Source organism: Actinoallomurus purpureus (assembly GCF_024055795.1).
Taxonomy (GTDB): domain Bacteria; phylum Actinomycetota; class Actinomycetes; order Streptosporangiales; family Streptosporangiaceae; genus Actinoallomurus; species Actinoallomurus purpureus.
Window position 1 is genome coordinate 1 of sequence record NZ_JAMXMY010000021.1, and the last position, 57,671, is coordinate 57,671.

Annotated in this window: 52 protein-coding genes (1 of these 52 running past the window's edge); 27 read left to right on the forward strand and 25 right to left on the reverse strand. The window is 71.6% G+C overall.

Features of this window, described 5'->3' with window-relative positions:
- Positions 1-350 precede the first annotated feature (350 nt).
- The gene (locus tag NE236_RS31875) at positions 351-3,497 is read left to right on the forward strand and encodes an amidohydrolase family protein (protein WP_252845923.1); all 3,147 of its coding nucleotides are present in this window, start codon (positions 351-353) and stop codon (positions 3,495-3,497) included.
- Between the two features lies 1 nt (position 3,498).
- Here the strand turns inward: NE236_RS31875 and NE236_RS44765 are convergent, their stop codons facing one another.
- Positions 3,499-7,026, reverse strand: a complete 3,528-nt coding sequence (locus tag NE236_RS44765) for an AAA family ATPase (RefSeq protein ID WP_252845924.1) — start codon at positions 7,024-7,026, stop codon at positions 3,499-3,501.
- 75 nt (positions 7,027-7,101) lie between these two features.
- Positions 7,102-7,386, reverse strand: coding sequence for a type II toxin-antitoxin system Phd/YefM family antitoxin (locus NE236_RS31885; RefSeq protein WP_252845925.1), 285 nt, complete (start codon positions 7,384-7,386; stop codon positions 7,102-7,104).
- Between the two features lie 127 nt (positions 7,387-7,513).
- Here NE236_RS31885 and NE236_RS31890 point away from each other — a divergent pair, with 127 nt between their 5' ends.
- From NE236_RS31890 to NE236_RS31915, 6 genes are all read left to right on the forward strand, one after another.
- The gene (locus NE236_RS31890; protein ID WP_252845926.1) at positions 7,514-8,131 is read left to right on the forward strand and encodes a ClpP family protease; all 618 of its coding nucleotides are present in this window, start codon (positions 7,514-7,516) and stop codon (positions 8,129-8,131) included.
- 8 nt (positions 8,132-8,139) lie between these two features.
- Positions 8,140-8,742, forward strand: a complete 603-nt coding sequence (locus NE236_RS31895; protein ID WP_252846083.1) for an ATP-dependent Clp protease proteolytic subunit — start codon at positions 8,140-8,142, stop codon at positions 8,740-8,742.
- A 487-nt stretch (positions 8,743-9,229) separates the two neighbouring features.
- Positions 9,230-9,379, forward strand: a complete 150-nt coding sequence (locus NE236_RS31900; RefSeq protein ID WP_252845927.1) for a hypothetical protein — start codon at positions 9,230-9,232, stop codon at positions 9,377-9,379.
- Positions 9,380-9,673: 294 nt separating this feature from the next.
- Positions 9,674-9,862: an RNA-dependent RNA polymerase family protein gene (locus tag NE236_RS31905; protein ID WP_252845928.1), complete on the forward strand. Its 189-nt coding sequence runs from the start codon at positions 9,674-9,676 to the stop codon at positions 9,860-9,862.
- A gap of 157 nt (positions 9,863-10,019) precedes the next feature.
- The gene (locus tag NE236_RS31910) at positions 10,020-13,268 is read left to right on the forward strand and encodes a TIM-barrel domain-containing protein (RefSeq protein WP_252845929.1); all 3,249 of its coding nucleotides are present in this window, start codon (positions 10,020-10,022) and stop codon (positions 13,266-13,268) included.
- Positions 13,269-13,374: 106 nt separating this feature from the next.
- Complete coding sequence (locus tag NE236_RS31915; protein WP_252845930.1) at positions 13,375-13,926, forward strand: GNAT family N-acetyltransferase; 552 nt, start codon at positions 13,375-13,377, stop codon at positions 13,924-13,926.
- A 101-nt stretch (positions 13,927-14,027) separates the two neighbouring features.
- Here the strand turns inward: NE236_RS31915 and NE236_RS31920 are convergent, their stop codons facing one another.
- The 9 genes from NE236_RS31920 to NE236_RS31960 form a co-directional block, all read right to left on the reverse strand.
- Positions 14,028-14,987 carry an ABC transporter substrate-binding protein gene (locus tag NE236_RS31920; RefSeq protein WP_252845931.1) on the reverse strand — a complete coding sequence of 320 codons (960 nt, stop codon included), beginning with the start codon at positions 14,985-14,987 and terminating at the stop codon, positions 14,028-14,030.
- 14 nt (positions 14,988-15,001) lie between these two features.
- A complete protein-coding gene (locus NE236_RS31925; RefSeq protein ID WP_252845932.1) occupies positions 15,002-16,024 on the reverse strand; it encodes an ABC transporter permease in 1,023 nt (340 codons plus the stop codon).
- An 80-nt stretch (positions 16,025-16,104) separates the two neighbouring features.
- Complete coding sequence (locus NE236_RS31930; RefSeq protein WP_252845933.1) at positions 16,105-16,857, reverse strand: ATP-binding cassette domain-containing protein; 753 nt, start codon at positions 16,855-16,857, stop codon at positions 16,105-16,107.
- A gap of 18 nt (positions 16,858-16,875) precedes the next feature.
- Entirely contained in the window at positions 16,876-17,877 is a 1,002-nt protein-coding gene (locus tag NE236_RS31935; RefSeq protein WP_252845934.1) for a LacI family DNA-binding transcriptional regulator, read from the reverse strand.
- A 92-nt stretch (positions 17,878-17,969) separates the two neighbouring features.
- Positions 17,970-18,737 (reverse strand): SGNH/GDSL hydrolase family protein, encoded by a 768-nt coding sequence (locus tag NE236_RS31940; protein WP_252845935.1) that lies wholly within the window; start codon positions 18,735-18,737, stop codon positions 17,970-17,972.
- A gap of 45 nt (positions 18,738-18,782) precedes the next feature.
- Positions 18,783-19,340, reverse strand: coding sequence for a GTP-binding protein (locus NE236_RS31945; RefSeq protein ID WP_252846084.1), 558 nt, complete (start codon positions 19,338-19,340; stop codon positions 18,783-18,785).
- 19 nt (positions 19,341-19,359) lie between these two features.
- Complete coding sequence (locus NE236_RS31950) at positions 19,360-19,809, reverse strand: DUF742 domain-containing protein (RefSeq protein ID WP_372494464.1); 450 nt, start codon at positions 19,807-19,809, stop codon at positions 19,360-19,362.
- Positions 19,810-19,811: 2 nt separating this feature from the next.
- A complete protein-coding gene (locus NE236_RS31955; protein WP_141959232.1) occupies positions 19,812-20,213 on the reverse strand; it encodes a roadblock/LC7 domain-containing protein in 402 nt (133 codons plus the stop codon).
- Complete coding sequence (locus NE236_RS31960; protein WP_252845936.1) at positions 20,210-23,119, reverse strand: sensor histidine kinase; 2,910 nt, start codon at positions 23,117-23,119, stop codon at positions 20,210-20,212. The genes NE236_RS31955 and NE236_RS31960 overlap by 4 nt, the downstream gene beginning before the upstream one ends.
- Before the next feature lie 797 nt (positions 23,120-23,916).
- Between NE236_RS31960 and NE236_RS31965 the strand changes: the two genes are divergently transcribed.
- The 6 genes from NE236_RS31965 to NE236_RS31990 are packed head-to-tail and all read left to right on the forward strand — an operon-like array spanning position 23,917 to position 30,290.
- Positions 23,917-24,903 (forward strand): ABC transporter substrate-binding protein, encoded by a 987-nt coding sequence (locus NE236_RS31965; protein ID WP_252845937.1) that lies wholly within the window; start codon positions 23,917-23,919, stop codon positions 24,901-24,903.
- A gap of 10 nt (positions 24,904-24,913) precedes the next feature.
- The gene (locus NE236_RS31970) at positions 24,914-25,723 is read left to right on the forward strand and encodes an ABC transporter permease (RefSeq protein ID WP_252845938.1); all 810 of its coding nucleotides are present in this window, start codon (positions 24,914-24,916) and stop codon (positions 25,721-25,723) included.
- Positions 25,720-26,562 (forward strand): ABC transporter permease, encoded by an 843-nt coding sequence (locus tag NE236_RS31975; RefSeq protein WP_252845939.1) that lies wholly within the window; start codon positions 25,720-25,722, stop codon positions 26,560-26,562. The genes NE236_RS31970 and NE236_RS31975 overlap by 4 nt, the downstream gene beginning before the upstream one ends.
- Complete coding sequence (mdlC, locus tag NE236_RS31980; RefSeq protein ID WP_252845940.1) at positions 26,559-28,193, forward strand: benzoylformate decarboxylase; 1,635 nt, start codon at positions 26,559-26,561, stop codon at positions 28,191-28,193. Before NE236_RS31975 ends, mdlC begins: the two co-directional genes overlap by 4 nt.
- A 47-nt stretch (positions 28,194-28,240) precedes the next feature.
- Positions 28,241-28,978, forward strand: a complete 738-nt coding sequence (locus tag NE236_RS31985; protein ID WP_252846086.1) for an ABC transporter ATP-binding protein — start codon at positions 28,241-28,243, stop codon at positions 28,976-28,978.
- A 28-nt stretch (positions 28,979-29,006) separates the two neighbouring features.
- Complete coding sequence (locus NE236_RS31990; protein WP_252845941.1) at positions 29,007-30,290, forward strand: flavin-dependent oxidoreductase; 1,284 nt, start codon at positions 29,007-29,009, stop codon at positions 30,288-30,290.
- A 118-nt stretch (positions 30,291-30,408) separates the two neighbouring features.
- On the opposite strand, the gene NE236_RS31995 is transcribed toward NE236_RS31990, so the two are convergent.
- Positions 30,409-32,040, reverse strand: coding sequence for a bifunctional 3'-5' exonuclease/DNA polymerase (locus tag NE236_RS31995; protein ID WP_252845942.1), 1,632 nt, complete (start codon positions 32,038-32,040; stop codon positions 30,409-30,411).
- A gap of 163 nt (positions 32,041-32,203) precedes the next feature.
- Here NE236_RS31995 and NE236_RS32000 point away from each other — a divergent pair, with 163 nt between their 5' ends.
- Positions 32,204-33,898 carry a thiamine pyrophosphate-requiring protein gene (locus tag NE236_RS32000; RefSeq protein WP_252845943.1) on the forward strand — a complete coding sequence of 565 codons (1,695 nt, stop codon included), beginning with the start codon at positions 32,204-32,206 and terminating at the stop codon, positions 33,896-33,898.
- 54 nt (positions 33,899-33,952) lie between these two features.
- On the opposite strand, the gene NE236_RS32005 is transcribed toward NE236_RS32000, so the two are convergent.
- The 7 genes from NE236_RS32005 to NE236_RS32035 form a co-directional block, all read right to left on the reverse strand.
- On the reverse strand, positions 33,953-34,558 hold the full coding sequence (locus tag NE236_RS32005) for a DUF4234 domain-containing protein (protein WP_252845944.1): 606 nt from the start codon (positions 34,556-34,558) through the stop codon (positions 33,953-33,955).
- Between the two features lie 104 nt (positions 34,559-34,662).
- Complete coding sequence (locus tag NE236_RS32010) at positions 34,663-36,168, reverse strand: metallophosphoesterase (RefSeq protein ID WP_252845945.1); 1,506 nt, start codon at positions 36,166-36,168, stop codon at positions 34,663-34,665.
- Positions 36,169-36,260: 92 nt separating this feature from the next.
- Positions 36,261-36,692, reverse strand: a complete 432-nt coding sequence (locus NE236_RS32015; protein ID WP_252845946.1) for a hypothetical protein — start codon at positions 36,690-36,692, stop codon at positions 36,261-36,263.
- Positions 36,693-36,792: 100 nt separating this feature from the next.
- Entirely contained in the window at positions 36,793-37,191 is a 399-nt protein-coding gene (locus tag NE236_RS32020) for a YccF domain-containing protein (RefSeq protein ID WP_252845947.1), read from the reverse strand.
- Between the two features lie 92 nt (positions 37,192-37,283).
- Positions 37,284-38,156 carry a hypothetical protein gene (locus tag NE236_RS44770; RefSeq protein ID WP_252845948.1) on the reverse strand — a complete coding sequence of 291 codons (873 nt, stop codon included), beginning with the start codon at positions 38,154-38,156 and terminating at the stop codon, positions 37,284-37,286.
- A gap of 54 nt (positions 38,157-38,210) precedes the next feature.
- Positions 38,211-39,098: a diacylglycerol/lipid kinase family protein gene (locus NE236_RS32030; protein ID WP_252845949.1), complete on the reverse strand. Its 888-nt coding sequence runs from the start codon at positions 39,096-39,098 to the stop codon at positions 38,211-38,213.
- A gap of 60 nt (positions 39,099-39,158) precedes the next feature.
- A complete protein-coding gene (locus NE236_RS32035; protein ID WP_252846087.1) occupies positions 39,159-40,733 on the reverse strand; it encodes an FAD-binding oxidoreductase in 1,575 nt (524 codons plus the stop codon).
- Positions 40,734-40,788: 55 nt separating this feature from the next.
- Here NE236_RS32035 and NE236_RS32040 point away from each other — a divergent pair, with 55 nt between their 5' ends.
- The 3 genes from NE236_RS32040 (at position 40,789) to NE236_RS32050 (ending at position 43,904) form a co-directional block, all read left to right on the forward strand.
- Entirely contained in the window at positions 40,789-41,373 is a 585-nt protein-coding gene (locus NE236_RS32040) for a TetR/AcrR family transcriptional regulator (RefSeq protein WP_252845950.1), read from the forward strand.
- On the forward strand, positions 41,370-42,914 hold the full coding sequence (locus NE236_RS32045; RefSeq protein WP_252845951.1) for a glycerol-3-phosphate dehydrogenase/oxidase: 1,545 nt from the start codon (positions 41,370-41,372) through the stop codon (positions 42,912-42,914). The genes NE236_RS32040 and NE236_RS32045 overlap by 4 nt, the downstream gene beginning before the upstream one ends.
- Positions 42,915-43,061: 147 nt before the next feature.
- Entirely contained in the window at positions 43,062-43,904 is an 843-nt protein-coding gene (locus NE236_RS32050) for a TauD/TfdA dioxygenase family protein (protein WP_252845952.1), read from the forward strand.
- A 9-nt stretch (positions 43,905-43,913) separates the two neighbouring features.
- Here NE236_RS32050 and NE236_RS32055 read toward each other — a convergent pair whose 3' ends face one another.
- Positions 43,914-44,384 (reverse strand): hypothetical protein, encoded by a 471-nt coding sequence (locus NE236_RS32055; RefSeq protein ID WP_252845953.1) that lies wholly within the window; start codon positions 44,382-44,384, stop codon positions 43,914-43,916.
- 153 nt (positions 44,385-44,537) lie between these two features.
- Positions 44,538-45,239: a hypothetical protein gene (locus NE236_RS32060; protein ID WP_252845954.1), complete on the reverse strand. Its 702-nt coding sequence runs from the start codon at positions 45,237-45,239 to the stop codon at positions 44,538-44,540.
- A 134-nt stretch (positions 45,240-45,373) separates the two neighbouring features.
- On the opposite strand from NE236_RS32060, the gene NE236_RS32065 reads away from it, so the two are divergent.
- Both NE236_RS32065 and NE236_RS32070 read left to right on the forward strand, forming a co-directional pair.
- The gene (locus NE236_RS32065) at positions 45,374-46,057 is read left to right on the forward strand and encodes a phosphoribosyltransferase (protein ID WP_252845955.1); all 684 of its coding nucleotides are present in this window, start codon (positions 45,374-45,376) and stop codon (positions 46,055-46,057) included.
- A gap of 17 nt (positions 46,058-46,074) precedes the next feature.
- Positions 46,075-46,662, forward strand: a complete 588-nt coding sequence (locus NE236_RS32070; RefSeq protein WP_252845956.1) for a dienelactone hydrolase family protein — start codon at positions 46,075-46,077, stop codon at positions 46,660-46,662.
- Positions 46,663-46,742: 80 nt separating this feature from the next.
- On the opposite strand, the gene NE236_RS32075 is transcribed toward NE236_RS32070, so the two are convergent.
- Together NE236_RS32075 and NE236_RS32080 are read right to left on the reverse strand one after the other, a co-directional pair.
- The gene (locus NE236_RS32075; protein ID WP_252845957.1) at positions 46,743-47,039 is read right to left on the reverse strand and encodes a WhiB family transcriptional regulator; all 297 of its coding nucleotides are present in this window, start codon (positions 47,037-47,039) and stop codon (positions 46,743-46,745) included.
- A gap of 156 nt (positions 47,040-47,195) precedes the next feature.
- Positions 47,196-48,107: a sucrase ferredoxin gene (locus tag NE236_RS32080; RefSeq protein WP_252845958.1), complete on the reverse strand. Its 912-nt coding sequence runs from the start codon at positions 48,105-48,107 to the stop codon at positions 47,196-47,198.
- Between the two features lie 300 nt (positions 48,108-48,407).
- On the opposite strand from NE236_RS32080, the gene NE236_RS32085 reads away from it, so the two are divergent.
- From NE236_RS32085 to NE236_RS32100, 4 genes are all read left to right on the forward strand, one after another.
- Entirely contained in the window at positions 48,408-49,574 is a 1,167-nt protein-coding gene (locus NE236_RS32085; RefSeq protein ID WP_252845959.1) for an EfeM/EfeO family lipoprotein, read from the forward strand.
- Positions 49,575-49,580: 6 nt separating this feature from the next.
- Positions 49,581-50,396, forward strand: a complete 816-nt coding sequence (locus tag NE236_RS32090) for a Dyp-type peroxidase (protein ID WP_252845960.1) — start codon at positions 49,581-49,583, stop codon at positions 50,394-50,396.
- Positions 50,369-50,803, forward strand: a complete 435-nt coding sequence (locus NE236_RS32095; protein WP_252845961.1) for a Dyp-type peroxidase — start codon at positions 50,369-50,371, stop codon at positions 50,801-50,803. The genes NE236_RS32090 and NE236_RS32095 overlap by 28 nt, the downstream gene beginning before the upstream one ends.
- A gap of 227 nt (positions 50,804-51,030) precedes the next feature.
- On the forward strand, positions 51,031-52,659 hold the full coding sequence (locus NE236_RS32100; protein WP_252845962.1) for a phospholipase C: 1,629 nt from the start codon (positions 51,031-51,033) through the stop codon (positions 52,657-52,659).
- 157 nt (positions 52,660-52,816) lie between these two features.
- On the opposite strand, the gene NE236_RS32105 is transcribed toward NE236_RS32100, so the two are convergent.
- Both NE236_RS32105 and NE236_RS32110 read right to left on the reverse strand, forming a co-directional pair.
- Positions 52,817-53,749 carry a YihY/virulence factor BrkB family protein gene (locus tag NE236_RS32105; RefSeq protein WP_252845963.1) on the reverse strand — a complete coding sequence of 311 codons (933 nt, stop codon included), beginning with the start codon at positions 53,747-53,749 and terminating at the stop codon, positions 52,817-52,819.
- Positions 53,750-53,933: 184 nt separating this feature from the next.
- On the reverse strand, positions 53,934-54,722 hold the full coding sequence (locus NE236_RS32110) for a TIGR03084 family metal-binding protein (RefSeq protein WP_252845964.1): 789 nt from the start codon (positions 54,720-54,722) through the stop codon (positions 53,934-53,936).
- Positions 54,723-54,790: 68 nt separating this feature from the next.
- On the opposite strand from NE236_RS32110, the gene NE236_RS32115 reads away from it, so the two are divergent.
- The 4 genes from NE236_RS32115 to NE236_RS32130 form a co-directional block, all read left to right on the forward strand.
- Positions 54,791-54,973 carry a hypothetical protein gene (locus NE236_RS32115; protein ID WP_252845965.1) on the forward strand — a complete coding sequence of 61 codons (183 nt, stop codon included), beginning with the start codon at positions 54,791-54,793 and terminating at the stop codon, positions 54,971-54,973.
- 324 nt (positions 54,974-55,297) lie between these two features.
- Complete coding sequence (locus NE236_RS32120; protein ID WP_252845966.1) at positions 55,298-56,953, forward strand: nitrite/sulfite reductase; 1,656 nt, start codon at positions 55,298-55,300, stop codon at positions 56,951-56,953.
- The gene (locus tag NE236_RS32125) at positions 56,950-57,174 is read left to right on the forward strand and encodes a PDDEXK family nuclease (RefSeq protein WP_252845967.1); all 225 of its coding nucleotides are present in this window, start codon (positions 56,950-56,952) and stop codon (positions 57,172-57,174) included. Before NE236_RS32120 ends, NE236_RS32125 begins: the two co-directional genes overlap by 4 nt.
- A protein-coding gene (locus NE236_RS32130; protein ID WP_252845968.1) for a phosphoadenylyl-sulfate reductase crosses the window boundary here: on the forward strand, positions 57,171-57,671 show its 5' portion. It continues 213 nt past the right edge of the window; 501 of the gene's 714 nt are visible here — the first part of the coding sequence; it begins with the start codon at positions 57,171-57,173; its stop codon lies beyond the right edge, outside the window. Before NE236_RS32125 ends, NE236_RS32130 begins: the two co-directional genes overlap by 4 nt.

Here is a 57,671-nt window from a genome sequence, read left to right on the forward strand (position 1 = left end):
GCCACGTCGACGCGGAGCAGGCCCGCGGGCTCCTGGACGCTACGTCGGACTACTTCGGGCTGACCGGCGAGCGGCTGAGCTACCGCTTGTGGTGGGGGGACCGGCTGCGCGACGGGGGCGACGCCCTGCGCCCGCTCTACATCGACTACCTGAGCCGATCCGACACCTGAGCCACACGCCCTGACCGAATCCGGACAAAACGGCTGCGCAAGATCGTTTGTCCGTTAGCGTCCCAGACGAACCTGGGTGCGCGAGGACGGAAGAACGACCACGGCGGCCGGTGCTTTGAGGTCTCCGCGCCCGAAACGGCGACGTTCGGGCAGGCGGCCTGCTCGGGATGGGAGCCCCCCATGGCGGGCATCGGACGGCGGGATCTCCTGGCGGGCACGGCCGGTGCCGCGGCGGTCGTGGGGGCGGGAATCGGCGCGGCGGCCCCGGCGGACGGGGCCACCACGACGCGGGCGCCCGTGGCGGAGCCGTCCGGCCGGCCGACGGGCCGCGCGGTGCGGCTGCGCGAGGGCACGGACCTGGCGGCCCAGGTGTCGCCCGACGGGCGGCTCATCGCCATCGACCTCGTCGGCGTGCTGTGGACCCTGCCGGCGTCCGGCGGGCCCGCGCACCGGCTGACCAGCGACCTGTTCGACATCGCGCAGCCCGAGTGGTCGCCGGACGGGCGCCGGCTCACCTTCCAGTCCTACCGCGAGGGCGTCTTCGACATCTGGGTGATCGACGCCGACGGATCGAACCCGCGCCGGCTGACCGAGGGACCGTACGACCACCGTGAGCCGCGGTTCTCCCCCGACGGCACCCGGATCGCCTTCTCCTCGGACCTGTCCGGCAGCTACGGCATCCACACGCTGCGGCTCGACACGGGGGCCGTCAGCCCGGTGACCGACTCGGCGGACGAGGAGTACGAGCCGGCATGGTCGCCGGACGGCACCCGCATCGCGTTCGTCGTCGCGAACACCCGAATCGACGTCGTCGAGGTGGCGACCGGCGCGCGCCGTACGGCCGTGACGGTACCGGCGGGCCAAGTGATCCACGGCCCGGCCTGGACACCCGACGGAAAGGACCTCGTCTACACCCTCATCGCGGACGGCCGCAGTGAGCTGTGGCGATCGGGCCGGGCGCTGGTGACCGGCGAGGAGGTCTTCCCCTTCCGGGTGTCGTGGACCTCGGCGAACGAGTTCGTCTACACGGCGGACGGCCGGATCCGGCGCCGGTCGCTCGGGGGCGGCCGGCCGCGCGACATCGGCTTCACGGCGCCGGTCACCGTCGTCGCACCGTCGTACCGCAGGCGCCGGCGCGACTTCGACTCCACGGCGCAGAAGCCCGTCGCGGGCATCGGCAGCCCCGTGCTGTCCCCCGACGGGGAGCACGTGGCGTTCCGGGCGCTAAACGACATCTACACCATGAAGATCGGGCAGGCGCCGCGACCGCTCACCCGCGACCAGTGGTGGAAGTGCGACCCCGCCTGGTCCCCCGACGGCCGGTACCTGTCCTACTCGACGGACCGCGGCGGGAAACTCGACATCTGGCTCCGGGACCTGCGCACCGGGCAGGACCGCCGGCTGACGAACCTGCCGGGCGCGGCGGCGGTCTCGGGCACCTGGTCCCGCGACGGGTCGCACCTGGCGTTCCTCGACCAGACCGGGGCCCTCTACACCGTCGCGGTGGCGTCCGGGGACGTCCAGCGCGTCTACCCGGCGACGTTCGAGCCCGGCCGCCCGACCTGGTCCGCCGACGGGAACGTCATCGCCCTGGCGGCGATCAAGCCGTACTCGGCGCGGTACCGCGAGGGCCTGAGCAAGATCCTCCTCGTCGACCGGCGGACCGGAGCCGGCACGTACGTCGACCCGCTGCCCGACCGCTCGATCCAGACGCGCGGGGACGATGGGCCGGTGTGGTCGCCCGACGGCACGAAGATGGCGTTCGTCGTGGCCAGCGTGCTGTGGGTGGTCGACGTCCACCCCGACGGCAAGCCGTCGGGGACGCCCCGGCCGGTGACCGACGAGGTCACCGACGCCGTCAGCTGGAGCGGCGACTCCTCCGAGCTGCTCTACCTGAACAACGGCCGCCTGCGCCTCGTCTCCGCCGACGGCCGCCGCACCCGCACCGTCCCAGCCCCGCTGACCTGGACGAACACCCGGCCTCGTGGCCGCACCGTCGTACGCGCACGGCGGATGTGGGACGGCACCGCGCGGCGGCTGCGCCAGGACGTGGACATCGTGGTCGAGGGCCACCGCATCGTCGCCGTCGAGGAACGCGGGCACGGGCGCGGCGACCGGATCCTCGACGCCGGGGACTCCGTGGTCATCCCCGGGCTGGTCGACATGCACAACCACCGGGAGATGCAGGGGTACGCCTACGGCGACCGCCAGGGCCGGCTCTGGCTCTCGCTGGGCGTCACGACGACCCGCTCGCCGGGCAGCCCGGCGTACCACATGGTCGAGGCCCGCGAGTCCTTCCAGTCCGGCGCCCGCGTCGCACCCCGGTACTACGCCACCGGGGAGGCGGTCGACGGGCCGCGGATCTTCTACAACTTCATGCGCCCGACCTTCGACGCCCGCCAGCTCGCCCTCGAACTCGAACGCGCGGGGGCGCTGGAGTACGACCTCATGAAGGCGTACGTGCGTCTGCCCACCGAGTGGCAGCGGACGGTGATCGAGTGGGCGCACCGGCACGGCATCCCCGCCACCTCGCACTACCACTACCCGGCGTTCGCGTTCGGCGGTGACGGCATGGAGCACATCGGCGCCACGAACCGCCTGGGCTACTCCCGCACGGTCACCGCGCTCGGCACCGGATACGACGACGTCATCGACATCTTCAACGCCTCCGGCGCGGCGCGGACGCCGACGCTGTTCGGAGCCACGACGCTGCTCCGTGAGGACACCTCGCTCGTCACCGACCGGCGCGTGACGACGCTCTACCCGTCGTGGGAGTACGCCGTGCTACAGGCCGCCGTGACGACGGCGCAGACCACCGACCAGACCGTCACCCGGGAGAACCTCGCCCGGCAGGTCGCGCAGGTCGCCGCCATGATCCGTGGCGGCGGGCGCGTCATCACCGGCACGGACTCCCCCATCGCCAGCACCGCCGTCAGTACCCACATGAACCTCCGGGCCATGGTGAAGTACGGCCTGACCCCGTACGAGGCGCTGACCACCGCCACCCGGGTGCCCGGGGAGGTCCTCGGGGAGCCCCTCGGGCAGATCAGGCCGGGGATGTACGCCGACCTCGCCTTCCTGGGCGGTGACCCGCTGGAGGACATCGCGCGGGCCGCCGACGTCCGGCAGGTGATGGTCAACGGGGAGGCGCACACCGTGGACGAGCTGCTTGCCCCGTTCGTCAGCGCCGAGCGCGCCGCCGCGACGGCCCCGCCGGTCGGGCGGATGCTGCCGCCCGTACCGGCGCATCCGTCCGACCGGCGTTACTGGTGGCACGACCCGCACTACCTCGAGGAGAGCAAGCGGTCCTGCTGCGTGGACTCCTGACTCAGAGGTACTGCCCCAGACGCTCGTCGCGGTCGGCGGGGGCGTCGGACTCCGGGAGGTCCTCCGGGCGGAGCAGCCGGATCTCCTCGCGGTCCGGCGTCTCCTGCCCGGTGATGCGCTGCGCCTGCAGGGCGACGGCCCGGTCGAGGAGGTTGCGCATGAGCCGCGCGTTGCCGAACGACTCGCCGCGGGCGGCCCTGCGCAGCCGGGAGCGTACGGCGTCGAGGACGCCCTCGGCCACCTGGAAGCCCGCGTCGGCCGCCATGACCTCGAAGATGGCGACGAGCTCGTGGTCGGTGTAGTCGGGGAACCGCAGGACGGTCGGGAAGCGCGAGGCGAGGCCGGGGTTGAACTCCAGGAACCGCAGCATCGGCCCTTCGTAGCCGGCCACGATGACGACGAGGTCGGCGCGGTGCTCCTCCATGAGCTTGAGCAGCTCGGCGATCGCCTCGTGGCCGTAGTCGCGGCCGGAGTCGGCGGGCGTCATGGCGTACGCCTCGTCGATGAACAGCACCCCGCCCAGCGCCCGCTCCACCGCGGCGCGGACCTTCGGTGCGGTGTGCCCGACGTACTCGCCGACGAGGTCGGCGCGGGACACCTCGACCAGGTGCCCGGACGACAGCAGCCCCAGCTTGGCGTAGACGGCGGCGAGCAGCCGGGCCATCGTGGTCTTGGCCGTTCCGGGGTTGCCGGTGAAGACCATGTGGCGGGTGGGCGAGGCGATCGGGATGCCGGCGTCGCGGCGGAGCTGCTCGGCCTTGGCCTCGGCGACGAGCAGGCGCACCTCCTGCTTGACGGCGTCGAGGCCGATGAGCCGCTCGATCTCTGCCAGGGGGTCGCCGGGCAGGTCGATGTGGCCGCCGGCGGCCAGCGTGCCGGGGATGTCCTCGGCGAAGATCTCGTCGAGTGACTCGTCGTCGGTGAGCACCCCGTCGTCGAGGACGCGCCGCGACTGCATGGCCACCGCGCGGTCCAGCAGGTTGATCATGAGGCGGGCGTTTCCGGCGGCCCGGTCGCGGGCCCCGGCGTGCACGAGATCGCGGACCTTGTCCAGCACGCCCTCGCGGAGCGCGAACCCCGCGTCGGCGGCCTTGGCCTGGAAGATCTCGATGAGCTCGTCCTCGGTGAGGTCGGGGAAGCGCAGTTGCTTGGGGAAGAACGCCGCAAGCTCCGAGTCGCTCTTGAGCAGGCCGTTCATCGCCCCCTCGGACCCGCACAGGACGACGATGAGGTCGTCCGGGTGGGACTGCATGCACGCCAGCAGGACGTCGATCGCCTCCCGGTTGCGCGGCGACTCCCCCGGCATGAGGTTGTGCGCGTCACCCACGGCCAGGACGCCGCCGTGGGCGCGCTCGACCGCGCGGCGCACGCGGGGGCCGCTCTCGCTGACGTACTCGCCGACGAGGTCGGAGCGGTCCACCTCGACGAGGTGCCCCGAGGACAGCACGCCGAGGTCGGCGTAGATGCGGCCGAGGATCCGCGCGACCTTCGACCTGCCGGTTCCGGAGTTGCCGGTGAAGACCAGGTGCCGCGGCCGGGCGGCGACCGGCATGCCCGCCTCGCGGCGCATCCGGGCCGCCTCCGCCTCGGCGACGAGCAGGCGCACCTCGTTCTTCACCGACTTCAGGCCGACGCAGGCGTCGAGCTCGGCCATGGGGTCGGCGTCGGCGGTGCCGCCGGGGATGACCCGCTGCGGGAGGTCCGCGACGGCGACCTCCGTCTCCCCCCGGGCGGTGGCCGCCGCGACGCACTGCTCGGCGAGGTACTCGACGAGACGCGCGCCGCGCAGGTTGAGCAGCGGCGGGGTGCGGGACAGCAGCACGCCGGCGGTGACGGCGGTCTCCCGGGCGGCGGTCAGGCCGCGCCGGGCGACGGCGCGCCGGAACAGCTCGGTGTAGTCGTCCTCGACGAACTCCCGCGTGCGGGCGACCCGGAAGTGCTGGTGCAGCGCGGGGTTCGCGTCGAAGATCCGTTCGTCGCCGCCCGTACGGCACGCCGCGACGACGTGGAGCTTCTGGTGGCGTTCGAGGATGCGGCGCAGTTCCTCGGCGAACGCGGCGCCGCAGTGTTCGAGGGTGAGGATGCGGTCGAGCCCCTCGATGATGAGCAGCCGTCCCTCGAGGCACTCGCGGACGCGGGCGAGGAGGTACAGGATCGTGTCGCTGACGTGGAGGTTCGCGAACACCTGGTCGGAGACCCACACCGCCTCGCGTACGTCCCCGCGCTCGGTCAGGGTCTGCTCGATGAGGCGGACGGCCGTGCCCTTGCCCGTCGCATCCGGGCCGCTGAGCAGGACGCGCACGGGCCGTGGCGATGTGCCGGTGCGCAGGACGTCGGCGAGCGCCGTCACCAGCTCGGGCTGGCCGACGAGGTCGGCGCCGGTCTCCTCGGTCGCCGTGGCGGCCCGCGCCTCCTCGGCCGGCGGCACGCCGGCGAACGCGGCGGTGAGCGGGTTGACGACCGTACGGGCGCGGAACAGGCGGCGCAGGTCCATCTGGAACCCGCGCACCGGCAGCCGGCTCTTGGGGCTCACCGCGCTCTCGGGCAGCCCCTGCACGCACCCGGTGATCCGCAGTGCCATGTCCAGCCAGGCCCGGCAGGCGTCGGCCTCCCCCGCGACGAGGCCGCGCGCCAGCCAGGAGCGCACCTCCGCCTGCCACGACTCGACGCGGAAGCCCTCGCGCAGGTGCTGGAAGCGCTCCTGAACGCTTTCGTAGCGTTCCACGCCGACGGCGATCGCGAGGTCCGCCGGGACCGCGGACACGTCGGCCTGCAACAGCAGCCGGGCCAGCGCGGTGACGAGGGGGTCTGCGCCCGGGACCGCCGCGAGCAGCCGCTCGTGCGCGGCGACCCAGCCCGAGCACGACCAGGCGAGGTGGCCGGTCGGCCCCGCGAGCTCCGGCAGCGCCGACAGGGTCTCGTCCGGCAGGTCGGAACCCCACAGCCGCTCCAGGTCTCCGTGCGGCGTCGTCAGGTCCCGTGCCCGCAGCTCGGGGTCCTCGGCGTGCCGGTCGAAGACCGCGGCCAGGGCGCGGCGGCGCTCGTCCAGCGGCGGGATCCCGGCGAGCACGTCGAGGGACTCGCGGGCGAGCACGAGCATCGTCTCGCGCAGCGCGACGTCGTCCCCGGCGCTCTCGACCAGCCACAGGCCGGGCGGCCGCAACCGGCCGCCCTGGCTGAACCAGGCGACGGGGTCGCGCACCGGCGGCTCCGGCTTGGCCAGGAACTGCGCCAGCAGCTCGTAGTCCACGTCGCCGCGCGAACCCGCCCGGATCGCCGACGCCCCGAGCAGGAAGGTCAGGAGCGACCACAGCTCCGCACCCGCCGCGGAGGTGCCCGGGGCGTAGAAGTCGCTGAGCCCGCCGGTCAGCAGCCTGGCGCGCTCGTCGACGTCGAACGCGCGGGCACGCTCGCGGACCTCGTCGTACAGCCCGTCGGGGACACGCCAGGGTCCGTGCGCGTACACGTCGAGGACGGGCTCTTCGGTCAGCAGCAGTTCGAGGTGCTCGGGCAGGCGTGGGGGACTCACGACGTAGACCTTACGACCGACCGGAGGAGGCTCGCAGCCTCCTGAAGATCCGCCTGCTCGGCGCCTCGGCGGGGGTCAGCGCTTCCAGCCGGGGCGGCGCTGGTCGCGGTGCTCCGCCGCGATGCGCATCGGCCCGGCGGGGCGCGCCGGCTGCTCGGTGTCGGGCTCGGCGGGCAGCGACAGGCTGAAGCCGATCTCCGCGGGCCGGCGGTCGAGCGCCTCGAGGTCCTCCACCGGGACCAGCGCCGCGAGCGGCTTGCCGTGCCGGGTGAGGAGGATCCGTTCGCCGGTGTAGCCGACACGGTTGACGAGCTCCGCGAGTTCGGCCCGGGCCTGCGTCACTGGGACCTCTCGTGTCATGTGGCAATTCTATCATTCTGTACGTTCTTGCTATTCTGTACAGAACCAAGCCGGTGCGCGGCAGGAGCGCACCGGCGCGTGGACGCCGGCCACGCGCACAGGCGCGCGTGGCGACGAGGAGGCGCAGATGGACTTTCCGACTCTCGAACCGCGCGCCCGGGTCACCGAGCTGCCGAAGGATCTCCACTCCGAACAGCTCTTCCAGCGACTGCTCGGGCAGCGCATCGTCTTCATCGGCACGGAGATCGACGACGAGCTCGCCAACCGCGTGTGCTCCCAGCTCCTGCTCCTCGCCGCCCAGGACGGGGAGCGCGACATCAAGATCTTCATCAACTCGCCGGGCGGGTCGATGGACGCGATGTTCGCGATGTACGACGTGATGAAGTACCTGCCGAACGACGTCTCGACGGTCGCCCTCGGCATGGCCGCCTCGGCCGGGCAGTTCCTGCTCACCGCAGGCACGCGCGGCAAGCGCTACGCCCTGCGCAACACGCGGATCATGATGCACCAGCCGTCCGGCGGCATCCGGGGCACGGCGTCCGACATCCGCATCCAGGCGGAGCAGAGCGTGCACATGAAGCACCGGTTCCTGCAGCTCATCGCCGCGCACACCGGCCGGCCGTACGAGCAGATCGAGCACGACGCCGACCGTGACCGCTACTTCACCGCCGAGCAGGCCCGCGACTACGGCCTCATCGACCACGTCGTCACCAACGCGCTCGAGGCCGGAGGCGTCGCCCCGTGAGCAGCACCATGACCGGGCGGTACATCCTGCCGTCCTACGTCGAACGCACCTCGTACGGGATGAAGGAGAGCAACCCGTACAACAAGCTCTTCGAGGAACGGATCGTCTTCCTCGGCGCGCCCGTCGACGACACGCTCGCCAACGACGTCATCGCCCAGCTCATCGCACTGGAGGGCATGGACCCGGACCGGGTCATCAGTCTCTACATCAACTCGCCCGGCGGCTCGCTCACCGCCATGACGGCGATCTACGACACGATGCAGTTCGTCAAGCCGGAGATCGAGACGACCTGCATCGGGCAGGCCGCCTCGGCCGCCGCCGTGCTGCTGGCCGCTGGCGCGACCGGCAAACGCGCCGCCCTGCCGCACTCGCGCATCCTGATCCACCAGCCGAGCACCGAGGGCGGGTACGGCCAGACGAGCGACATGGAGATCCAGGCCAGGGAGATCATCCGGCTGCGCGAGCAGATGGAGACCATCCTCGCCCGGCACTCCGGCCGCCCGGTCGAGCAGGTCCGCTCCGACATCGAACGGGACCGCTACCTCACCGCCGAGGAGGCCCGCGACTACGGCCTGATCGACGAGATCATCACCAGCCGCAAGGCGGGCTAGACCCTCGCCGCCGAAGATTTCCGTCGCCGGAGACACGGAAATCCTCGGCGGCGAGCGGCGCCTCGGCACACGAGTTGAGAGAGCCACTCGACGATCATCATGGGCCAGCACTACGTGCAGTCCACCGTCCGCGAGCTCCGCCTCACTGGATGTCCATGCGGGCTCGCCTTCGTGATGGCGATGCCGGGCAGAGCGACGATCTCCAGGCCGGTGGCGGGCGGAGACCACGCACGCCGGGCAGGCGCGATCCCGCTGGCCTCGTTGTGTGGGCGCAAGGATTGTGAGCGGGTAGAGCTGTGATCACGGGGGACAGCGCTATCCGCGGAATCTGCTGGTGACCGAGGGCAGGATCGGGGCCGACTGGCGGTCGACTCGGTGCCCGGGAGGTTTGGCCCACCCTCGGCTTGCACTTGCGCGTCGATCTCGGACGGTACTTACCGCCGCGGCAAAAAGTCGCGTCGCGAATGAGTGAACAAAGGAGAACCGTATGTCCAGTACTCCCCTTGAGGTCGCGGCCGCGCTGGCGGCCGGCGGCTTCGGCTCTAAGGCCGTCAAGGAAACCGTCAAGTCGGTTCGTGCGAAGGTGACCTCCGGCGACGGCAAGGGCAAGGGCAAGGACACCAAGAAGAACAGCTGAGAAATGCCGTCCTCCCCCGAAGGGGGGAGGACGGCACGTTCGTTTGTGGCTGGCAATCAGGAGATCGCGCGGGGCCCGCCATTCGGGCCGGTCGACGCCGCGCTTGCCGGATTCCTTGGTGGCGGATCTGGCGGCGGCGTCCGATCGAATCGACCACACCCGGCTTCTTGAAGCACTCGGACCATTCCCGGCCAGGGAGATGATCCGGGACTGGCTGAAGGCCGGGGTATTCGAGGCGGGCAAGGGGTTCTCTCCCACCTAGGAGGGGACCCACAGGGCGGAGTTATCAGCCCCTTGCTCCTGAACGTCGCATTGCATGGTCTTGAGGAGGCCGCTGGAGTCCGCTACCGCACCGACGGCTGTCACGCCGGAGAAGCGGTGGCGGGCTGCCCGATCGCGGTCAGGTACGCCGACGACATGATCGCGCTCTGCCACAGCCAGGAACAGGCGCAGCAGGTCAAGGCGCGGCTCGCCGAGCACTGATGGCGAGATTCACTGACGTCGCACGGCAAGACCCACTGCCACCCTCATGGCGCTTGGCATGATGCGGGAAAGGTGATCGAGATCTAATCGCCGGGACCGGATGACCGGTTTTGATCGGCTATTGACGAATGTGATCGGTCGGCTCATGATCCAGTGCGTGAACCTCCTCACGCGCGCCCTCGTCGGCAGCCGTCCTCGTCGCGCGAGTCAGCGCGCCGGATCGCGATCGACACCGGTCAGAGCCGCTGTCGCACTGGCCGGGATGGCCGGCCTGATCGTGGCCGGTTCGCCGCCCGCGACCGCGTCCGCGACCGGAGGGCGGGCCGATCGGCAGGCGGTCCGGTCGGGGGACGCCCGGTTCGAAGTGCTCTCTCCGACGTTGATCCGGATGGAGTACGCGGGCGACGGCGCGTTCACCGACGCCGCGACGTTCAACGCGGTCGGGCGGGACGGCTTCGGGCGGACGCCGTACACCAAGAAGGTCGCGAGCGGCTGGCTGACCATCGGCACCGGCCGGCTGACGCTGCGCTACAAGGTCGGCTCCGGGCCCTTCACCGCGGAGAACGTCTCGGTGCGCCTGCGGAGCGGAGCGCAGACGGTGACCGCGCACCCGGCCTTCCCCGGATCGGTCGTCTGTGCGGCCGGGACCCTCTGTGAGGCGGAGCAGGCCCTGATCGAGGGCGGCGTGACCGTCGCCCGGGACCACACCGGATACACCGGCTCCGGATTCGCCGCCGGGTTCCAGAGCGCGGGCGGCGCGCTCACCTCCACGCTCGACGTGCCCACCGCCGGTACGTACGATCTCCGGCTGCGTTACGCCAACAGCGTCGGCGGCGACGGGCAGAACACGACGCGTACGCTCAGCGCCGCCATCGACGGCGGCGCGGCCACGTCGCTCAGCCTGCCGACCACCGCGGACTGGAACACCTGGGCGTTCGCCTCCGCGCCCGCCGTGAAGCTGTCCGCCGGGCGGCACACGCTCGTCGTCTCGCGGGGCGCGAACGACTCGGGCAACGTGAACATCGACAGTCTGGCCCTGACGGCTCCCGGTGCGCCGTACCCGTCGCCCGAGGCGGCGCCGTGCGACTACGGCACCGTCTGCGAGGCCGAGGCGGGCGCGCTCGGCGGCGGTGCCACGCGTGCCGCCGACCATGGCGGCCACTCCGGGGATGCCTTCGTCGCCGGACTGACGAGGGCCGGCGCCTCCGACACCGTCACGGTGCGGAACGTCCCCACCGACGGCACGTACGCGCTGCAGATCCGCTACGCCAACGGCGCCTCGCCGGGGACGCCGCGGACGATCTCGACGGCGGTGAACGGCGGGACGGCCACCCCGACGACGCTTCCGCCGACCGCCGACTGGGACACCTGGTCGACGGCGACCGTCCCGGTGACGCTGGCCAAGGGCTCCGACACGATCGCGATCGGGTGCCCGACGGCGGACAGTTGTCACGTCAACCTCGACACCGTCGCGGTCGTCCCGGCCGGTTCACCGGTGCTGCCGGCGCACAGCCCCCTCGGCGGATACCGGCGCAGCCTCGACGGCGTGGACGGCGGCGCCCTCACCACGCCCGGACTCCTCTACCGCGACGGGTGGTACCTGCTCGACGACACCTCTTCGGCGGTCTTCGACACGACGACCCGGACGGTCCACAGCCGGTCCGGCCACGGCGGCGAGCCGTACCAGGACGGCTACCTCTTCGGCTACGGCCAGGACTACAGGCGGGGGCTCGCCGACCTGAAGACGCTGACCGGCCCGTCGGCGCTGCTGCCCCGGTGGGCGTACGGCGTGTGGTTCTCGGAGTACTACGACTTCACCGCCGCCGACTACCAGAACACCATCCTGCCCAAGTTCCGCTCCGACGGTGTCCCACTGGACGTCCTGGTCACCGACACGGACTTCAAGTGGCCCAGCACCTGGAACGGCTGGCAGATCGACCGGAGCAAGTTCCCCGACCCCGCGGCGTTCTTCGCGTGGTCGCACGCACAGGGACTGCACAGCACGCTGAACATCCACCCGAGCATCATGAGCGGCGACCCGAAGTTCGCGCAGGCGCAGGCCACGGCCAAGGGAAAACTCGCCGCCTCCGGCTGCGACGCCCCCGCCGGGCAGACCTGCCACACGTTCGACTGGAGCGACCCCGACCAGTTGGCGGCCTACCTCGGCCTGCACCAGACGATGGAGCAACGGGGCGTGGACTTCTGGTGGCTGGACTGGTGCTGCGAGGGCTCCCGGGCGTCGATGCCCGGCGTCACGCCCGATGCCTGGATCAACCAGCAGTACGCCACCGACACCGCGAAGAGGATCGGACGGGGGTTCGCCTTCTCCCGGGCGTACGGATCCCTGCAGGCCGGCGGCTACAGCGGCCAGGCCGCGGTGCCGACCGGCCCGTGGGCGGACAAGCGCACCACCCTGCACTTCACCGGCGACACCACCTCGGACTGGCAGACCCTGCGGTTCGAGGCCGGCTACACGCAGGGCGAGTCGGCCGCCACCGGCCTGTCGCCCATCAGCCACGACATCGGCGGGCACATCGGCGGGCCCAAGCTCGCCGACGACCTCTACGTACGCTGGGTGCAACTGGGGGCGTTCCAGCCGATCATGCGGCTGCACAGCAACCACGGCGCCCGGCTCCCGTGGCAGTACGGGGAGCAGGCCCGCGTCGCGGCGGAGCGGTTCCTCAACCTCCGTGAGAACCTCGTCCCGTACACGTACACACTGGCCAAGGAGGCGGCGGACACCGGCGTGCCGGTCGCGCGGGCCACCTATCTGGAGTACCCGGGCGAGCAGGGCGCCTACGACTCGGCGATGCGGGAGTACCTCTACGGTCCCGACGTGCTGGTGGCCCCCGCCACCTCACCCGGCACCACCGCGACCACGTCGGTCTGGTTCCCGCCCGGACGGTGGACCGACTACTTCACCGGGAAGACCTACAGCGGCCCCGCCACCCGGGACGTCACCACCGACTGGAACGCGATGCCCGTCTTCGTCAAGGCGGGCGGGATCCTCCCGACGCGCACGGACAACGTGCCGAACGACGTGCAGAGCCCCCTGACCAAGGTCACCGTGAACGTGGCCGGAGGGGCCGACGGCTCGTTCGCACTGTACGAGGACGACGGACGGTCGGCCGGTCCGATCCGGTCGGCGACGACCGCGCTGCGGTACACCGAACACGGCGGCGACCACGTTCTGCGCCTCGGCCCGGCGCGCGGAAGCTACCCGGGGCAGGTGACCCGGCGCCAGTGGACGGTCGTCTTCTCCGACACCGCCCCACCGACCGCCGTCCGGATCGACGGAGTACGGGCACCGGCGGGGAGCTGGACCTTCGACGCCACACGGCGCACGTTGACGGTCACCGTCCCGGCCCGGCCGGTCGGCGCCGCCACGACGATCGACTATCGCTGATCCTGCGCCGCGCCATTGAGCCTTGATCACTGGTGCCTGCTGCCTGCCAGGAGGCACCAGTGATCACGCGATCGCCCCTCCCCCGGTCGCCCTTTACGGTTGAGCGATGCGTACGCTGACGACCACCCGGCTGGCCCTTCCGCCCTGGCATCCACGCTTCGAGGAGGACCTCTGCCGGCTCAGCGCCGATCCCCGCGTGACCCGCTACCTGGGGGACGGCCGTCCGTGGGACCGCGAGCGCGCAGCCGCCCGGCACGGCGAATTCCTGGCGCACTGGCGGGAACACGGCTTCGGTTGGCGCGCCATCCTCCTCCGCGACGCCGCCGACGAATCGGCCATCGGCGTCGCCGCGCTCAACCGCCTCCCCCGGCCGGTGCCCGGCATCGACGAACCCGCGATCGAGATCGGCTGGTGGGTCGACCCACGGCACTGGGGAAAGGGAATCGCCACCGAAGCGGCGACCGCGATCCGCGACGAGGCGTTCACCGACCACCGCGCCGCACGGCTCGTCGCGCTGTACCAGCCCGCCAACCACGCCTCCGGCAACATCATGCGCAAGATCGGCATGCGCCACCACGACGACATCACCGGCCCGTACGACGAGGACGTTCGCGTCTACGTCCTCGAACGCGCGAACTGGAGTGTCATGCCACGTTGATCCGAACGACGACACCCACCTCGACCACGTCGACCACAAGGAGCTCTGAGCAAGCACGGTCCGGCCGGCGGGTGATCGGCCCGCCGACCGGGCCGTACGTGTCAGCAGTCCTGCTTGTAGAGGTACTTGGCGATGTCGGGCTGGTCGACGTTGTCCTTGGTGACGGCCACGAGCTGGGTCTTGATCTGCTTGGTCACCGGCTTGCCGTTCAGGGCGGCGACGGCCTGGTCGATGCCCTGGCGGCCGATGTCCAGGGGCTCCTGGCTGATCAGCGCCTCGATCGTGCCGGCCTTCAGGTCCTCGACCTGCTTCGGGCTGGCGTCGAACTCGACCAGTTTGACGGTGCTGGTCTTCTTGGCCTGCTTCAGCGCGGCGCCGGCGCCCTCGCCGGTCACGAGGTTGGAGGCGAAGATCCCCGCCAGGTCCGGGTTCTTGGACAGCTCACCATTGACGATCTCGGTGGCCTTGCCCGCGTCGTCCCCCGGGTACTGCTCCGAGACGAGTTTGACGTTCGGATGCTTGGCGATCTCGGCCTTGAACCCGGCGACCCGGTCGTCGGTGGTCGCGATGCCCTTCTTGGGAGCGAGGACGACCACCTTGCCCTTGTCACCGATCTGCTTGGCCAGCGTCTGGGCGGCCAACTGCCCGCCGAGCTTGTTGTCCGAGGAGATCCGCGACAGGCCGAGCGACTGGTCGGACAGCTCGGTGTCCACGAAGATCACCTTGCTACCGTTTCCGTTCAGCTGACGGACCGGGCCGGCCATCGCGTCCTTGTCGACGGGGGCGATCAGCACCGCCTTGGGGCGGGAGGCCGCGACGGAGGTGACGACCTGGGTCTGCTGGGCGACGTCCCACTGCGCGGGCGCCTGGACGCTGAGCTGGACGCCCTGCTTGGCCGCCTCCTCCTTCGCTCCGCAGTACATCGAGATGTAGAACGGCTCGTTCGCGATGCCCTGGATCAGGGTGATCTTCTTGGTGCCGCTGGACGCGCCGCCCGACGAGTCGTCCGAGCAGGCCCCGGTCAGGGCCAGCGCGAGCATGACGACGATGTACTTCTTCATCGACGTACCTCCCTCTATTCGCGTTCTCGCGCCCGACGGCGCAACTGGTCGAAGAACACGGCGACGACCAGTACGGCTCCGACCGCCACGTCGAGCCAGAACCGCTGTGCCCCGAGGATGATGAGACCGTCGCGCAGGACGCCGGGGATCAGTACGCCGATCACCGTCCCGCCGATGCCGCCGACGCCGCCGAACAGGCTGGCCCCGCCGATGACGACCGCGGCGATCGCGCCGAGGTTGTCGGAGCTGTGGCTGGCGATCGTCGTCGTGCTGTAGTGCGCCAGGGACAGCACCCCCGCGACGCCCGACAGCAGGCCCGACAGCGCGTAGACCTTGATCAGGTGCCGGTCGACCTTGATACCGACCCGCCGCGCCGCCTCGGCGTTGGAGCCGATGGCGTACGTGTGCCGGCCGAACCGCGACAGCGCGAGCAGCAGCCCGAACAGCACCGCGATCAGACCGGCGATGATCACCAGCCAGGGCACGCCCGCGACGAGCCCGAACCCGATGACGTTGGACAGCCGGGACGGAATCCGGTTGACGTCGCTGCCGTTGGTGATGACCTGCGCGAGCCCGAGCGAGACGCCCAGCGTGCCGAGCGTCGCGATGAGCGAGGGGATCCTCGCCTTGGCCACGAGGAGGCCGTTGACGATCCCCCAGCCCAGGCCGCAGCCGATCCCCGCGAGCGCGCCGAGGAGGATGCCGCCCCAGCCCGCCGTCGTGCCGCCCAGCGCGACCATCGTCTTGGCCGCCACGACGCCCGAGAACACCAGGACGGAGCCGACCGACAGGTCGATCCCGGCGGTCACGATGACGTACGTCATGCCGACCGCCAGCACGAGCAGGATCGCCGACTCGGTCAGCACGTTGCGGATGTTGAACGTCGTGGCGAACTCCGCCGGCTTGAGCACCGCGAAGAACACGAAGAGGACGACCAGGACGGCGAGCGTCCACAGCGTGTTGCTGCGCAGCAGAGCCGGGCCCCGTCGCCGGTGTTCTTCGACCGTGTCGTACGACTCCGTCATGGGCGCGCTCATGGGTCGCTCACCCTCCTCACTCGCTCCGCGGCCACCTCGTCCCTCGGCGCCCACTCCGCTCGCTGCGTCGGGTTCGCTTCTCAAGCCGCCTCCTGGTCCAGGCCGCCCGTCATGGCGGACACCAGTTCTTCGACGGAGGTGTCGGCGGCGGTGAGGCGGGCGACGCGGCGGCCGAGCCGCAGCACCTCCACCCGGTCTGCGACGGCCAGCACCTCGGGCATGTTGTGGCTGATCAACACGACGGTGACGCCCTGGTCCCGTACCCGGCGGATCAGGTCGAGGACCTGCTTGCGCTGGACGACGCCGAGGGCCGCCGTCGGCTCGTCCATGAACACGACCTTGGACGCCCAGGCGACGGCCCGCGCCACCGCGACGCACTGGCGCTGCCCGCCGGACAGCTGCCGAACGGGCGCGGACATGTCGGGCAGCCGGATGCCGAGCTCGTCGAACGCCTCCACCGCGCGCCGGCGCATCGCGCCCCGGTCGAGCAGGTGCAGCGGCGGGAAGCGGGTCAGCTCCCGGCCGAGGAACAGGTTGGCGGCGGCGTCGAGGTCGTGGGCGAGCGCGAGGTCCTGGTACACCGTCTCGATGCCGCGCCGCTGCGCTTCGACCGGGCCGGCGAAGTCGACCGGCCTGCCGTCCAGGAGGATCTCTCCGGAGTCCGGCCGCAGGGCGCCGGACAGCGTCTTGACCAGGGTGCTCTTTCCGGCACCGTTGTCACCGATCAGGGCGACGACCTCGCCGGGATGGGCGGTGAAGGCGGCCCCGCGCAGGGCCTGGACATGACCGAAGCGCTTGGTGACGCCCCGTGCCTCCAGCAGTGGATCGGTCAACGGTGCACCTTCCTGTGGTCAGAACGGCGGCGACTCCCCCGAGCCACGGATGATCAGGCGGGTGGGCAGCAGCACGCGCTGCGGCGGCAGGTCCTCACCGTCCATGCGCCGGCACAGCAGTTCGGCGGCACGGCGGCCCATCTCGGCCGGGTAGTGCGCCACGACGGTGATGGGCGTGGCCAGCATGTCGGCGAGCTCGAAGTCGTCGAATCCGACGAGGGCGGTCGTCGTGCCGGTCGCCTGGATGGCGCGCAGCGCGCCGATGGTCAGCCGGTTGTTGCCGGTGAAGACGGCGGTCGGCGGGTCGCCGAGGGACAGCAGCTCGGCGGTCGCGGCCTCGGCACCGGCGACGTCGTGCGGGCCGAGCCGCACGAGGGACTCGTCGACCGGGATGCCGTGGGCTCGCAGCGCCTCGTCGTAGCCCCGGCGGCGTTCCCGTGCGGTGAAGATGCCGGGCAGGTCGGCGAGGCAGGCGATGCGGCGGTGCCCGTGTGCGATGAGGTGCTCCACGGCCGACCGCGCTCCCCCGGCGTTGTCGATGAGGACGACGTCGGCGCGGATGGCCTCCTCGGGCGGGCGGTCCATGAAGACCGCCGCGGTGCCCATGTTCAGCTCCGGGATCAGGTAGCTGTGGTCGGCGGCGGACGGCACCACGAGCAGCCCGTCGACGCGGCGCTCGCACAGGGAACGGATGAGGTGCCGCTCGCGGGCCGGGTCCTCGTCGGAGCAACCGGAGATCACGAACAGGTCGTGGAGGCGGGCGACCTCCTCCACCCCGCGCGCGATCTGCGAGTAGAAGGGGTTGGCGACGTCCTTGATCACCAGGCCGAGGCTGCGGGTGCGCTTCCCACCGCGCAGGGCGCGCGCGATGTCGTTGCGCCGGAATCCCAGGACCGCGATGGCGTCGTTGACCCTCTCCGCCGTGTCCGGGCGGACGCCCACCTCGCCGTTCACGACGCGGGAGACGGTCTTGAGACTCACCCCGGCATGCCGGGCGACGTCCCGCATGGTCGGACGCATGCGCCCCCTTCGGTCCATAAAGACGACAACGTTGTCATCTCATCCTAGGAGGCGCGCGTCAAGAGCGTCGCGCGCGAAAGATCGCCGGCCGGTCAGAGGGGCAGCAGGTCCGGTCGCTTCGCGGCGACCTCGTCCCCCGACGATCGGCCCTGCAGGCGCCGCTGGATCCAGGGCAGGAGGTACGCGCGGGCCCACCGCAGGTCACCGCGGCGCGAGGTCAGCCAGTCGACGGGCGGGACGGGCGGCCAGGGGTCGCGCCAGTCGCCCGTCACCGGTACGCCCAGGGCCTCGCAGGCGGCCAGCGCGACCCGGCGATGGCCCTCCGGCGACAGGTGCAGCCGGTCCTCGGCCCAGGCCCGCGGGTCGAGCAGCAGCCGCATCGACCACAGGTCGACGAGGTGGCAGTCGTGCCGGTCGGCGATGGACCGCAGGTGGAGGTTGAACGTCGCCGCCTTGCCGCGGATGCGGCGCAGGACCGGCACGTCGCGGGTGTCGAAACCGGTGAAGACCAGCACCTCGGCCCCGGTGGCGCGCAGCCGTCGTACGGCGGCGTCGAACACGGTCGCGAGGGCGTCGGGGTCGACTCCGGGCCGGAGTAGATCGTTGCCTCCGCCGGCGAACGTGATCAGGTCGGGACGCAGTTCGACCGCGCGGGGCACCTGCTCGTCGACGATCTGCCGCAGCAGCCTGCCGCGGACGGCCAGGTTGGCGTACCGGAGTTCCGGGCCGTCTGCGGCGAGGTGCTCGGCGAGCCGGTCCGCCCAGCCGCGGTAACCCGCGGCTGGGGCCGGGTCGTCCAGGCCCTCCGTGAAGCTGTCGCCGAGGGCGACATAGGAGGTGTATGTCGAAGCTTTAGTCACGTCCGACAATGATGCAACATGCAGGTATCCGGTGGCGAACCGGGTTCAGTGATTGATGGGCATCCGTGCACGCATCCTCATCGCGTGCTCGACGAGGGTGATGAGCGTCATCTTCGTCGACTCGCGGTTCCGGGCGTCACACGTGACGATCGGGACGTGCGCGCCGATCGTGAGCGCATCCCGTACGTCCTCGATGCCGTGGCCGTAGACGCCGTCGAAGCCGTTGATGCCGACGACGAACGGCAGCCCGGACTCCTCGAAGTAGTCCACCGCCGGGAAGGCGTCGGCCAGCCGGCGTGTGTCGACCAGCACGACCGCGCCGATCGCGCCCTTCACGAGGTCGTCCCACATGAACCAGAACCGGTGCTGACCGGGCGTCCCGAACAGGTACATGATGAGTTCCTGGTCGAGGCTGACCCGGCCGAAGTCCATGGCCACCGTGGTGGTCGTCTTGTCCGGCGTCGCGGAAAGGTCGTCGACCCCAGTGCTGGCCGATGTCATGACGGCCTCGGTCGTCAGCGGCATGATCTCCGAGACCGAGCCGACGAAGGTCGTCTTCCCGACGCCGAAGCCGCCTCCGACGATGATCTTTACGGAGGTCAGGCCGGGCGAAATGCCCGGACTAGAGCTTGCGAAGTCCAACGAGAACCCTTTCCAGCAGCTGGAGGTCGGGCTGCCCCTCGGTGAAGGGGGACTGGTGCACGCGCACCAGGCCTTCGTGTGCCATGTCAGCGATGAGCACACGCGCGACGCCGAGCGGCAACCTCAGCAGGGCTGACACCTCGGCCACCGAACGCCAGTTCCGGCATAGATCGATGATGGCTTTGTATTCGGGAGTGAGAGTGGTGATGTCACGGCGGGGGTACGGCGCCGCCGAGATCAACGCCTCGATGGGCAGGTCGTACCGTGGCTTGGTACGCCCGCCGGTCACGGCGTACGGCCGTACCAGCGAGCTAGATTCTCCCGTCTCCGAGGGCGGCGAGGGCAACCCCGGCGGCGGGCTCTGGTGCGGTCCGGACCCCGGCCCCTGGTACGCGCCGAAGTCCCGGTTTCCGTACCGGCCGCCGTCCACCCTTAACCAATCCCTGGTTCCGCGCGCAGCGCCGGGGTCAGCACCCGGCCGACGCGCTCGACGAGCAGTGCCATTTCGTAGGCCACCAATCCCATGTCGCAGTCGGGCGCGGCGAGGACGCCGAGCACCGAACCGTCACTGATAGCCATCACGAAAAGCAGGCCACGCTCCATCTCGACAAGGGTCTGCGTGACCGCCCCGCCCTCGAAGATTCGCGCCGCACCCTGCGTGAGGCTGGTCAACCCGGAGGCGATCGCGGCGAGCTGGTCGACGCGGTCGGCCGGGAAGCCTTCGGAGTACGCCATCGGCAGGCCGTCGGAGGACACCACGACGGCGTGCGCGACACGTGGGACGCGCTCGACGAATGTGGTCACCAGCCAACTGAGATCCTGGCGGCTGTTCACTGGTTCTCCCGTTCATCATCTTCGGGCCGGATCGCGGCGCGACCCCTGCGTACGCCCTGCTGGAAGCTCGAGAATCGGTTCCGTACCGTTTCGGCCTCTGGCGGCTGGAAGGCCGGCCGGGCCGGTGGCTGGACCGGTTGCGGGACCGATTGCTGAGGCTGCGGCGCCGACCTCGGCGAGGGCGGCGAGGCCGCCGAGGCTATCGACCCGGGGATCCGGTTGTTACCCGGCACCCGTTTCGGCAGTCCTGCGGCGGTCTTCCCACCCACCGCAGGGGCGCGCACTGTCTCCGCCGCTCGGAAGCCCTCGTCTGCGGGCGAGGACCACTCGGGCGGAGGAGCCGACTCAGATTTGGCCATTGATCCCGTCTTGCGGCGTTGGAACCATTCCGACTGCATTGCCTCGAAGATAGGGGAACGTCCTCCGTTCTCGTCGCCCATCCGACCCGCATCGCGTGTCGATCCCGTCACCGATGGCCGTGCCGGCTGCCTCCCCGGAGAGAACGGCGGGTTCTGCGGCCGCGGCGGGCGCCCCGTGGGCGGAGCGGTCGCCGGGGGACCCGAGCGGCCCGGCGCCGATGGCGCGGCGCCCCGGCCCGGCGGTGAGGTACTCGCAGGCTTGCGCTTGGGCAGCGGTCCTGTCTGGTCCCCGGGCGGCTCGGCCTGGTTGCGCACCGGCTCGGCCGGCGGCCGTACGGGCTCCCTGGGGTTCCATACCGGTTCCGACGAGCTCCGCGGTTGCTCGACCGGCCTCCCCAGCGTTTCCCTGGGGGCACGCGGCGGCTCCCTGTCGAACGGCGTGGATTCGACGCCGTCGTGAGCCGCCTCGTTGTAGTTCCGCTCGGCGAATCGCGCGGGTTCCCACGGGGTGTCGGGCACCGGTGCCGCGGCGACGGGCTCGATGCCGCGGGGCAGTTGCCCGCGCGCGACGGGCGCCTCGGCCGCGAGCGGCCGCCGGGCCGCCGCCTCCACCGGCGAGTCGAGACGCCGGGGGCTCGGCGCGTTCGCGTCCTGGGTGATCGCGCTCGAGGGAAGGATCACGAACGCGGTGAGGCCGCCCGAGAGGGCCGCGCGCAGCTCGACCCGGATGCCGTGGCGCTGGGCCAGCCGGCCGACCACGAACAGGCCCATCCGCCGGGAGATCGAGACGTCGATCGTCGGCGGGTTGGCCAGCTTCCAGTTGGCCTCTTCGAGCTCGTCCGGCGACATGCCGACGCCGTTGTCGGAGATCTGGAGCATCGCGCCGCCGCCGCTGAGCAGGTGGCCGGACACCGCGACCTTGGTGTGCTCGGGCGAGAACGTGGTGGAGTTCTCCACGAGCTCGGCCACCAGGTGCACGAGGTCGTTGACGACGCGGCCGATGACGGAGACGTCGTCCTGGATCCGCAGGGTCACCCGTTCGTACTGCTCCACCTCCGACAGCGAGGCCCGGACGATGTCGACCAGCGCGACCGGCTTGTTCCAGCGCCGCGTCTGCTCCTGGCCGCCGAGGACCAGGAGGTTCTCACCGTTACGCCGCATACGGGTCGCGAGGTGGTCCAGCTTGAACAGTGCCTCCAGCCGGGTGGAGTCCTGCTCGCTCTGCTCCAGGTTCTCGATCAGGCGCAGCTGGCGTTCGATCAGCGACTGGCTGCGCCGGGACAGGTTGACGAACATCGCGTTGACGTTGCCCCGGAGCAGCGCCTCGTTGGACGCGAGGCGTACGGCCTCGCGGTGGACCTCGTCGAACGAGCGGGCGACCTCACCGATCTCGTCCGTCGTGCGCACGTCGATCGGCTCGACGTTGATCGACGCGTTGCCGGCCTCCGGGTCGCGCAGCCGGCGCACCAGATCGGGCAGACGGTGGCTCGCGATCTCCAGCGCTCCGGAGCGGAGCCTGCGGAGCGGGCTGACCAGGGACTGGGCCATCAGGAGCGTCACGACCAGCACCAGGATGAGGACGATGACGATCGCGGCGGAGTTGAGGATCGCCGACTGCATGGCGTCGTCCCTGCGGTTCTTGCTGCCCGCGATGACCTGATCGGCGAGCTTCTTCTCGACCTGGCGCATCAGGTCGATCTTCGCCGTCGACGCCTTGAGCCACTCCGCGGCGTCTTCGTTCGTCTGGGGGTCGAGGTCCAGGTGCCTGGCCGCCTTTCCGCCGAGTGCCAGGGAGATCGCCCGCTGCCGGAGCACGGCGGAGGTGTCGACCTGCGGGCCGATGACGGTGTCGTCGTACAGCTGGGCCTGATCGAACGTCGCGGCCTCGCGGAAGGAGGCGATCTCGCTGTCCTCCCGGGCCACGGCCGCGGAGAGGGACGACATGTCGCTGACGCCGAGGGAGCCGTTCAGCGCGGCCGAGTACAGGACCGCGCGCTGTTCGGACGCCTGCTCCTTGGCGCGCGAGAGCGCCACGAGGGCACGGACGGAGTTGCCGAGCTTCTCGTCCGCGGCACCCTGGGAGATGACGTCGTTGAAGGCCAGCAGGTCCCTGATCGACTCGGAGTAGACGAGGATCACCGACGCCGCCGGCATCTTGGTCTTGGCGGCGTTCTGGCGCAGGTTGGTGATGGCCTCCAGTCGGTTCCGCATCCGGGTGGTGTTCGCGACGACCTGCGCGCCGTACGACGCGTCGATGCCGTCGGCCAGCTTCCGCACTTGCACCGCGGCCGCGTCGGCCTTGGGGTACGCCTGTTCCACCTGGGCGAGCAATGTCGGCTCGCGGTCGGCCGCGATGTAGGCGGCCGTCAGGTCTCGTTCGCTGCTGAGCGCGTGAACGAGGGCGGTGATCTGGCTGCCGAGCTCCGACAGTCGCTCGACCCGGCTGTACGACTGCGTCTGACTGACGGACGTGGCGATTCGCAGGCCACCGAAGGCCAGCGCGACGACCGTCGGGATCAGGATCAGGGCGATCAACCGCTGTCGCACGCGCCAGTTGCGCAGCCGGAACCTGCTGCCGGGCCCCGGGGACCCAGAAGGCGGGGGACCGCCATCCTCCGCCACCATCGGCGGCGGAGTGCGGTCACCAGGTTCGTCGTTTGGTTGCATCCGCACTTGGCGTTTACACCCTCTCACGGTAAGGATCCGCGCTGGTTAGAAAAAGGAGGCGCTGACGAGGGGTCCATCGCGTCTTCCGTCCAGCGTCCGACATTGCAGCACACAGCGGGGACCACTCGCAAAGAGATCCAAATACTGCGACCCGGTTTGATGTAGGAGTAACCTCACCGCCGCTCACAGTAACCAAAACTCGCTCAACCCGATCTAACGGAACGTAATTCGCCATTCATGCTGCGTGATATTAGACGCCGTGTTGACGGCATTCATCGCACCCAGCAATGGAGCAGAGCGATTTCACCGTTCGCGAGGGGCCGGCGACGGGCGGCCACCCATACCTGCACACCGCCCCGATGCCGACGGCGGCGGCGACCGCCGACCCCTGCCGGACCACCCCCGAACGGGCGGGCACGGGACCCCAGGAGGGCACGGAGCGTCCTTCGAGGGCCACAACACTGTGAGATCGGCACATATGCGACATATCGGGATGAATCGTACTTGACGCGAAGTAAACAAGAGCCGTTCTGTCCCCTGCGCATCACTCGACGCGTGCTGTAACCTCCCCCCTGTTCGCGATGAAAGCGGTTTGTCGAGTTGACAGACGCTTGACCGCGCTCCACCCCAGTAACCCCGCTTGCTCCTCTTCCCCTTCCTCCTATCAAAGGAGCGCCATGAGACGGTTCGGGTCTCGCCCCGCCCTCCTCACGAGTCTTCTTCTCACCGCCGCCCTTGCCGTGGGCTGCGGGGGCGGCTCAAAGTCGTCGTCCTCGGGAAGTGGCCTCGAGAAGAAGACCATCACAGTCGCCGCACTGCCCTTGGTCGACTCCGCGAGTCTGCACATCGCCGTGAAGCAGAAGCTCTTCCAGGCCGAAGGGCTCAACGTAAAGCTGCAGCCGGTGGCGAAGAGCACCGACGCGGTGCCCGCCCTGAAAAACGGACAGGTCGACGTCATCGCCGGCGGTAACTACGTCTCGTTCATTCAGATGAATGTCGCCGGTGCGCTGAAGCTGCGCATCGTCGCCGACGCCGCCGCTTCCGCCCCTCGCTTCATGGAAGCGGTGGTGCCGAAGAACTCGCCCATCAAGCAGCCCAAGGACCTCGAGGGCAAGCAGATCGCGGTCCACGTTCTCAACAACATCCAGTCGCTTACCTTCAACGAGGTCCTCAAGGCGAACAACGTCGACCCCTCGAAGGTCAAGTACGTCCAGGTCCTGTTCCCGCTGATGGCCGCCGCGCTGCAGAAGCACCAGATCGACGCCGCGCTCACGGTCGAGCCCTTCGGCACGGACATGCAGCGCAAACTGGGCGCGCGGATGATCCTCGACGCCGGCGGCGCCCCGGTCACCGACCTGCCGGTCAGCGGCTACATGTCGACCGAGAACTGGGTGACGAAGTACCCGAAGACCGCCGCGGCGTTCCAGCGGGCGATCAGCAAGGCGCAGCAGCTCGCGTCCAGCGACCGCAAGCAGGTCGAGTCGGTGCTGCCGGAGTACGCGAAGATCGACGCGCAGACGGCGTCCGTCCTGAGCCTGCCCGGCTACCCGTCGGACATCAACCCGGCGCGCATCCAGCGGCTGCTCGACCTCATGCAGGCGAACGGCCTGCTCAAGAGCAAGATCGACGCCAAGAGCATCATCTTCACCCCCTCCGGCAAGTGATCACACCGGTATGACCGAGCACAACCCGCGAGCCCGGCGGCTCTCGCGCAGCGGAAGATGGCTGCGCGGGGCCGCCGGGCTCGCGATTCTCATCGCTGCAACCGAGATCCTCGGCCGGTCGGGGATCGTCGACCGTTCCTCCTTCCCGCCCGCCTCCGACATCCTGGCGCGGGCCGTCGGGCTGGCCGGCGACCCGGACTTCCAGACGAACCTCCTGAGCACCATCAAGGCGTGGGCCCTCGGGCTGGCGATCGCCGTCGTCGGCGGGGTGCCGCTCGGCCTCCTGATCGGCGGCGTTCCCGCAGTGGGCACCGCGCTGCGGCCGATCCTGGAGTTCCTGCGGCCCATCCCCTCCGTCGCGCTCATCCCGCTCGTCGGCCTGATCCTGGGCGCGGGGATCAGGACGGAGAGCACGCTCATCGTGTACGCCGCGCTCTGGCCGGTGCTGTACAACACCATTTACGGCCTGCAGGACGTCGACCCGGTCGCCAAGGAGACGCTCCGCACGTTCGGCTTCGGCAGGCTGGCCGTCATGTGGCGGGTCTCGCTCCCGGCCGCGGCCCCGTTCATCGCGACGGGTATCCGGCTGGCCGCGGCGGTCGCCCTCATCCTCGCGGTCAGCACCGAGATCCTGTCCGGCTTCGGCGAGGGCATCGGGATCTTCATCGCGCAGGCGCAGTCGGGGATCGACAGCGCGAAGGACGTGCTGGCCGGCACCGTCTGGGCGGGCGCCCTCGGGCTGATCATCAACGCCGTGCTCGTCAAGGCCGAGCGGCGGCTGTTCCGCTGGCACGCCGCGCAGTCGGGAGGCCGGTCATGAGCAGTACCACCGCCGGCCGCCGGCCGGCCCGCCACGGCCTGGGCGTGCTCACCGCGGCCCTGCACCGCTGGCTCGCCCTGATCATCATGGTCGTCCTCTGGGAGCTCGGCACCCGGGCGGCGAAGAGCGTGTTCTTCCCGCCACCCTCGAAGATCGTCAGGCAGATGTACCACCTGTGGTTCTCCGGGCCGGTGTCGCATCTGTTCCTGACGTCCATGGCGACGGACAACATCCTTCCCAGTCTCGCCCGGATGGCCGTCGGGCTGGCCGCCGCGCTCGTCGTCGGCGTGGCCTTCGGGCTCCTGCTGGGCCGCTCGGACCGGGTGCTGGCCTACCTGGACCCGCTGTTCCAGTTCTTCCGGGTCATCCCTCCTCCGACGCTCGCCCCGGTCTTCGTCGTGCTGTTCACGTTCGGCACCCCGATGCAGCTCGCCTCGATCATCTTCAGCGCGATCTGGCCGATCCTGCTCAACACGGCGGACGGCGCGCGCTCGGTCGACCAGCTGCAGCTGGCCACCGCCCGCGTGTTCAGGCTGCGGGCGACCACCCGGCTGTTCACGATCATCCTGCCGTCCACGATGCCCAAGATCTTCGCCGGGCTGCGACTCAGCCTGTCGCTCGCGCTGATCCTGATGGTGTTCTCCGAGCTGCTGCCCGGGACCACCGACGGCATCGGGTTCCTGCTGGTCGACGCCCAGAGCCGGTCGGACCTGCCGGCGGTATGGGCGACGATCGTCCTGCTCGGAATCCTGGGATACCTGCTCAACGTGATGCTGCTCGTGGTGGAACGCCGGTCGCTGGCATGGCATCACGGGGCGCGAAGGACGGAGGCCACATGACCGGAGCACCGCTCGGGCCGACCGGACCCACGGTCCGGGACGCCGTCTTCGACCTCCTGCGGCGGACCGGCCTGACGACGATGTTCGGCAACCCGGGCTCGACCGAGCTGCGCATGTTCCAGGACTGGCCCGAGGACTTCACGTATGTTCTCGGGCTCCAGGAGTCCGTCGCGATGGCGGTGGCGGCCGGGCACGCGATGGGCACCGGCCGCGCCGCGTTGGTCAGCCTGCACTCGGCGGGAGGCGTGGGGCACTCGCTCGGCGCGGTCTTCAACGCCTACCGCGACCGGGTGCCGCTCCTCATCGTCGCCGGGCAGCAGTCGCGCGCGATGCTGCCGACCCGGCCCTTCCTGTCCGCGGACGAACCCGCGCTGTTCCCCCGCCCGTACGTCAAGTGGAGCCGGCAGCCCGAACGCGCCGAGGACGTCCCGGCGGCGTTCGCCGAGGCGTACCACGTCGCGATGGCGCCGCCGCGCGGACCGGTGTTCATCTCGGTTCCCGAGGACGACTGGGACCGCCCGGCTCAGTGGGTCGAGCACCGGGAGGTCCACACCGGTTTCGTGGGCGACCCGCGGGCGCTGCTGGAGCTCGCGGACGCCCTGAACGCCGCCCGGAATCCGGCGATCATCGTGGGGGCTGGCGTCGACGACGACGGCGCGTCCCCGGCCGTCGCCGAGATGGCCGAGCGCACCGGCGCGGAGGTGTGGATCAGCCCGCTGTCCAGCCGGTCGGGCTTCCCCGAGGACCACGGTCTCTTCCGCGGCTTCCTGCCCCCGGTGCGCGACCAACTGGCCCACGCCCTCGAACCGTACGACGTCATCGTGTCGATCGGCGCGCCGGTCTTCACGTACCACGTGCACACCGAGGGGCCGTACCTGCCGGACGGGGCGCGCCTGTTCCACCTCGACTGCGATTCCGCGCAGACGGCCTGGGCGCCGGTGGGGACGAGCGTGCTCACGACGATCCGGGCCGGCGTCACCGCCCTGCTCGAACTCCTCGACAAGGCCGACCGGCCCGCGCCGCCGCCCCGCCCCCGGCTCGCCGCTCCCCCGGTCACCGATCCGATCGAGGCGGCCCTGGTGGTCGAGACCCTGCGCGGGCTGATGCCCGACGACGCGGTCCTCGTCGAAGAGGTGCCCAGTCACCGGGACGTGCTCCACGCCCGGTTGCCCATCACCCGGCCCGGCGGGTTCCTCACCACGGGCAGCGGCGCCCTCGGCTGGGGTCTTCCGGTCGCGGTCGGCCGAGCTCTGGCCGGGACGGGAGAGCGGGTCGTGTGCGTGGTCGGCGACGGCTCCAGCATGTACTCGATCCAGGCACTGTGGACGGCCGCGCGGCACCGCGCGCCGGTCACCTTCATCGTGCTGAACAACCAGGCGTACGCGGCCGTCAAGGCGCTCGCCCGCCGCATCGACATCCCCGACGTGCCCGGCACCGACCTGCACGGGATCGACTTCGTGTCCGTCGCCGCGGGGCTGGGCTGCCCGGGACGCCGCGTGGACAAGGCCGCCGACCTGGGCGAGGCGCTGTCGCACGCGCTCGGCCACGACGGCCCGTTCCTCGTGGAGGTTTCGGTGGCCGCGAGCACATCCTCCGCCTATTCCTCCCCCACCGACTCACGGAACAGGTGAACCCCGTGCTGCTGATCGAGAAGGTCGGTCACTACTACTCCGATCACATGGCCTTGGAAGACGTGAACCTCGAGATCGCCCAGGGCGAACTGGTGAGCATCGTCGGGCCGTCCGGCTGCGGGAAGTCCACGCTCCTGCGCTGCATCGCCGGGCTGGTCCGGCCCTCGCAGGGCCAGATCTCGCTGAACGGCAAAGAGATCACCGACGTACCGGACAACCTGGCCGTCGTGTTCCAGGACTACAGCCGCTCCCTGCTGCCCTGGCTGACCGTGCGTGACAACGTGGCGCTGCCCCTGCGCCGGCGCGGCGGCTCCAAGGCCGCACGCCGGGCGGCCGCGGTGGACGCCCTCGAGGCCGTCGGCCTGGCGAACGCCGCGCATAAGTACCCGTGGCAGCTGTCCGGCGGCATGCAGCAACGCGTGTCGATCGCACGCGCCCTCGCCTACCAGCCGGCGCTGCTCCTGATGGACGAGCCGTTCGGGTCGGTGGACGCGCAGACCCGCGAGGACCTGGAGGACCTCGTCCTGCGGGTGCGCAAGCGCGGCATGACGATCCTGCTCGTCACGCACGACATCGACGAGAGCGTCTACGTCGGCGACCGGGTCATCGTGCTGGGCCGGGCCCCGGGACGGGTCGTCGCCGACCTCGCCGTGGGCCTGCCGACCGCGCGCGACCAGATCACCACCCGTGAGCTCCCCGAGTTCGTGCACATGCGCGCGGAGGTCGGACGGCTCGTACGGGGGAACGGCCAGACTTTCAACCCCGGCCCGCCCTTCTCATCATGACCGCTCGCCTCGCAGGAGGAACATCGTCGTGAACGTGCTGATCGTGGGGGCGGGCATCGCCGGCCTGACGACCGCACTCGCGTTGGACAGGGCCGGCATCGACGCATGCGTCGTGGAGGCGACCCCCGAGCTGCGACCGCTCGGCGTGGGCATCAACCTGCAACCGCACGCCGTACGGGAACTGACCGAACTCGGGCTCGCCGAGGCGCTGGAGGCCACCGGGATCCCGACGCGCGAGATGATCACGATGGACCGGTTCGGCAACCGGATCGCCGTTCATCCGCGCGGCCGCCACGCCGGGTACGCCTGGCCGCAGTACTCCATCCACCGCGGCGAGCTGCAGATGCTGCTCGTCGACGCGGTGCGCGAACGCCAGGGCCACGACGCCGTACGGACCGGGCTGTCCTTCGAGGGGTTCGCGGAGGACTCCGCGGGAGTGGAGGCGCGGCTGCGCGACCGCGCGAGCGGGGAGGTCGTCACCCTGCGCGCGGACCTGCTGGTGGGCGCGGACGGGATCCTCTCCGCCGCCCGCAGGCTGCTGCACCCGGATGAGGGCGCGCCGCTGTGGAACGGCGTCCGCATGTGGCGCGGTGTCACCGAGGTGGACCGGTTCCTCACCGGCGACACCATGCTGGTCGCCGGCGCCCACGGGCTGGGGCGCATGGTCGCCTATCCGATCTCCAAGGCGGCGGCCGAGCGTGGCCGCTCCCTGGTGAACTGGGTGGCGGAGGTCCGCGTCTCCTCGGACCCGCAGGGCCGGGAGGCCACGGCGAACTGGACGCGCGCGGGCCGGTTGGAGGACGTGCTCCCCTACTACGCCGACTGGTGCGTCGACGGCTTCGACGTGCCCGGCCTGCTGTCGAACGCGGAGTCGATCCTCGACTACCCGATGGTCGACCGTGACCCGCTGCCCTTCTGGGGCCGGGGCCGGGTGACGCTGGCCGGAGACGCCGCCCACCCGATGTACCCGGTGGGTTCCAACGGCGCCTCGCAGGCGATCCTGGACGCCCGGGTCCTCGCCCGGGAGCTGGCCTCGTCGGCGACGGACCCGGTCACCGGCCTGCGGGCGTACGAGGAGATCCGCCTTCCCGGGGCGAACGCGGTCGCGATGGCCTGCCGGGACATGCCGCTCGACCGGGTGCTCGACCTGATCGCCGAGCGTGCGCCCGGGGGGTTCGGCCGGATCGAGGACATCCTCGACGCCGAGGAGCTCGCCGGGGTGCGTGCGATCTGGCAGCAGACGACCGACATGGACGCCGAGGCCCTGAACACCCGGGAGTCGTGGGACCCGATCGGCTCGCTCCGCGCCTGACCGAGCGTGTGCGAACGCCTCACTCGTCGTCCCCCTCGTCGTCCCCCTCGCCGTCTCACTCGGCGTCTCCCCGTCGTCTTCCGTCGTCTTCCGTCGTCTTCCGTCGTCTTCCGTCGTCTCACTTGGCGTCGGCGTAGCAGGCGACGGCGACGGCCTCCATCGGGAAGCGGACCGGAGTGTCGCCGAATACCAGGCGACGCGCCTCCGCCGCGGACTCGCTGACCGAGTCGATCACCGCCTCGGTCAGCTCCCGCGGGGCATGCACGATCACCTCGTCGTGCTGGAAGAAGACCAGCCGTGGGGCGTTGGCGGCATCGCCAGAGCCCAGGGCGGTCAGCCTGCGGCGCAGCGCCGCCAGGAGCACCAGCGCCCAGTCTGCGGCACTGGCCTGGACGACGAAGTTGCGGGTGAACCGGCCGCGGCTGCGCAGGGCCGAGCCGCCGCCGTCCTGAACGGCGAGCTCGCGCCACTCCTGTGACGGTGGCGGACTGGTGCGGCCGAGCCTCGACCGCACCACGCGTCCCGCCTCACCCGCGCGGGCCGCCGCCTCCACATAGTCGTACGCGGCGGGGAATCGGCTGCGCATCACCGCGAGCAGCTGCGGCGCCTCGCCGCTCGTGCCGCCGTACATGGCGGACAGCATGGCGATCTTGGCTTTGTCACGGGCGCCGCCGAAGGCGCCCGCCAGCGCGGAGTACAGGTCGTTCTCGCCCGCCGCGGCGGCGAGCGCGTGGTCCCCGGCCAGCGCGGCCAGCACCCGTGGCTCCAGCTGGGCGGCGTCGGCGACGACGAGACGCCGGCCCGGATCTGCGACGACCGCGCGCCGCAGCACCTTGGGGATCTGCAGCGCTCCCCCGCCGTTGGTGGCCCAGCGGCCGGAGACGACGCCACCGACGACGTACTCCGGGCGGAAGCGGCCATCGCGCACCCACGTGTCGAGCCACGACCAGCCGTGCGCGACGTAGACGCGGGCCAGCTCCTTGTACTCCAGCAGGAGGCCCGCGGCCGGATGCCCGACCTCCCGCAGCACGTGCGAGCGCGTCGACGGAATCTTGATCCCGGCCTGCGCGAACGCCTTGACGATCTGCGCGGGCGAATCCGGGTTGATGCGCCGGCCGAGCGCCTCCCCGATCCGGTCGGCCAGCTGCTGGAGCCCGCGCGGCCGCAGGCCCGGCGCCGGGCGGGGGCCCATGAGCTCGGTCAGCAGCGCGTCGTGGACGTCGGCGCGCCAGGGCAGGCCGTCGTGGCCCATCTCCGCCGCGACGAGCGCGCCCGCCGACTCGGCCGCGACGAGCAGCCGCAGGCCGGCCGCCGCCACACGACGCTGCTGGTCCGCGTGGACGGCCAGCACGGCATCGATGTCGTCGGACGGCCCGTCGTCGAACAGGGTCGGGAGGTCATCGGCGGCGCCCGGGTCGTCCGGCACCTCCTGGCCGTTCAGCCGGGCGAACGCCGCCGCCAGCGACCGCGGCTCGCCGAACCGGCCGGCGTGACCCAGCAGCAGCGTCTCGGTGAGCTCCAGGTCATGGCAGCGCCCGAGGCGGACGCCCGCCCGCAGCAGCCGCGGGTAGACGTGACTCGTCGCCGCCCAGATCCACCGCACACCGCCGGGGCCGGCCTCGGCCTCACTGCGGGCGATCGCGGAGACCAGGTCGCCGACCGGCTCGGCCGGACCGGCGGGCGTGCCGTCGTCGGCCACGGGCCGCAGCACACCGTCCACGCCCGGGGCCGTGCCGACTGCGATCCGCATGCGTCGATTCTGCCTCCCCCCACCGACATCTCCGGCCGGTGTAACGGCGGTCTTGCGGTGGAACTCCGCGCTGGGCAAGATCCATTGGGTCCGCACGCCGTCCCGGCGGCGCGACCCGACGCACGCGGCGTGTCCAGCCGTCATTCCAGTGGAGAGAGACCACGTGAGCGACGATTTCCGACCCGACACCACGGCCGAGCACCTGCTGTGGCTGCTTCATCAGCATGGCGTCGACCATCTGTTCCTCAATCCCGGCACCGACTCGGCCCCCCTGCAGGAGGCGGCGGTCACGCTCGCCGAGGCGGGCGTGGGGATGCCCCGGATCATCACCTGCACGTTCGAGTCGGTCGCCCTCGCCGCGGCGCACGGCTACTGGCAGGTGACCGGGCGCCCGCAGGCGGTGTTCGTCCACGTGGACGTGGGCACCCAGAACCTCGGCGCGATGGTGCACAACGCGATGCGCGACCGCGCCGGCGTCGTCGTCATCGCCGGCAAGACGCCCTACGGGGAGGACCCGGACTCCCTCGGCGGCCGTTCGCACACCATCCACTGGCAGCAGGACGTGCCCGACCAGGCGGGCGTCGTCCGCGGGTACGCCAAGTGGACGCTGGAGGTGACGCGCCCGGACGTCCTGCCCCGGGCGGTCGGCCGCGCCGTGCAGGTCGCCGGCGGCGGGCGGCCCGGCCCCGCGTACCTCATGGTCTCCCGCGACGTCCTGATGGACCCGCCGGCCACGGGACCGAGCCGGACGACCGGGTACGCCGTGCCGCGCCCGCCCGTGGCGGACGCCGAGACCGTGCGGCGGATCGCGGATCTCCTCTCCGAGGCCGAGAGGCCGCTGCTGATCACCTCACGGACGGGCCGGCGACCCGGCGGCTTCGAGGCGGTCACGCGACTGGCCGAGCTCACCGGGACGCGGGTCGTCGACAAGCCCGAGAGCGGATGTGTGAACATCGACAGCTCCCACCCGCTGAACGTCCGCTCGGCGGCGACGGCCCAGCGTCTCGTCGCCGAGGCCGACCTCATCCTCGTCGCCGACTGCGACGTGCCGTGGATCCCCAAGATCGTCCGGCCGCGTGCGGACGCCACGGTGGTGCAGATCGCCGCGGACCCGCTCCGGGAGGACATGCCGCTCTGGACGTTCCCCGCCGACCTGGCCGTCGCCGCGGACGGCGCGACCGTGCTCGGCCAGGTGACGGCCGCTCTGCCGGAGATCGACCCGGCCGCGAAGTGGGCGGGCGCGGAGGTCGGTGAGGCCCGCACCGCCGGCGGTGCGGAGACCCCGCAGGGGCCCATCGCCGCCGCGGAGGTCTTCGCGGCGCTGAACGAGGTGCTCCGCGCGGACGACATCGTCGTCGAGGAGACGGTCACCAACGCGACCACGCTGCGCGAGGTCCTGGACCGCAGCCTGCCCGGCACCCTCGCGGGAACCGGCAGCCCGGGGCTGGGCTGGGGTCTCGGCGGCGCCGTCGGCGTCAAGCTCGCCGCACCCGACCGCCGTGTGGTGACCGTCGTGGGAGACGGCAGCTTCATGTTCGGTGTGCCGACGTCCGCGCTGTGCCTGGCCGCGGAGGCGGACGCGCCAATCCTGGCGGTCGTGCTGAACAACGACGGTTACCGGGCGAGCAGGCTGCCCGTCTTCGAGCTGTTCCCCGAGGGCCGTTCGGCGGCGCGGGGGGACGCGGTCGGTACGCGTTTCCAGAGTCCCCCCGACTTCGCCGCGGTGGCCCGGGCCTGCCACGCCGACGGCGAGAGCGTGGACGACCGCACGGACCTCGTCCCGGCGCTGCAGCGCGCGCTCAAGATCCTGGAGTCCGGGCGCTCGGCAGTGGTCGACGTGCGGATCGTGCGGGACTGAGGGGATGGTCCGGGGCCGGGTCCGGCCGCCCGGCCCCGGGACTCCACCAGAGCGTCAGGCCGCCAGGGGAACCTGGGCACCGGTGGGCGCTCCGCTGTAGCGGTCGATGACCTTGTTCAGCTGGATCTGGTAGTACAGCGTGCCGAAGCCGAAGAGGCCGAGCAGGAAGGCGACGCCACCGCTGGCGGTGGGCTGGAGGCCGGCGGCCCGCTGGGCGTCGCGGATGTGGCTGCCGAGCTGGATGAAGGTGATGAGCGGCCAGATGCCCAGCGTGATCCACCCGAACAGCAGCGAGCACAGCGCCATACCGCCGCTGATCTGCCGGCGACGGTCGAAGTTCGCCAGCTCGCTGTGGACCGCGTAGTACCAGAACAGGTTGTAGATCCCCAAGGTGATCAGCGGCAGGCCCAGCCAGACACCGACCGGGTTACGGCGCTTCATCTGGATGCCCATGAGGGCCGGCTGGCCGTGCTGCGCCTGCTGCCCGTACGCGGCTCCGCCCTGCTGAGCGGGCACCATCTGACCGGGGTGTTGCTGCGGCGCGCCCTGCTGGTACTGGGGGGCGCCCTGGTGCTGCGGCTGGCCCTGGTATTGGGGCTGGCCCTGGTACTGCGGCGCCGCGCCGGGGTACGGCTGGTTCTGCGGATAGGGGTTGCTCATTAAGGGTTCTCCCGGGGTAGAGGGGGTCACGGCGGAGCTCGGGGGCGCCGTGGGTGCCATCTGTGATCGACGCGGATTAGAGTGCCGAGGTTCCTGCTGATTTGCTATTGATTGAGGTGAATCGTTATCTCGTCCTCGATCGGCGGGTCGAGTTCGTGTTCCAGACAGCCCGTGGCGGCGAAGCATCGGATCCTCAGACGCTCCGGCGTCACGTCGAGACGCAGGAAGCTCTTGAACAGCGGCGGGCAGTTCGAATCGGACATCGGTGAGAGGAACCGCTGATAGATGCGGCGTACGGGGAGGCGCAGACGTGACCGGCGATGTGGCCGCGGTGGCACCCCGAGCAGCGACGCGACGATCCGCGCGCGCCACGTCACCGCCGCCCGCGTCCCGCGCTTCGGCGGTATCCCGAGTCGTCGGGCGATGACCGCCGCCGCGTCGTCCTCGGTCAGCTCGAAGAACCGCCGCAGTCGCAGCCGCCTGCCGTACAGCCTGCTGTAGAAGGAGAGGCAGTCACCGCGCAGCGGGTAACAGCGGAAGTCCTCCTCGGTGACGCCGCCCACCGCCACCCGCGGGATGGTGTGGGTGGCGTGCATGAACGCGCCGCCGCCCCCCGAGACGATGTACTCGATGACGCGGTCGCCGACCCGCACCGGATAACGCTGGTAGTTGTGGATGTCGCCGCCGATCGCGGCGACATAGTTACAGGCCGGGTCGCGGACGATGTCGTCCACGGTGCCGCCGCCCGCGATCGGGCAGGGGTGCGATTCGTCGTCCACGTACAGCGGCTTGCCAGTGATCAGGATCTTCGGCTTGGGCCCCTGGGACACCCGGCGCAGCCAGGCGCCCTGGTCGGCGTCGATGCCGCCGATGATGCCCGTGTCGATGCCGACGATGCGGAGCGGGCCGGCGTCCATCACCCAGTACGGTCCGGGCTGCACCGCCCGCTGCTCCGGCGCGGCCCGCAGGGCCTCTGCCGCCGCGAGGCGCCCCTCGTCGGCGACGTCGGGTTCCTTCCAGAACAGCCGCCGCCACCAGGCGGCCGAGAACGCCTTCGGTCGGCCGTCCGGCGACAGCGGCGGCACACCGCAGAAGACGCGCATGAACCCACCAAGGCCGTCGTACCAGTCGTGGTTGCCCGGCACGGCGTAGATCGGCGCGTGGTAGCCCTGGTAGGGCCGGAAGAACTTGGTGGCGTACTCGTTCACGCTCCCCGTCGGGTAGATGACGTCGCTGGCGATGATCGCGAACCGGGTGCCCTCGCCGATCCTGTGGAAACCGGGCACCACGGCGTACTGCGACCCGTCGCCTTCGCCCGTGTCGCCGAGGACCATGAAGGAGAAGGAGTCCGGGTCGTCGCGTTCGATCGCGAAATCCGGGCCCGCGCCGCGCGCGAGCTGTTCGCCGACCCAGCGCGCCCGCTCGTCGTCGGTCGGGTCTCCGAACCAGCGGGCGAGGACGTCGTTACGGGCCCGCCAGAGCGTCGAGGGGCGCGTCCAGGACAGGTCCCGGACCCGGCTCGGCAGCAGGGAGGTGTACGTTCCCGGCTCCTGGCACGTCCACCCGGCGCCGGCCGCCGAGTCGCGGGAAGAGTGGGAAGAGGGGGGCACCGGGGCACCGTAGCAGCGGTGATCACTCTCCGGCCGCTGTTCGGCACATTCCGGCCAGGCCGTCCGGTCGGCGGAGAGGCGCCGGCGGCTCGTCAGGGAATGGTCGGCGGCGAGTCGTGCTGCCCGGCGGGCGGCGGCTCGTACTGCCCGGGGGGCGGGGACTCGTACGGCCCTGCGGCCGGTGGCTCATACGGTGCGGCGGCCAGCGGCTCGTACTGCCCGGCAGTCTGCGGCTCATACTGCCCGGCGGGCGGCGGCCTGAGCCGGTCGGCGGGCGGCGGCTCGTACTGGCCGGTCTGCGGGAACGGCGGCCGGGTCTCCGGCGCCGCGCTGAGCAGCGCCTCCGCGAACGCGGCGATCTGGTCGGACGGCAGCCGGAAGGTGCCCTGGCACACGCCGCCGTTCCAGATGCTCAGCACGACGACGCCGGCGTCGGGATGGCGGCTGAGTCGCAGCGCGCGGTCCGCTCCCCGCGAGTCGAAGAACACGTCGCCCTGCCTGGGCAACGGAGTGGCCGCTGACATGGGGCAAGTTTGTCCCTGTGACCAGCGGCTGTCCAGCCCGCGTGCGGAGAGGATGATCTTTCTCACCCGAGCCGTCTCCCCGGATCGGCCCGGGAGCGTGTCAGCCGACCCCGAAGGCGCGCGGGTCGTCGGTGGAGACGATCTCGCGTCCCAGCGGCAGCAGCGACACCGGGATGAGCTTGAAGTTCGCCAGCCCGAGGGGGATCCCGATGATGGTGACGCACAGGGCGATCCCGGTGACCACGTGGCCGATCGCCAACCAGAGCCCGGCCACGAAGAACCAGATCACGTTGCCGATCGCGGACATCACCCCCGCGTCGTTTCGCCGCACCACCGTCTTACCGAACGGCCACAGCGCGTACAGCGCGATCCGGAAGGCGGCGATGCCGAACGGAATGGTGATAATGAGGATGCAGCACACGATCCCCGCGAGGAAGTAGCCGAGCGCGAGCCAGAGGCCGGCGAATATCAGCCAGATGATGTTCAGGATGGTCCGCATGTCCCCTGCTCTTCCTCAGTGCCCCATGGCGTTCATCCGGTGAGACGCCCCGTCGCTGCCGGCGGTTCCACGGCGGCCGGGGAACCGCGGGCTCACCGGGGCCGGACGACCGTGGAGACCTGGGCGGTGTCGTCCTCCGGGATATGGTCCGGCACTCCGCCGATCGCCGTGATCCGGCCCCGCGCGACGAGCTCCCCGCGGGTCTCCGGCAGCACCCTGACGTCGAACCGCGCTGCCAGCGACCGGCCCGGTCCGAGCCGGCGCACCACGAGAGCGGCCTCCCCGGCGCCGGTGTACCCGTCGACGCCCGTGGGCAGCCAGGCGCCGGTCCGTACGGTTCCGGGCGGCAGCGCGCTGCGCACCGTGATCGGGCCGGGAGTGCCGGGACCGTGGTTGGTGAGCCGGACCGAATACGAGAATCGGCCGCCGGGCCGGACGGTCGGCGGCGCGGCGATGGACAGCTCGAGATCGACCGGGCGCCCGGCACCTTCGTCGGTCGGTGTGCCGGCCGGGGGGCGCGACGGCGCCCGGCCGGGTTCCTGCGCGGCCGTACGGTCCGCGCCGCGTGGAGCCGCCTGTTCGGAGTCGCGGTAGGCGGTCGGACCGGGGCCGCTGTCGGCGGTCGGGCCGGGGCCGCGGCCTGCGGTCGGACCGGGTCGGTGGTACGGGAACGCGAGGGGGCCGCGGAGCACCGTCTGGGTCGACGGAGCCGGCGGCGTCCGGCCGGACCTGGACGCCAGGGGCCTTCGGGCGGCGGGCCGGCGTTCCGGCGCCCGCTGGTCCGCGAACGCCGTCGGGACGCGGTGCCCGACGCGGGCCCACGGAACGTAGCGGGCCGGCAGGCCTCCGGCGGGCTGCCCGTCCGGCCTGGACGCCAGGGCCGCCAGCACCGGCAGGCCCACCGCGATGCCCGCCAGTGCGGCCAGCGCGTGTTTCACGGTGATCGCCCCCGAATCACGGATCACACCCGGGAACGTACCGCCGTTCCCGTCTCGGACCGGTCAACCGCATGTCAAGTGTCAGGCCGGATCGGCGATCACGTTGAGCGCGCCGGGGAGCACCCGGACCGTCGCCGGCAACGTGCCGAGCAACTCGCCGTCGGCGCCGTACGGGATCTCCCGGTCGGCCTCGACCAGCACCTCCCGGCCCCGGAGGACCTGGATCTCCGGGCGGCGTACGTGCGTGCCCTGGGGCAGCTCCCGCATGACGGCGAAGAACAGCCGCTTGGGCGCGTGCCGGATGATCACGATGTCGAGGAGCCCGTCGTCGACCGCCGCGTCCGGCGCGACGTGCAGGCCGTAGCCGTAGAACCCGGAATTGGCGACGACGACCGTGTAGCCGCGTTCCTCGTGGAGTTCGCCGTCCACGGTGACGCGGTAGGAGACCGGACGCCAGGTCGCGATCGCGCGCAGCGGGCCGAGGTAGTACGCGAGCGGGCCGGGCAACCGGGTGAGCCGGTTGATGTGGGCGTTCGCCACGGAGTCGACCCCGGCGTACACGCTCCCCGCGACGACGCGCGCCGCGCCGCCCGGCGAGGTGACCTCGACGGCGTCGATCCGCCTCGGCTCCGCCTCCAGGAGCAGCGCGGCGAGCCGGTCCGGCCGGTCGGGCAGCCCCAGCTGGCGGGCGAAGTCGTTGCCCCGGCCCGCCGGCAGGATGCCGAGCAGACCGTCCGTGCCCGCCAGCGCCCCGGCCAGCCCGCCGACCATGCCGTCGCCGCCCGCGGCGATGACCGCGTGGCCCTTGTCCGCCGCGGTGCGCGCGAGTTCGGCCGCGTGCTCGAGGCTGCGGCTGTACTCCACGGTCATCTCCGCGCCGGCCTCGCGCAGCAGCCGCGCGACCGGGATGAGCCGGGCGGCCGCGTCGCCGCCCGCCGCCGGGTTCACCACGGCGGTGAACGATCGCATCCTGAGCACCCTTCTCCTCGCCCGCTCCTCGTGGGCGGGCCCTCCGCCGGATCGTACGGGTTATCCGCCGGAGCGTGTGGAAGGGACGAGCACACCCGGGTTCAGGACGCCCATCGGGTCGAGCCGGTCCTTGACGGCCCGCAGGACGTCCGTGCCGAGCGGCCCGGCCTCGCGGGCGAGCCAGTCACGGTGGTCGGTGCCGACGCCGTGATGATGGCTGATCGTGCCCCCGGCCTCGACGATCGCGTCGCTGACCGCGGCCTTGGCGCGCCTCCACCGGGCGAGAGGGTCGTCGCCCTGCGCGGACACCACGGTGAAGTACAGGGACGCGCCGTCCGGGTAGACGTGCGAGATGTGGCACATCACCAGGGAGGACGGGAGCTCTCGGGAGAGCGTCAGCCGCACCGTCTCCAGGAGGCGGGGCAGGTTCGACCAGAACCCGGCGGTCTCCAGGGTCTCGGCGAAGGCGCCGACGTCGAGCAGGGCGTCGCGGAGGTACGGCGCGGAGAACCGTCCGGCGGCCCAGCTCTCCCCCGGTCCCTCGCCCAGCGGCTCCCCTCCGTGCGCGCGCAGCACGGCGTGCGCGCCGGCGCGGCGGCCGGCCACCTCCTCGCGTGCGCCCTCGTACCCGCAGATGGCCAGGCAGCCGTCGCCGCGTCCCTCGCCGATCTCCTCGGGCCGGGCCAGGCCGATCATCGTCTCGGTCTCGTCGGACAGCCGCAGCACGGTCGGCAGCGGCCCGTCCTGGGCCAGGGCGCGTACGGCCGCGGTGCCCTCCGCGAACGTTGGGAACCTCCAGCCCTCGTACCGGCGGGCCTCCGGCAGCGGGCGGACGCGCGCGGTCACGTCCGTGATGACGCCGAACGCGCCCTCGGAGCCGAGCACCAGCTGGCGCAGGTCGGGCCCTGCCGCGGACTTCGGGGCCCGGCCGAGGGTCAGGGTGCCGCGCGGGGTGGCGACGGTCAGGCCGGCGACCATCTCGTCGAACCGTCCGTACCCCGCCGACGCCTGACCTGAGGACCGCGTCGCGGCGAATCCGCCGATGGTCGCCCACTCGTACGACTGGGGATAGTGGCCGAGCGTGTATCCACGCTCGGCCAGCAGCGCCTCGGCGCGCGGGGCGCGCAGGCCCGCCTGGAGGGTCACCGTGCGCGACACGGTGTCGAGGGCGGTGATCCGGTCGAGGCGGCGCAGGTCGAGCGCGACCACCCCGGCGAACCCCTCCCCCTCCGCCGTGAGGCCGCCGACGACCGAGGTGCCGCCGCCGAAGGGGACGACCGCGATCCGCTCGCGCGAACACCGCTCCAGCACCGCCAGGACCTCCGCGTGGGCACCGGGGAGCACGACGGCGTCCGGTGCCTCACGCGCGTCGCCCGCGCGCATGCGCAGCAGGTCCGCCGTCGACTTCCCGCGGGTGTGGCGGATCCGCGCCTCGTCGTCGGTGGACACGTGCTCGGGCCCCACGATCTCCGCCAGCGCGCGTACGGCGGGGCGGGGCGCCGGCGGTGCCATCTCCTCGAGGCTCACCGGGGGCAGGGGAACCGACCGGACGCCGAGCAGCTCCCGCAGCAGTCCAACGACGGAGTCGGGCAGCCGCGTGGCCCGGTCCGGATCACCCCAGCCGTTCCAGAGCATCGCCGGCATGGGCCTCCCCTTCCTTCGGATGGTCACCGCATTTACACTGTTACACATGACGTCCATTCGTCACAAGAAGGACGCGATGCTCGACGCCGCCCGCGACTGTGTCCTCGCGGTCGGCGTGCGGCGCACGACGCTCACCGATGTGGCCCGGCGGGCCGGCGTGTCCCGCATGACGATCTACCGGCGCTGGCCGGACGTGCGCACGCTGGTCGGCGACCTGATGACACGGGAGTGGGCCGGCGTGGTCGCCCGCGTCGCGCCGCCCGGCGACGGCGCGCCGGTCCGGCCCCGCGCGGTCGAGGCCCTCGTCGCCGGCGTGGCGGCACTCCGCGAGCATCCGCTGTTCCACAAGATCCTCGAGGTGGACCCCGAGGTCCTGCTCCCCTACCTCCTCGAGCGGCGCGGCACGACCCAGGACGCCGTGCTGCGCGCCTTCGAGAAGACCCTGCGCGCCGGCCACCGCGACGGCACCATCCGCGCCGGCGACCCCGCGCGGCAGGCCCGTGCCGTTCTGCTCATCGTCCAGTCCTTCGCCATGTCCGGGCACATCGTCACCGACGGCACCCCCGCCCTGTCGCCGGACGCCTTCGACGATGAGCTGCGGCGGATCCTCGACGGGTACCTCGCCCCGTGACGTCCGCGTCATCCCTGAACGCCGCCCGCCGGGCCCGCGACCTCGCCGCGCTGGCCGAGGGAGAGGTCGTCGACGTCCTGGTCGTCGGGCTCGGCGCGACCGGCGCCGGAGTCGCCCTCGACGCCGCCGCGCGGGGCCTGTCCGTGGCCGCCGTCGACGCCCACGACCTCGCCTTCGGCACGTCGCGATGGAGTTCGAAGCTGGTGCACGGCGGTCTGCGCTACCTGGCCTCCGGGCAGTTCGGCGTCGCGCACGAGAGCGCGGTCGAACGCGGGGTGCTGATGGAGCGCACCGCCCCGCACCTCGTACGGGCGCTGCCGTTCGTGCTGCCGCTCACGCCGCTGGTGTCCGGCTCCGCGGCGGCCCTGTCCATGAGCGCCATGCTCGCCGGCGACCTGCTCCGGCTGACCGCCCGCACACCGCGCGCCGTCCTGCCCCGCCCGCGCCGCCTGTCCACGGTCGAGACGCTGCGTCTCGCCCCGGCGCTGCGCTCGTACGGGCTGCGCGGCGGCATCCTGTCCTGGGACGGCCAGCTCGCCGACGACGCCCACCTCGTGACCGCGATCGCGCGGACGGCCGCCGCGCACGGCGCCCGGATCATCACCCGCTGCCGGGCCCTGGCCCTGGCCGGCGACGGCGCGGACGTGCGCGACGAGCTGACCGGCGCGGAGCACGTCATCCGCGCCCGCGCCGTGATCAACGCGACCGGGGTGTGGGCCGGCGGACTCGCCGACGGCGTACGGCTCCGGCCCTCTCGCGGCACCCACCTCGTCCTGCGGGCCGAGACGCTGGGCGCGCCGCTGTCCGGGCTGCACCTGCCCGTTCCGGGGACGACCGGGCGGTTCGCCCTCGTCCTGCCGCAGGACGACGGCCGGGTCCACGTCGGCCTGACCGACGAGCCCGCGGACGGCCCGATCCCGGACGTGCCACGGCCGACGGAGGCCGAGATCGGCTTCCTGCTCGACCTCGTCGACTCCGCGCTCGAGGTGCCCGTACGCCGAGCCGACGTCGCGGGCGCGTACGCCGGGCTGCGCCCCCTGCTCGACGGCCCCGGCGGCCGGACCGCCGACCTGTCCCGGCGCCACGCGGTGCTGACGGGCGGGAACGGCGTCGTCACGGTCGTCGGCGGCAAGCTCACCACCTACCGCCGGATGGCCCAGGACGCCGTCGACGCGGCGATCGAGGGGCGCGGCCTCGCGGCCGGACCGTGCCGGACGGCGCGGCTGCCCCTGGTCGGCGCCGCCCCGGAGCTGGGCCGCCTGACCGCGCCGCCGCGCCTCGTGCGGCGGTACGGCGCCGAGGCGCCCGCCGTGGTGGCGCTCGCGGCGGAGGATCCGTCGCTCCTCGATCCGGTGGCGCCGGGCTCGTCCACCATCGGCGCCGAACTGGTCTGGGCGGTCCTCCACGAGGGGGCCCTCGACGAGTCCGACCTCCTCGACCGCCGCACCCGCGTCGGCCTCGTCGCCGCCGACCGGCGGGCCGCCCTCCCCTCCGCCCGCCGCGCCCTGGCGAACGCCCCCACCGCGACCGGCTCCCGCTGACCGGGCGCGGGGTCACCGGGTGTTCCGCGCACGGCCCGTTCGGCCGGAAAGCCGAAGTCCTGCCGAGGGCTGGTCAGGCGTGCGGAAAAGTGGCAACCTAGCGATTGCTTGCTGACGAGCGGAGTGCGTCGACGGAGGCTCCACGACATGATCGAATTTCATCCCGTAACACGGCACATCGGCGCCGAGGTGACAGGACTGGACCTGCGCAGACCACCGTCGGATGAGGAGGTCGCGGAGATCCGCCGGGGCCTGCTCGACCATCTGGTCCTGTTCTTCCGCGACCAGGAGATCACCGACGAGCAGCATCTGGCCTTCGCCGAGCGGTTCGGCACGCTCAACGAGCCGCCGATGAAGACCTCGGCGAGCGCCATCCACATCCTCGACCAGAAGGATCCCAAGGGCGAGGGCGGGGACTCCTGGCACAGCGACAACACCTTCATGAAGGTGCCTCCGATGGGGTCGCTGCTGCGCGCGATGATCCTGCCCGACGTCGGCGGCGACACCAACTGGGCCAACATGTACCTCGCCTACGAGTCGCTGCCGACGTCGATCCAGCGGCTGTGCGACGAACTCGAGGCCGAGCACGACCTCACCATGTCGGTGACCAAGGCCATCGCCAAGGGACACGAGCTCGACCTGGCGGAGATGCGGCGCAAGTGGCCGCCCGTACGGCACCCGGTCGTGCGCGTCCACCCGGAGACCGGCCGTAAGGCGCTCTACGTGAACCGCAGCTCCACCACCCGCCTGGTCGGCCTCGACGACCGGGAGAACGAGGCGCTGCTGCCGCTGCTCCAGGACGTCGTCCGCTCACCGGAGTTCCAGGTCCGGCTCAAGTGGAGGGTGGGCACGCTCGCCTTCTGGGACAACCGGCCCACCCAGCACTACGCGGTCGCCGACTACACCCAGCGGCGCAAGATGCACCGCGTCACGATCAACGCTCCGGCCGAGATCGACGACGGCGTTCCGAAGGGCCCCGGCCAGGCCTGACGGCCTCGTTCAGGAGCCGACGCGGTCCACCACCGTCGAGTGCGTCGCTCCGGTCGCGAACGGCCGGGGCGGCGCGGGCCGTGCACGCAGCGGGGGTGAGCCCTCGCCGTCGTCGGCCGAGAGCCGCCGGACGAGCTCGACCAGGGCTCCGGCCTGGGCCACCGGCACCCACGCGGCCAGCAGGTTCATGGCGTCCGGGAGGGTCTCGGCGAAGACGTGCTCGACCACGTTCCCGGCGTTGCCCTCCAGCTGCAGCAGGAACTGCAGCGGCGGCTTCTCACGGGAGTAGACCGTCAGCGTGAGCGGGGCCGCGCCGAACCCCTCGTCCCCGATCCGGCACCATGCCTCGAAGCCGAGCCCGGCCATCGCGGCGTACACGTCGCCGCCTTGGGGGTCGCAGGCCGCCATCACCGGGTCCTCGCACTCCGTCCACTCGCCGTTGACCAGGCACCATGCGGGGACGGGCTCCATCACGATCACAGCGTCACGGTAGGACGCCCGGCCCGTCGGCCGCGAGGCCGCCACGCCATGACCTCCCGGCCGGCACGGGCGCCGGCCCGCCCGCGAACCGGACGAATGTGGTGATTCCAGGAGGGTCCCGGCGCCGCGCCGGGGCGGGTCGCCGACCGGGCGTCATGGCGCCGCGGCGAGGCATTCGAGATGGATGTACGAGTGTGACGCCGGCGCCGTGACCGCCTCGCTGGAGACGGTGACGCGCTCCCCGGAGGGGGTCCCGAGGCGGTCGGCGACGTCGCCCAGGTCGGCTCCGGGAACGTCGATGTGCACGGTCAGCCGGCAAAGCGGGGGCGGGTCGGAGGCCACCTCCAGCCGCGCGCTCGGCAGGCGGTCCGCCGGGATGAGGTCGAAGATCTGCTTGAGGACCGCGCCGACCTGGTGCGCGAGCCCCTCGTCGGGGAAGTCCGCTCCGCCGCTCAGGGTGATGACGGGACAGCCGCCACCCGGTCTGTGGGCGCGTTCGATCGCGCGCACGACGCTGGAGCGGATGCCGCCGGACGCCGTCCGGTCCGCCGACCAGAGATCGAGGACCATGCCGCGGAACTGCTTGATCGTCTCATCCAGAGCGGAGATCGCCTGGCGGATCGTCCGGGCGGCGGCCTCCTCGTCGACGTGCTCGTGAATGTGGCCCAGCGCGCCGTGCAGGTCCAGGCCGACCGCGAAGAGACGGCGGATCACCATGTCCACCCGCTCGTACGGGGCGTCGGCGGCGTCGTCATCGGCCTGGATCAACGGGTCCGAGAGGCTCCCGTCGCCGACGGTGAGCTCGGGCAGCCGCCCCCCGGCTTTCCCGCCGTACCGTTCCTCGGCGCCGGTCACGCGTCTCAGCCCCCTTCGCACGGTCCACTGGGGGCAGCACCGCCGGTTTGTCCGCTTGCGAGGGGATTAACGGTTTACATAGTCGTACCCGGCGGACGGCCGGATGCACCTCCGCATTGCGGGGTAGGGCTCCGGTGAGAAAGACCACTGACCCGTGCGAGGTGGTCGCCGTGGGCTGGAGCCGTCAGGGAGTACGGCTGCCCTTCACCGACCGCGCCGAGGCCGGACGCCTGCTCGCGGAGCAGGTCGTGCCTCTGCGGCTCGCCGATCCGCTCGTCCTCGCCCTGCCCCGCGGCGGCGTGCCGGTGGCCCGTGAGATCGCGAGCCGCCTCGACGCGCCCCTCGACGTGCTGGTGACCCGCAAGATCGGATGCCCGAGCCAACCGGAGCTGGGCGTGGGGGCGATCGCCGAGGGCGGGGAGCCGGTATTCGACACCGACCTGATGCGCCGCGTCGGGCTGACCTGGGAGGACCTGGAGGAGACCGTACGGCGCGAGCGAACGGAACTCGCGCGGCGGGTCGCGGCCTACCGGGGGGACAGGGCGCTGCCGCGCCTCAAGGGCCGGGACGTCGTCGTGGTCGACGACGGCCTGGCCACGGGCGGGACGGCGCGTGCCGCGCTCGCGGCGGTCCGGGCGGGAGAGCCCCGGCGGGTCGTGCTCGCCGTACCGGTCGGGGCCGCTCAGACGGTGAAGGCCCTGGCCGGCGACGCCGACGAGATCGTGGTGCTGGCCGCCCCCTGGACGTTCCGCGCGGTGGGCCAGTGGTACGTGCGCTTCGACCAGCTGTCCGACGACGATGTGCAGAGGCTGCTGTGAGGATCCCGGCGGCGGGCGTGACGCTCGAAGCGGACCTGAAGGACGGGGAACGCGGGCTGGTGATCTTCGCGCACGGCAGCGGCAGCAGCCGCCGCAGTCCCCGCAACCGGCAGGTCGCCGCCGCGCTGCGCGACCGGGGGTTCGGCACGCTGCTGTTCGATCTGCTCACTCCGGACGAGGATCTGGAAGACGCCCGGACGGCGCGGTCCCGGTTCGACATCCCGCTGCTCGCGGAGCGTCTTTCCGCCGTCGTGGAGTGGGCGAGAACACGACCGGTGGGCGTGTTCGGGGCCAGCACGGGAGCGGCCGCCGCGCTGGTCACGGCGGCCGCCCGCCCCCAGGACGTCGCAGCGGTGGTGTCCCGGGGCGGCCGCCCGGACCTCGCCGGCGAGGCTCTAGCGGTCGTACGTGCGCCTACACTGTTGATCGTGGGCGGACGCGACCTGGACGTGCTATCGCTGAACGAGCGGGCGGCCGCGCGGATGACGGCCGAGAAGGCGATCGTGGTGGTGCCTGGTGCGGGCCACCTGTTCGCCGAGCCGGGCGCACTCGAGGAGGTCGCCCGGCTCGCGGGGGATTGGTTCGCCCGCCACATAAAGGGGTGAAAACTCTGGACTGCTCGGCGCTCTTGCGGTTCGGCCCGCGTTCGGGCCTCGGTCGCGCGGTCGCTGGTAGCGGGGGGACGCTACGCGGCGTTGGCGCGACGCATGCGACGGCGACGCTCGGAGGCGCGCTCGTCTTCGTTCAGACCGCCCCATGTGCCGTACTTCTCGGGCCGGGAGACGGCGTAGTCAAGACATTCGGTGCGCACGGGGCAGCGCATGCACACGGTCTTGGCCTTACGCTCGCGGATCTCACGCTCCGGCTGACGCTCTCCATCGGGGCCGAAGAACAGGACGAGGTCCTCCCCCCGGCACTCGGCAGCGTCCTGCCAGCCCCAGCTGGGACGGGGGAGGTTTGCCTGCCGACGTACCTGAGCCATAGAACTACCACCTCGTAGCTTGCTGGTGAGCAAATTTCGGTCACGGGCGCTATAGCAGTAAGAAGCGCGCAAAATATTGCAACGTCTTGAAGCGCCGTGATGTTCCCCGAGAGCCGCCGTGTCCTCGCGGGAACGGCGATTAGGGCCTCGGAGAGGCTACACGAGGGCCGCCCCGTTGAGAAGGGCCAGATCCCTTTTAACATACGTGCCGAGGTTCTCCGTACATCCCGGACCGCACGCGCCGACATCCACGCGCTCCACCCGGACACGGTATCGCCCCAGGCCGGCGCGTACGACGGCCGTGTCCGCGGTCATGGACTCCACCGTGACGCCGTCCACCGACACGATCCCGGTGTGCGCCCGCACGAAGTGCTCGGCGGCCTGCACCGGCTCGGGCAGGCCCGCCCGCCCACGGTAACGGTCGAGCACCACCTCCCCGCGATGGTAGGCGCGGGCGGCCGTCACGGCCCGCTGTTCGTCGAGGTCGCCGTAGTAGAGGCCGTGCGGGAGGCAGACGAGGTTGGCGGCGTACCGGTCGCCGCCCACGTGTGTGGTCTCCCACACTTCCTCCCCGAAACGCTCGCGCAGGGCGCGGGCCAACGGCGCACCGGTCCGCGCGCAGCAGGCGTTCCGGCGGCCGTGGGCGCAGACGAGCAGCAGCGGGCCCGCGACCGGTGACCCGAAACCGGGGCGCCGCCCGGCGGCCACGGCCGCCAGGTCGAGGTCGGCCAGCTCCGCCGGATCGCCCAGTTCCCGCCCCTCCAGCCAGGCGGTGACGGGACGGCCGTCAGGGGCGGTGTCGCCGGAGAAGCCGGTGTACACCCACAGCGGCGGCGTCGGGCGTCGCCTGCCGGGGGCGCGGATGAACTGGGCGCGGATCCCGTGCCGCCCGGCGCGCCGCAGCGCGTCGGCGACCGGCCCCGGCAGGTCGGTGTCCTCGACGCGTTCGGCCCACGGCCCCGGATGCTCGACGAGCAGCCAGGAGCGCGCCTTCGTCGTGGCGCTGGCCAGGCACGAACGCTCCCCGGTATGGCTTCCGGGGCAGTGTGCGCAGCGACGGTCCGCCAAGGAGTCCCCTGTTCGATCGGATGAGGTCGGGACCGGCCGCGGCCGATCTTTATTAGGTGAGACTAACCTAACTTGCCGCGGAGCCGCCGGGAATCCCCGGGGGCGAGATCGCGAGAAAGGCGCCGGTGAAGACCTGGTGACGCGACGGTGAAACAGCGACGCGGACCCGCGCGTACCCGGGGATCCGCCACAAAGCGCCGCCCGTCGCGTTCTACAGTGTCCTGGTCCGTTCGCCGCCGGCGCCGTGGGCGCGGCCGGTGGCCGCCGATCGGGGACGGCCCGCATGCCCCACTGAGGACGATGGTGACAGGAATCGCGATGCGCGCGCCGGTGCTCGTAGCGGGTGCGGCGCTGCTGCTCGCCGTGGCCGGGGACGTGGCGCGTCCGGCACCCGCGGCGCCGACTGCGGCGGCCGCGATCGAGGCGGGGGCCTCCGGGTGCGGCACCGGACGGCTTCCGCTGCGGCCGGGCCGGCAGGCGCTCCTGCTGCGCAACGACGGCGGAACCGCGACCAACGTCACGCTCACCGACCCGGCGACGGGCGCGGTGTACGCCGAGCTGGAGAGCCTGGGCCCCGGAACCGATCGCGTGCTGCGAATCACGCTCGGCCCCGGCTCGTACGCCTTCCGCTGCGCGCAGGACGGGCCCGGCGACCCCGTCACCGGCCCCGTGACGCGGCTCACCGGCACCGGAAGCGGCGCCCCGGGAATCGTCCCGGTCGCCGAGAACGACCTGTACGCGCCGACGCGCTCCTACCAGGCCTATGTCTCCGCCGGCCTCGACCGCCTGGTCGCCCGGACCGACGCCCTGCGGTCGGCCGTCGACGACGGCGACCTGGGCGCGGCGCGGGCCGCCTGGACGCCGGCGCATATGGCCTACGAGCGCCTCGGGGCGGCGTACGGCACCTTCGGCGACTTCGACGGCCGGATCAACGGCCGTCCCGCGGGACGGCCCGCCGGCGTGCGCGACCCCGGCTTCACCGGGTTCCACCGCGTGGAGTACGGCCTGTGGCACGGCGAGTCCGCCTCCTCGCTCGCCGCCGTCACCGACCGTCTCGCCCGGGACGTCCGCGCCCTGCGGTCCGACTTCCCGGACGAGCGCATCGACCCGGCCGACCTTCCCCTGCGGGCGCACGAGATCCTGGAGAACACCCTCCAGTTCCAGCTGACCGGCGAGGCGGACCAGGGCAGCGGCACGACGCTGCGGACGGCCGCGGCGAACCTGGAGGGCACGCGGGAACTGGTCGACGTGCTCCGCCCGCTGCTGCGCCCCCGCTATCAGGGCCTGGCCACGGTCGACGCCTGGACGGACCGGATGGCCGCGCTGCTGAAGGGCCGGTCGTCCGTCGACCGGCTCTCCCGCGCCGACCGCGAACGCCTGAACGGCGCGGCGGGGGAACTGCTCGAACGACTCGCCCCCATCGCCACGATCTGCGCGCCCCGACGTCGCGCCCAGGGAACGAGATGATGCCCGATGACCGACCGCCGATCCTTCCTGCGCGGCGCCCTGGCCGCCGGTGTGGCGGGGGCCGTGGCCGGTCCGTCCGCCGCCGGAGCGGCCCTGCCCGGCGGAGGCCCCGGGGCGGCGACCCGCCCGTTCCACGGGGAGCACCAGGTGGGCATCCTCGAACGGCCCGGGCGGCGGACCATCGTCGCGTCCTTCGACGTCATCGCGGCCGGCCCTCGTGAGCTGACCGAGCTGCTGCGCACCCTCACCGACCGCGCCCGCGCGCTGACCGCCGGAGGGGCGCCCGGAGACGGCGGCATCGCCACGCCTCCCCCCGACTCCGGAGTGCTCGGCCCCGACGTGCCCGGCGGCGGGCTGACGGCGACGGTGGGCGTCGGGGCGTCCCTCTTCGACGACCGGTACGGCCTGGCGGGCCGCAGGCCGCCCGGGCTGACGCCGATGCGCACGTTCCCCAATGACACGCTCGACCCCGCCTGGTGCCACGGCGACCTCAGCCTGCAGCTGTCCGCGGACGACGAGGACACGATCGTGCACGCGCTGCGCGACGTCACGCGGCACACGCGCGGCACCATGCAGGTGCGGTGGCGGATGAACGGCTTCGCCAGCCCGCCCCGGCCCAGCGGCACGCCGCGCAACCTCATGGGGTTCAAGGACGGCATCGCCAATCCCGACGTCACCGACGCCCGGGAGATGAGCCGCCTGGTCTGGGCGGCACCCGGCACGACCGGACGCGGCCGGAGCCCGCCTGGACGGCCGGCGGCTCGTACGTCGTCATCCGGCTCATCCGGATGCTCGTGGAGTTCTGGGACCGGGTGGGCCTGACCGAACAGGAGCAGATGTTCGGCCGCAGCCGCGACACCGGCGCCCCGCTCGACGGGAACCACGAACTGGACGAGCCACGCTACGCCGAGGACCCGATCGGCAAGGTCATCCCGCTCACGAGTCACATCCGGGTGGCGAACCCGCGGACGCCGCAGACCGCCGACAGCCGGATCCTGCGCCGCGGCTTCAACTACGACCGGGGCGTGGACGCGGTCGGCGACCTCGACATGGGGCTGATCTTCACCTGCTACCAGCAGGACATCGCCCGGCAGTTCGAGGCGGTCCAGGACCGGCTGAAGGACGAGCCGCTCACCGACTACATCCGGCCGTTCGGCGGCGGCTACTTCTTCGCGCTGCCCGGCGTCCGGGACGCCACGGACTTCTTCGGTCGCGCCCTCCTGAGCTGACCACGCTCGTGGGCATGAAGTCCAAAAGCGGCAAATCAGTCATTGACGGGACACAGGGCCACGAGATCGGATAAAGATCAGCTAAAGAGACTTGAGAGAGTCATGGTGACCTGTTTACGTTGCCGTCACCTTACGTCAGCGTGATCGTCGACCCGGCTCGATGTGATCCCGGCTGTACCGGGACTCCGTCGGAGGCCCGGCGCTTCATACCTTCAGGAGGAAACACGATGGGTCCCGGAAAGTGGAAGGGCCGACGTTCGGCGTTGATCGCCGGATCGGTGGTCGCGGCCGGAGCGCTCGCGCTCGCCACGGCGCCGAGCTGGGCGAGCGGCGAACAGCACCAGGGTGCCTCGCTGACCGCGGCCGAGACGCCGGCCCGCACGGCCACGCCGATCAAGCACGTCGTCGTGCTGTTCGACGAGAACAACTCCTTCGACCACTACTTCGGCACCTACCCGAAGGCCGCCAACACCGACGGGACGAAGTTCACCGCCGCGCGGCACACGCCCCGGGTCGACGGGCTGACGAAGAAGCTGCTCACGCAGAACCCAAACCAGTACAACCCGAAGCGCCTCACGCACGAGCAGGCGCTCACCTGCGACCAGGACCACGGGTACGGGTCCGAGCAGAAGGCCGTCAACGGCGGCAAGGTGGACAAGTTCGTCGAGTACACCGAGAAGGACAAGTGCACCGGCCAGCCGATCCTGTTCGGCGAGCCGGGCCTGGTGATGGACTACTACGACGGCAACACCGTCACCGGGCTGTGGAACTACGCGCAGCACTACGCGATGAGCGACAACTCCTGGGACACGGTCTTCGGCCCGTCGACGCCGGGAGCGCTCAACCTGATCTCCGGGCAGACGCACGGCGGCTACGCGGTCGACCCGGTCAAGCACGCCAAGGTCAGTGACTCCTACGTCGTGCAGTCCCCGGACAAGGACGGCGTCGGCACGGTCATCAACGACCCCGACCCGGCGTTCGACGACTGCTCGGGCACCAACCACACCTCGAAGAACAACCTGGCCGTGATGACCGGGAAGAACGTCGGGGACCTGCTCAACGAGAAGAAGGTCACCTGGGGCTGGTTCCAGGGCGGCTTCCGCCCGACCGGCACGGCGAACGGCTACGCCGTCTGCGGCGCGGCGCACCAGAACATCGGCGGGATCACGCAGACCGACTACAACCCGCACCACGAGCCGTTCCAGTACTACAAGTCCACGGCCAACGAGCAACACCTGCCGCCGTCCTCCGTCGCGGCGATCGGCAGCACCGACCAGGCCAACCACCAGTACGACCTGGCCGACTTCGACGCCGCGCTGAACGCCGGCCACCTGCCCGCGGTCAGCTTCCTCAAGGCCGCCAACTACCAGGACGGCCACGCCGGCTACTCCGACCCCCTCGACGAGCAGCAGTTCCTCGTCAACTCCATCAACAAGCTCCAGAAGTCGCCGGAGTGGAAGTCCACGGCGGTCGTCATCGCCTATGACGACTCCGACGGCTGGTACGACCACAAGGCCCCGAAGATCCTGAACGGCTCGGCGGACGCCGCGGCGGACCAGTCCGCGCTGTGCGGCACGGCCAAGGTGGCCGGCGGTTACCAGGACCGCTGCGGCCCCAGCCAGCGCCTCCCGCTCCTCGTCATCTCGCCGTACGCGAAGGTCGACCACGTCGACCACCGCTACACCGAGCAGACGTCGGTGCTGAAGTTCATCGAGGACAACTGGGGCGTCGGCCGGATCGGCGACGCGTCGTTCGACCAGCGGGCCGGTGGCCTCTGGGGCATGTTCGACTTCTGGCACCCCCGTGCCGGACGTCTCATCCTCGACCCGAAGACCGGCGCCCCGGTCTCCGGCTGACCCGAACCCCCGCGCTCTCCCGGAAGCCCCCGCCACGGCGGGGGCTTCCGCCATACCCGAGGCGCGGCGGCGAGCCGCGACGAAGCCCGTGGGTCACTGTCCGGCTCCGGTCTCCACCGGGCGATCGGTACGGCCGGCGAGCCGACGACGGACGCGCTCAGCGGCGCGGGGACTCGTCCTCCAGGCGGGCCCGTTTCGTGAACTCCCCCGGCCACAGCTTGTCGATCTCGGCGTTGAGCGCCGCGCCGATCAGGACGGCCAGCGCGGTGACGTACAGCCAGGCGAGGACGGCGATGGCGGCGCCCAGCGACCCGTACACCGACACCGACGTGGAGCCGTCCAGATAGAGCCTGAGCACGAGGCTGCCGAGCCCCCAGATGGCCAGCGCGGTGACCCCGCCCGGAACCTCGCGCCACCACGCCGTCCGTACGGGGACGCTGAGGTGGTAGAGGAGCGCCAGGAAGATGACCGCGACGATGACGAGGATCGGCCAGTAGAGGAGGCGCACGATCACGGATCCGGCCGGGACCCAGTGCAGCACCAGCGTCGGCCCGGCGACCAGGAGGGGGATGACGATCAGCCCGACCCCGAGCCCGGCGAGGTAGAGGAAAAACGCGCGCAGGCGGGTGCGGATCACGCCGCGCACTCCTGACAGGCCGTGCGCGATGGTGATCGTGTCCACGTAGACGTTGAGGGCGCGGGAGCCGGCCCACAGGGAGATGAGGAAGCTCAGCGAGACGATCCCCACCTTGCCGCCGCGCAGCACCTCGTCGAGCAGGGGCTCGACCACGGACTTCACGGTCTGGTCGGTGAGGACCGTCTCCGCGCGGTCCAGCACCCACGTGCGGGTCTCGGTGATCGTCGCGGTCCCCAGCATGGTCCGGAAGTGCCCGATCATGCCGATCAGCCCGAGCGCCAGGGGCGGCAGCGACAGGAGCGTGAAGAACGCCGCCTCCGCGGCCAGCCCGGTCACCCGGTAGCGGAACGCCGACACGGCGGTGCCGCGGAGGATCTGCCAGAGGGCGGAGCGCAGCCGTGAGACGGTCGACGCCTCGGCAACGCCCGTCGAAGCGTCGGAGGCGGTGGTCACGACGGTCTACCGTAGGGCCTTGCGCACCCGGGATGGGGCATGACGCTCATCTCGCCGATCACCTCCGGCCGGCCGCCCCGGCCCCGAGTCGGCGCCGGGATCCCCTTCCGTAACGGGAATCGAAGGATTCCCGATGAGATCACCCGGCCCGCGCGGCGGACGCATCGACAGGATGTGATGATCGTCACACGTCAGGCGACCCCCCGGGCCGCCGCCCGGCGCCGGCCGGCCCCGCGAACGCCTGTGCGACGTCCATCCACTCCTCCGCGACCGGTCCGGTGATCGTGAGGTCCACGTCGGCTCGGTGCCGCCGCTGGGTGACGACCAGGCAGAAGTCCAGCACCGGTCCCTGGACGAGGTCGGCGGCGTCCTCCGGCCCAGCGGCCCAGCGGCCGCCGCCCGGGAGGGTGAGCTCGACGCGTACCGGCGTCTGCGGGACGGGCCTGCCGTGGACGGTGAAGCTCCACGGCAGGGTGCGCACGCCGATCTGGGCGACGTGACGGAGCCGGTCCGTGGGCGCGCGCCGGACCTTGACGGCGTCGGCGACGTCCTGACCGTGCGCCCAGGTCTCCATCAGGCGCGCGGTGGTGAACGAGGCCGCTCCCATGTCAGGGCCGTACCAGGGGATCCGCGCCTTCGGCTCCAGGGCCGCCAGCGCCTCGATCATCCGGTGGCGGGCCGTCCGGAACCAGTCCAGGACCGCGTCGCCGGGCATGGACCTCCGCTCCTCCACGGCCCGGTCCACGTCGAAGCCCTCCGCGACCAGCGTGCGGACCTCCTCGCGGAAGGCGGCGGGGTCCGTCACGGCGCGTACGGCCGCCTCGTCGAACCACGCCAGGTGGGTGACCTGGTCGCGGACGGTCCATCCCTCGGCGGGGGTCGGCAGGTCCCAGACCCGCGGCCCCAGAAGGCGCTCGAGGTCGCCCGTCTCCTCGCGCAGATCGGTGAGCAGTTCGTCCATCGCCACGGCCACGCGCCACAGCGTACAGAACGCGGTTCGGTCATGGTCCTACACCGGTCTCCACCGGGCACAATGGAGGCATGATCTGCCCAGCGTGTCGCGAACGACGGCACGGCGAGTGCCGCGGCGGCAGTTGGTGCGACTGCCAGCACCTGCCGCCGGCCGAGCCCGCGACCTCGCGGGAGCGGACCCCGCCGAGCGGCGACCGTACGAGCGAGGATGACGGCGCCGAACCGGACGTCAACTGGCTGCGCCAGGGCTGAGGACCCCCGGCGGGCAGGGGCTCTCACCTGCGTCGACGCACGCGCGCACCAATGTGACGTTCGTCCGCATTTCGGACAAGGTTGGACAGTCATCGAACCACATGTCATCATCGGTGTATGGCTGCTGCGAATCCGTTGCTGGTAATGCGCCGGCACGTTGACTATCTCCGTGTGGGCAGCGCCATCTGTCGTTGACACCTCATCTCCGCCACTGCCTCATGGGCGCGCGGTATGCCGGTGTCATCTCCCACAGCTCAGTGTTGAGCCAGCAGTGCGATCTGCCGGCGTGCTTCGCGTCCCCCACCACCACGGAGGACGCGCACAATGCCACCCCGTCAGCAGCGGAAACGAGGCGAGGGCCAATGGGCCCTGGGCTATCGTGAGCCGCTCAACAAGAACGAAGAGAACAAGAAGAACGACGACGGCCTCAACGTCCGTCGTCGCATCATCGACGTCTACGCCAAGGGCGGCTTCGACTCCATCGACCCCGCCGATCTGCGGGGCCGGTTCCGCTGGTACGGCCTGTACACCCAGCGCCGGCCCGGCATCGATGGCGGCAAGACGGCCGTGCTCGAGCCCGAGGAGCTCGACGACCGCTACTTCATGCTGCGCGTCCGCATCGACGGCGGCCAGCTGAACCTCGAGCAGCTGCGCACGATCGCCGACGTGTCGACGAAGTACGCCCGTGGCACCGCCGACATCACCGACCGGCAGAACATCCAGCTGCACTGGATCGAGATCGAGAGCGTCCCGGCCATCTGGGAGGCCCTGGAGTCGGTCGGGCTGGACACCACCGAGGCCTGCGGCGACACGCCCCGGGTCATCCTCGGCTGCCCGCTCGCCGGGATCGACGCCGACGAGGTCATCGACGCGACGCCGCAGATCCACGACATCCACGACCGGTACATCGGCCGCCCGGAGTTCTCCAACCTGCCGCGGAAGTTCAAGTCGGCGCTGTCCGGCTGCACGGCGCAGTGCACGATCCACGAGATCAACGACATCGCGTTCGTCGGCGTCGTCAACGACGAGGGCGAGGTCGGGTACGACATCTGGGCGGGCGGCGGCCTGTCCACCAACCCGATGTTCGCCAAGCGGCTCGGGGCGTTCGTCCGGCCGGAGCAGGTCCACGAGGTCTGGGCGGGCATCGCCGGCATCTTCCGCGACTACGGCTACCGCCGGCTCCGGCACCGCGCGCGGCTGAAGTTCCTGATGAACGACTGGGGCCCGGAGCGGTTCCGCGAGGTCCTGGAGAAGGAGTACCTCGGGTACGCCCTGGCGGACGGACCGGCGCCCGGTGGGCCCCGGAACGACCGCCGCGACCACGTCGGCATCCGCCGGCAGCGCGACGGCCTCTACTACGTCGGCTTCGCGCCGAGGGTCGGTCGGGTCGACGGCGACCTGCTGCGCGTCATCGCGGACCTGGCCGAGGAGTACGGCTCCGGCCGGGTGCGCACGACGACCGAGCAGAAGATGGTCATCCTGGACGTTCCGGAGGACCGGACCGACGCGCTGGCCGCCGAACTCGAAGCGCACGACCTGCGGGTCCGCCCGTCGACGTTCCGGCGTCAGACGATGGCGTGCACCGGCATCGAGTTCTGCAAGCTCGCCATCGTCGAGACCAAGCAGCGCGGCATGGACCTGATCGAAGAGCTGGAGCGGCGCCTGCCGGACTTCGACGAGCCGCTGACGATCAACATCAACGGCTGCCCGAACTCCTGCGCGCGCATCCAGACCGCCGACATCGGCCTGAAGGGCCAGCTGGTCACCGACGCCGACGGGAATCAGGTCGAGGGCTTCCAGGTTCACCTTGGAGGCTCCATCGGCGGCGAGTTCGGCAAGAAGATCCGTGGCCTCAAGACCACCGCCGAGGAGCTGCCCGACTACGTGGAGAGGGTGCTGCGCCACTTCCAGGAGGGCAGGACCGCCGGCGAGTCCTTCGCCGCGTGGGTGCAGCGTGCAGAGGAAGGTGAGCTGAAATGACCGAGAGAGCCGTTCCCTTCTACTGCCCTTACTGCGGAGACGAGGACCTGGAGCCGTACGAGAACGACGGCGGCTGGCACTGCCGCGCGTGCACGCGCGCGTTCCGCCTCCGTTTCGTCGGGCTCGGCGCGCTCAGCGCTCCGGCCGCTCCGGCCGCTCCGGCCGCTCCGGCCGCTCCGGCCGCTCCGGCGCACCATGGCGGACGGGAGGGCTCGGCATGACGCTCCTGTTCGAGTCGGCGCCCGCGGCGCTCGACCTGACCGACATCGTGGAGTCGGCCGCCGACGCGCTGGAGGAGGCCTCCGCCGAAGAGATCGTCCGCTGGTCGATCGCCACCTTCGGCGACCGGATCTGCGTCACGTCGTCCATGAAGGACGCCGTGCTCGTCGACATCGCGTCGAAGGTCCGGCCCGGCATCGACGTGCTGTTCGTCGACACGGGCTACCACTTCGCCGAGACGGTCGGCACCCGCGACGCGGTCGAGGCCGTCTACCCGGTCAACGTGGTGAACGTCACCCCCTCCAGAACCGTCGCCGAGCAGGAGCGCGACCTCGGGCCCCGGCTGAACGGCCGGAACCCGGACCTGTGCTGCCACCTGCGCAAGGTCGAGCCGCTGAACCGCGCGCTGGAGCCCTACCTCGCGTGGATCACCGGCATCCGGCGCGAGGAGACCTCGCATCGGCGCGGCGCGCGCGTGGTCGAGTGGAACGCCGCGCGC

Bases quoted from the DNA above. Each gene is read 5' to 3' on its own strand.
- NE236_RS31885 (WP_252845925.1), bottom strand. From the start codon at position 7,386: ATGACACGAGAGGTCCCAGTGACGCAGGCCCGGGCCGAACTCGCGGAG.
- NE236_RS31965 (WP_252845937.1), top strand. From the start codon at position 23,917: ATGAGACGGTTCGGGTCTCGCCCCGCCCTCCTCACGAGTCTTCTTCTC.
- NE236_RS31985 (WP_252846086.1), top strand. From the start codon at position 28,241: ATGGCCTTGGAAGACGTGAACCTCGAGATCGCCCAGGGCGAACTGGTG.
- NE236_RS31875 (WP_252845923.1), top strand. From the start codon at position 351: ATGGCGGGCATCGGACGGCGGGATCTCCTGGCGGGCACGGCCGGTGCC.
- NE236_RS32100 (WP_252845962.1), top strand. From the start codon at position 51,031: ATGGGTCCCGGAAAGTGGAAGGGCCGACGTTCGGCGTTGATCGCCGGA.
- NE236_RS31920 (WP_252845931.1), bottom strand. From the start codon at position 14,987: ATGAAGAAGTACATCGTCGTCATGCTCGCGCTGGCCCTGACCGGGGCC.
- NE236_RS31890 (WP_252845926.1), top strand. From the start codon at position 7,514: ATGGACTTTCCGACTCTCGAACCGCGCGCCCGGGTCACCGAGCTGCCG.
- NE236_RS31935 (WP_252845934.1), bottom strand. From the start codon at position 17,877: ATGCGTCCGACCATGCGGGACGTCGCCCGGCATGCCGGGGTGAGTCTC.
- NE236_RS32120 (WP_252845966.1), top strand. From the start codon at position 55,298: ATGCCACCCCGTCAGCAGCGGAAACGAGGCGAGGGCCAATGGGCCCTG.
- NE236_RS32050 (WP_252845952.1), top strand. From the start codon at position 43,062: ATGATCGAATTTCATCCCGTAACACGGCACATCGGCGCCGAGGTGACA.
- NE236_RS31895 (WP_252846083.1), top strand. From the start codon at position 8,140: ATGACCGGGCGGTACATCCTGCCGTCCTACGTCGAACGCACCTCGTAC.
- NE236_RS32085 (WP_252845959.1), top strand. From the start codon at position 48,408: ATGGTGACAGGAATCGCGATGCGCGCGCCGGTGCTCGTAGCGGGTGCG.
- NE236_RS31995 (WP_252845942.1), bottom strand. From the start codon at position 32,040: ATGCGGATCGCAGTCGGCACGGCCCCGGGCGTGGACGGTGTGCTGCGG.
- NE236_RS32090 (WP_252845960.1), top strand. From the start codon at position 49,581: ATGACCGACCGCCGATCCTTCCTGCGCGGCGCCCTGGCCGCCGGTGTG.
- NE236_RS32015 (WP_252845946.1), bottom strand. From the start codon at position 36,692: ATGTCAGCGGCCACTCCGTTGCCCAGGCAGGGCGACGTGTTCTTCGAC.
- NE236_RS32035 (WP_252846087.1), bottom strand. From the start codon at position 40,733: ATGCTCTGGAACGGCTGGGGTGATCCGGACCGGGCCACGCGGCTGCCC.
- NE236_RS32020 (WP_252845947.1), bottom strand. From the start codon at position 37,191: ATGCGGACCATCCTGAACATCATCTGGCTGATATTCGCCGGCCTCTGG.
- NE236_RS31915 (WP_252845930.1), top strand. From the start codon at position 13,375: ATGCGTACGCTGACGACCACCCGGCTGGCCCTTCCGCCCTGGCATCCA.
- NE236_RS32030 (WP_252845949.1), bottom strand. From the start codon at position 39,098: ATGCGATCGTTCACCGCCGTGGTGAACCCGGCGGCGGGCGGCGACGCG.
- NE236_RS31925 (WP_252845932.1), bottom strand. From the start codon at position 16,024: ATGAGCGCGCCCATGACGGAGTCGTACGACACGGTCGAAGAACACCGG.
- NE236_RS32005 (WP_252845944.1), bottom strand. From the start codon at position 34,558: ATGAGCAACCCCTATCCGCAGAACCAGCCGTACCCCGGCGCGGCGCCG.
- NE236_RS32115 (WP_252845965.1), top strand. From the start codon at position 54,791: ATGATCTGCCCAGCGTGTCGCGAACGACGGCACGGCGAGTGCCGCGGC.
- NE236_RS31975 (WP_252845939.1), top strand. From the start codon at position 25,720: ATGAGCAGTACCACCGCCGGCCGCCGGCCGGCCCGCCACGGCCTGGGC.
- NE236_RS32040 (WP_252845950.1), top strand. From the start codon at position 40,789: ATGACGTCCATTCGTCACAAGAAGGACGCGATGCTCGACGCCGCCCGC.
- NE236_RS32075 (WP_252845957.1), bottom strand. From the start codon at position 47,039: ATGGCTCAGGTACGTCGGCAGGCAAACCTCCCCCGTCCCAGCTGGGGC.
- NE236_RS31970 (WP_252845938.1), top strand. From the start codon at position 24,914: ATGACCGAGCACAACCCGCGAGCCCGGCGGCTCTCGCGCAGCGGAAGA.
- NE236_RS31900 (WP_252845927.1), top strand. From the start codon at position 9,230: ATGTCCAGTACTCCCCTTGAGGTCGCGGCCGCGCTGGCGGCCGGCGGC.
- NE236_RS32125 (WP_252845967.1), top strand. From the start codon at position 56,950: ATGACCGAGAGAGCCGTTCCCTTCTACTGCCCTTACTGCGGAGACGAG.
- mdlC (WP_252845940.1), top strand. From the start codon at position 26,559: ATGACCGGAGCACCGCTCGGGCCGACCGGACCCACGGTCCGGGACGCC.